The following is a 54737-nucleotide window of genomic DNA, read 5'->3' as shown; positions in this document are numbered from 1 at the left end:
ACCGATGGCCCCGGACCGGCCGGACGCCTTCGCCGGGGCGGAGCCCGAGCGACCGGTGACGGCGGCGTCGCCACCCAATGGGCTGCGCACTGAAGGCAATTGACGAACCGTCGCGTGCCCAGACGCATCGGGGGTAGGCGGAAGGGGCGGCCCTCGTCCCCGAAGGCCGCCGGGGACCGGCGTTCCTCCGCCGGACGCCACGTGGATGACGTACGAGCACGGGAGGTTCCATGTCCGCACTGTTGACCCGCATCAAGCGATTCGGCCGCAGCCCCCAGGGGCGGCGGGCGATCGCGTCGGTACGGCGCGCCGCCTCCGACTCCCGGAGCCGGGCCCGGGCCCGCCGCCTCCTCGGCAGGCTGCGCGGACGCCGCTGACGCGTCGCTCCACCAGCCCTTCACACCTGTGGGCCCGGCATCGGCCGGGCCCACAGGCATGAGGTGCGTACGGGGCGGCTCACGGCGGCGCGTCGGACGGACGGACCTCGCGCAGGCGGTCCAGACGGCGGATGGCCGGGGTGGCGCCCGCCCCGTGGAGCAGTACGGAGAGCGCCACCGTGGTGGCGGTCAGGACCCACAACTCCCTTGCCTGGCCCTCGAATCCGTGGTGGCCGAGCGCGTACGCGAGGTAGAAGAGGGAGCCGATGCCGCGCAGTCCGAAGACGGCGGCGACGGCCCGCTCCCGGGGGCCGGTGACGAAGCCGAGCTGGGCGATCCACCCCGTGAGCGGGCGGACGACCACGATCAGGGCCAGGGCGAGCAGGACCATCGGCCAGGTCAGCGACGCGAGGCCGGTGGCGACGAGGTAGTGGCCGAGGAGGAAGAGCAGCGCCGCCGTCAGGAGGCGTTCGATCTGCTCGGTGAAGCCGTGCAGCACCTTGTGGTAGCCGTGGCCGCGTTCGGCGGCCCGGACGGTGCAGGCGGTGACGAAGACGGCGACGAAGCCGTAGCCGTGGGCGAGTTCGGTGAGGCCGTACGCGAGGAAGGTCGCGGCGAGCGCGACGAAGCCCTCCATGTGCTCGGACAGCCTGAGCGAGGCGGACCCGGCCCGGAAGAACATCCATCCGAGCAGCCGCCCGAGGGCGATGCCGATCACGACGGCGATCACCGCCCTGGCCACGAGGTCGAAGCCGAACCAGTGTCCCCAGTCGGCGTCCGCCCAGACGCCGCCGGCTCCGGCGAGCGCGAGGGCGGCGAGGACGAAGGGGAAGGCCAGTCCGTCGTTGAGGCCGGCTTCGGCGGTGAGCGTGAAGCGGACCTCGTCCTCGTCGTCGTCCTCGTCGGTCGGCTCCCCCACCCGCACCTCCGCCGCCAGCACCGGGTCGGTCGGCGCGAGCAGGGCGCCCACGAGGAGGGCGGTGGCCGCGGGCCAGTCGAAGAGCCACCAGGTGAGCGCGGTGGTCGCGGCGACGGTCAGGGGCAGGGTGATGCCGAGGAGCCGCCACGGCCCGGCCCAGGAGCGCAGGCCGAAGGGCCGGTTCAGGGCGAGTCCGGCGCCCATGAGGGAGACGATCACGCAGATCTCGGTGACGTGCTCGACCCAGGCCCGGTCCGCCACGGGGTCGAGTTCGGGCATGGGGAGGGGCAGCAGACCGGTCAGGGCGCCGAGTGCCAGGAAGACCATGGGCATCGAGAACGGCATGTGCCGTACGAGCCTCGGCAGGACCGCCGCCGCCAGCGCTCCGATGCCCAGGGCCGTGAACACGAGGTCGGCGGGGCTCAGGATGGGACTCCGTTCCGGTGGTGGGGATGGGTGGGGGTGGTGCCGGCGGCGGTGTCCCGGTCAGTCGGCCGGTTCGTCGGGGGTGGGCTGTTCGGGGTCGACGGTCTCCTCCTCGGGGCGCCCCCGGGGGCCCGTACCGGATTCCTCGGTGTCCGGGAGCTCCTCGCTGCCCGGGTCCCGCGTGACGGGTATGGCCAGCGGGTCCTCGCCCTCGGCGGCCTGCTCGTCCTCGCGGTCGCGGGGTATCGGGTCCTCCGAATTGCCCGGGGTGTGCGCGTCGCTCATTCCGGTCTCCTCATCTCTTCTCTTCTCGGACGGTGCAGTCGGTCAGTCGGTCGGTCGGTCCGGTGGTACGGCGGTCAGCGCGCCGCCGCCGGTGACGTCAGGCGTACCCGTTCCATGACGTATCCGCTGCGCGGGAGCGTCGGTACGCGGTGCAGCGGGATCGACAGGTCCTGGTCGGGCACGTCGTGGGGCAGGCGGGCGAGGCGCGGGACCAGGGCGGCCAGGAGGGCGAGGGTGATGTCCTCGCCGGGGCACCGGTGGCCCGTCGCCGGGTCGCCGCCGCCCTGCGGCACGAGGTCGTCGCGGTCGATCGGGGCGCCCGGCCGGGTGAACCGGGTCGGGTCGAAGGCGTACGGCTCCGGCCACAGGTCGGGGTCGTGGTCGTGGCCGTACAGGTCGAGGAGGACCAGGCTGCCCTTCTCGATCGGGACGCCGCCCCACTGGGTGTCGGCCGCCGCGAGGCCGCCGGTGAACGGGGCGAAGGGGTAGAAGCGGCGGACCTCCTGGGCGAAGCCCCAGGTGTGCCGCTCGTCCGCCGTCAGGAGGTCGCGGTGCTCCGGCCAGCGGTGCAGGGCGTGGGCGGCGAAGACGAGGAACCAGGTGACCGCGACGGTGGGGCGCAGGACGTTCAGGAGTTCGACGGCCGCGGTGTGCGGGTCGAGCTGCCGGCCGTTCGCGTCGGTGTGCGCGGCCACCGCCTGCGCGATCGTCGCCTGCCCCGACGGGGCGCCCGCGTACCGCAGCTCCTCGATCAGCGGGGCGAGCCGCTCCTCCTGCCGCTTCCGGGCCCGCCGCGCGCGCAGGTGCCGGGGGCCGACGGCGGCGAAGCCGTCCACCATGGCCACGAGGTCCCGCGCGGCGGTCTCCTCCTCGCCGTCGGGCAGCGGGACGCCGGCCCAGTCGTGGACGGCCCTGGTCAGGACGCGGGCGGCCTCGTCGAAGAGGACCACCCGCTCCCGGCCCTGCCAGTCGGCCTCGGCCCGGTCCCACGCCCGCCGGGCGTGCTCGACCAGGGCGGCGATCCGCTCCGGGTCCTTGAGCAGCGTCAGGAACAGCGCCTTCCGCCCCCGGTGCGGCCCTCCGTCGAGGGTGTGGACGGCTCCGCGGCCGAACAGGGTGTCCAGGACGGGTCCGGGCAGGGCGTCCTGGCGGCGGACGTGCCGCTCGTCGTAGAAGAAGTCCACCGCCTCCTTGCCGTGCAGCGCGACTCCGCGCCGGCCGAGGATCCGTACGGGCACGGCCGGGGCGTTCCGGGCGCGCCGGCGCAGGTCGGGCAGCCAGCCGTACCCCTTCACCAGGAGGGACGCGGTGCTGTCGAGCAGCGGGGGGCGGGCGGGGCCGGGCATGTCCTGTGGTGTCGCTTCCATGAGAGACGGGTTCCACGAAGTCGTGATTTCACACCGCTTCCCACCTCCCGGCCGGGAGAGGCGGGCGGTGGCGCGTCCGCTCAGCGGCCGGGGGTCAGGACGGTCTTGATCATGCCGTCCTTCTTGTCCTGGAACGTCTTGTACGCCTGGGGCGCGTCCTCCAGGGGCAGGGTGTGGGTGGCGAAGTCGTCCACGCCGAGCGGGTCGGCGTCGTCCAGGAGCGGGAGGATGTCCTCCACCCACCGCCAGACGTTGGCCTGGCCCATGCGGAGCTGGACCTGCTTGTCGAAGAGGCTGAACATCGGGACGGGGTCGACGGCGCCGCCGTAGACGCCGGACAGGCTGATGGTGCCGCCGCGGCGGACCGCGTCGACCGCCGTGTCGAAGGCGGCCATGCTGTCCACGCCGACCGTGGTCATCAGCTTCTGGGCGAGGGCGTCGGGGAGGAAGCCGGGGATCTTCTGCGCGGCCTTGGTGAGCGGGGCGCCGTGGGCCTCCATGCCGACGGCGTCGATGACCGCGTCCGTGCCCCGGCCGCCGGTGAGGTCCCGCACCCGGTCGCCGAGGTCCTTGCCGTGCTCCTTGAGGTTCAGCACCTCGACCCCGCGGCTCCGGGCGCGGCGCAGCCGCTCGGGGACGAGGTCCACGCCGATGACCTTGCTCGCGCCCCTGTGGAGCGCGATGCGGGCGGCCATGTCGCCGATGGGGCCGAGCCCGAGGACGGTCAGGGTGCCGCCGGGCGGGACGTCGGCGTACGCCACGGCCTGCCAGGCGGTCGGCAGCACGTCGGAGAGGTAGAGGTAGCGCTGGTCGGGGGCGTCCTGGCCCACCTTGATGGGCAGGGTGTCGCCGAAGGGGACGCGCAGGAACTCGGCCTGGCCGCCGGGGACCTGTCCGTAGAGCTTGGTGTAGCCGAACAGGGAGGCGCCCGTCCCGTACTCCCTGACCTGGGTGGTCTCGCACTGGGACTGCAGGCCCTGGCCGCAGGTCCAGCAGGTGCCGCAGGAGACGTTGAACGGCACCACCACCCGGTCGCCGGCCTTGAGGTTCCGCACCTCGGGGCCGACCTCCTCCACGATGCCCATGGGCTCGTGGCCGAGGATGTCGCCGGGGTCCAGGAAGGGTCCGAACACTTCGTACAGGTGCAGGTCGGAGCCGCAGATGCCGCTGGAGGTGACGCGGACGATCACGTCCGTCGGGTCGACGATCCGGGGGTCGGGCACGGTGTCCACACGAACGTCGCGGTGTCCGTGCCAGGTCAACGCCCTCATGGTCGGGCTCCTCACGTGCGGCTTGCGGGGTCATGGCGCGAGTGCCCCGGACGGAGGGCCGTATGCGTGCCGCGCGCTCCCGCCGGGCGGGCGGTGGGCGCGCGCGGTAGCCGCGCGCCATCGCGGGTAGCGGCCCCGTGAGGAGGCCTCGGGGCGGATCCCCGGGCCCCTGCGGAGAGGGAGGCCGTGATGACGGAGACCCGGAAGGTGCGGGCGGGCCGGCGCACCGTGACGGTGAGCCGTCCGGAGAAGGTGCTCTTCCCCGGGGACGGCATCACCAAGGCCGACCTCGCGGAGTACTACCGCGCCGTGGCCCCGAAGATGCTGCCGCACCTGCGCGGCCGCCCGCTGACCCTGGAGCGCCATCCGGGCGGCATCGGAGACCGGGGCTTCTTCCAGAAGGACGTGCCGGACCACTTCCCGGACTGGGTGGGGCGCGCCGAGATGCCGAAGGAGGGCGGCACCGTCACGTACGTGCTGGCCGAGGACGCCGCCACCCTGGTCCTGCTCGCCGACCAGGGCTCCGTCACCCTGCACCGCTGGCTGTCGAAGGTCGACCGCCCCCATCACCCGGACCGGCTGGTCTTCGACCTCGACCCGTCCGGGGAGGGGTTCGGGCCGGTGCGGGACGCCGCCCGGTGGCTCCGCGACCTTCTCGACGGGCTGGAGCTGCCGTCGCTGCTCATGACCACCGGCTCGCGCGGGCTGCACGTCCTGGTGCCGCTGGACCGGAAGGCGCCCTACGACGACGTACGGGCCTTCGCCTCCGACGTCGCCGGGGTGCTCGCCGCCCGCCACCCCGAGCTGCTCACCACCGAGGTGCGCAAGAAGGCCCGGGAGGGGCGGTTGTACCTCGACGTCCAGCGCAACGCGTACGGGCAGACCGCCGTGGCCCCGTACACGGTGCGGGCCAGGGCGGGGGCGCCCGTCGCGGCCCCGCTGGCCTGGGGCGACCTGGACGACCCGGCGCTCGACGCGCGCGCCCGGCGCCTCGCCGACGTGGACCTGCTCCTGAAGGAGGACCCGTGGAGCCCGGCTCCGCGCGGGCGCTCCCTCAGGGCTGCGGCGGACCGCCTCCGTCGTACGGGTCCCCGTGCTCGTCCCTGAGGGGGTTCCCGTCCTCGAAGCGGCCCCCCTCCCCGAAGGGGCGCCCCTCGTCGAACGGGCTGCCCTCGTTGAGGGGCACGTCGTCGGGCGGAGTTTCCTCGCCGCTTCCGTCGACGAACGGCCTCTCCTGGTCGAACGGGTCCTCGTCGCCGTGCGGCGCGAGCGCGATGCACTCCACGTCGATCCGGTCGGCGACCTCCGTCAGCGCTCCTGCCAGGGCCACCACCGTCTCCGGTGCGAGGTCGAGGTCATCTTCGCCGGTCGACTCCAGCCACCCGGCCGCGAGGTGCCGGAGCAGGCCGGTCACCTCGTCGGCGGGGAGCACGAGATGGCCGTCCGGCAGAAGCACCAACGACATGGATGCGTTCATGATGATCCGACCTCCGTGTCACCGACGCGTATCAGGGGGTGTCGCCCGTGGGCGGGGTGCCGTCGGCCGTCTCCGGGCGGACGATGACGACGGGGCAGGACGCGTGCGCCGCGCACTGCTGGCTCACCGAGCCGAGGAGCAGGCTCGCGAACCCTCCCCGGCCCCTGCTTCCCACGACGAGCAGTTCGGCGCCGTCCGACTCGTCGATCAGCACCTGGGCGGGGTTTCCGCGCACCACGTGGTGGACCAGGGGGACGTCGTCGTCCGGGCCGAGGACTGCGCGGAGCTCCTCGGAGAGCGACCGCCGGGCCTGTTCCTCGTCGAACAGCACGTCGACGGCCGGCGCGGACCATCCTTCCGCCCCGGGAAGGTCGTAGACCCCCACGGCGTGCACGGTCGCGCCGGTGCGCCGCGCGTGGCGGAGGGCCCAGCGCAGGGCCGCGTGCGAGGCCGGTGAACCGTCCACGCCCACGACCACGCGGGAGGTGCCGTCATTGGTGCTCATGTCATGCCCCTTCTCGCTCACGCCGGGAAAGACGGTTCCGGCCCGGGCCGCGGGGTTCGGCTCCGTCTCTTCTCCGCCCGCCGCCGGAAAGGGTCTCCTGCCGACCGACTACCCGGCACCGCGTGCCGTACGCGCGGACGGCACGGCGGAGGGGCGGTCGCCCCTCCGTACCAATGTGCCCCGGGAGGGCCCGGACCGCCCGGCAGCCGCCCTCGTACGCGTCCGTCCCGGGGGCGCGAAACCGGTCCGCGCTCAGTCCAGGGCCTCGTCGGCGCGGCAGACGCGCGCGCTCATGTTGGTCTCCATCATGCGCAGGGCGGCGTCGGCCAGGTCCTCGTGGATGTGGGCGACGGCGTCCCGGGCGACCGTGACCGAGAGGTGCCGGATGTGGGCGTCGAGGGCGGAGTAGAGCACGCACTGCTCCGTGACCTGTCCGCAGAGCACGAGGCGGTCCACGCCGAGCGTGCCCAGCAGATAGGCGAGCGGGGTCTCGTAGAAGGCGGAGTGGCGCGCCTTGACGACGAAGTAGGACGTCTCGTCCGGACGTACGGGGTCGACCAGGTCGGCGTGGGGGCCGCCGAGGGCCGCCTCCAGGATCTCCCCGTGGTGGGAGCGCCACTTCCCGAAGTTGTCGTTGGCGTAGACGACCGGGAGGTCCCGCTCCCGGGCCCGCTCCAGGAGGCGCACCACGGCGGGGAGCGCCCGGGTGACGGAGGGGACGAGGAGTTCCGCGTCGGGGTGGTCGTAGCGGTTGAGCATGTCGATGACGACGAGGGCGGTCTTGCTCATGTCCCCCAAGTTTCCAGATCATCGGGCCGGACGCGCGTTCGGCCTTCCGTGTCCGTGGAGGGGAGGCGGGGGCGGCCGTGATTGGTGCGGGTCGGCGGGCGAGGCCGGTGCGGGCCGGCGGGCGGGGCCTGTGTGGACGGGCCGGTGCAGACGGCCCCGGGGCCGGTCGCGGGACGTCGTCCGTCCGCGCGACCGGCCCCGGGCCTGGAGCGTCAGTGCCGTCGGGCGTCCTCAGGGGCGGTCGGCGGGCGGCCAGGCGCCCGCGCCGCGCGAGGACCGATCGGCCTGGCCGGGGATGACGGGCGCGTCACCGGCCGGGCCGGCCGGGCCCGTCGGGCCCGCCGTGGGGCCGGTCGTGTCCGGGGCGCCCGTCGTAGTGCCGGGGGTGCCGGTCGGGGCCGGGCCCGTCGGGCCCGCCGTGGGGCCGGTCGTGTCCGGGGCGCCCGTCGTAGTGCCGGGGGTGCCGGTCGGGGCCGGTCCCGTCGCGTCCGAGGGGCTGACGCGGCCGCGCCAGCCGCCGGTGGCCTGCCCGCGCTCCTCGATGAAGCCCTTGAACCGCTTCAGGTCGCCCTTGACCCGCAGGTCGAGGATCCCGAGGGCGTCACCGGTCTTCTCCACCACGCCTTCCGGCTCCACCTCCATCGCGAGCCGGACCCTGGTGTGGCCCTCGTCGAGCGACTGGAAGGTCACGACGCCCTTCTGCCGGACCTCGCCGCCCACGGTGCGCCACGCGACGCGCTCGTCGGGCAGCTGGTCGACGATCTCGGTGTCGAACTCGCGCCGCACGCCCGCCACCTTGGTCCGCCAGTGGCAGTGGCGGTCGTCGACCTGCCGCACCTCCTCGACGCCCTCCATGAAGCGGGGGAACTCCTCGAACTGCGTCCACTGGTCGTAGGCGCTCCGCACCGGGACGTCCACATCGATGGTCTTCTCGACCGTACTCACCGGTTTGCCTCCTTCGTTCCGTCGTGGTCGTCCCCCGCGTACCCGGCCGCTCCCGTCCCAATCAGGCCCCCGGGAACCCGGTGCGCGGACCCGGAACGGGAAAGGTGCAGGCAGGCGCGTTCCTTGCATAATGGAGGGTGGCAGCCACCTGTCGAGCTGCTTCAGGCTGGACACAGAGCGTCCTGCGGCGGAGAACGGCCCCGGCGGCCGGCTCGCGCCGGGGATGCGGCGCTCGCGGTGTTCCCGTCGAGCTCCACGAACCGCTCACCGTGCGCCGCACCCGGGACCGCTCGCCGGTCCCTCCCACTGATCACCGCCCCGCGCCGCGTCCGCGGCGCCCACCCGGTCCGGGAGGTAGACCATGCTCGTGAGCCATGTCCTCGAAGACGGCACCCTGCACCTGAGGCTCCTCCGGGAGCTCGACGTCACCAGCCGTGCCGCGGCGGCCCTGGAGATCGAGGCGATCGTCTCCGCCTACCGTCCCCTCCGGGTGCTCCTCGAATTCCCGTCCCCCTCCCCGTCCGCGGCCTCCTTCAGCGCGCTCGCCCGAGCCCGCAGGATGTGCGCGAGCCTCGGCATCACCCTGACGGTGAGCGGCCCGGGTTCCGTACCGCTCCAGGTCCCGGGGAGCGCGCCCCGGGCCAGGACGGCCTGAGGCCCCCTCGGGCGGCACGAAGCCGGGGAGGCCCGTGATGTCCTCACGTGCCTCCCCGGCTTCGTGGCACGGGAGGCTCCTTCCGCTACGCGGAGTCGCCGGAGTCCTCGTCGTCCGCGTCCTCGTCGTCGGCGTCTTCGTCGTCGCCCGCCTCGCCGACGACCGCGTCCGCCGCCTCCTCCCTCGCCTCCTCGTCGCCGCTCTCCCCCGGAGCCTCGGAGGGAGGAGTGGTACGCGGGTCCGGTTCGCCGTTCCGCTGCTGGGTCATGTCTGTCGCTCCTCGGTGTCGGTGGGAATGTCCGGGTGGGAATCTCGGGTGGGGATGTCCGGCGGGAATGTCTCGGTGAGGTCAGGACGGCGGGTACGGGGCGGACTTGAGGTGGCGGGCCAGGTGGGCCGTGTTGGCGGCGAGGGTCGCGGTGGTGCCGGCCGTGGCCTCGGGGGTCTTGTCGAGGTCCTGGTAGTCGGTGCCCTGCATGGCCTCCCCCACCCAGTAGGTGACGGCGTTGGGGGCGAGCGAGAAGCCGACGTCGTTGAGGCCCTGGAAGAGATCCGCGCTCACCTTGTGCGCGCCGTCCTCGTTCCCGACGACGCAGACGGCCGCCACCTTGCCGTAGGTCAGCATCCGGCCCTCGTCGTCCGTCTCGCCGAGTTCGGCGTCCAGCCGCTCCATGACGCGCTGGGCGATGCTGGAGGGGTGGCCCAGCCAGATGGGGGTCGACAGGACCAGGATGTCCGCGTCCAGGACGGCCTCGCGGATCTCCGGCCAGTCGTCCCCCTCTCCCATGTCGGTCTTCACGCCGGGCAGGACGTTGTGGTCGGCGATCCTGACGGTCGTGCCGGTGACGCCGTGCTCGCCCAGTGCCGCCATGACCTGTTCCGCGAGCAGCTGCGAACTGGAACGCGCGGGTGACGGGGACAGGGTGCAGACGAGTGCGACGGCGCGCAGGGGTGTCGTGTCCATGGGTGTGCCGCTACCCCACCGAGGAGCCCTTATGTCATACAAGAAGCCCATATCGCGCGTTTGCCGGTCGGCCATCGGGGCAAGGTGACTGCTTCCCGGGAAACGGCTCCGGAGACACTCCGGGGCCGCCCCGGCACAACCCGCCGATTCCGAAGGCGGATTGCGCGTGCGTACGTCCGGGCAGTCCACCGGTCGTTCCGTACGGCCGGTTTGCCGGTCGTTTCGTACGGCCGGTTTGCCGGTCGGCCCGCACCGCGCGGCCCGCCGCCGTCCTCCGATCACCCTGGGAGCCGACCGTGGCCGACGGTTTCACCGACGCGCTCGATTATCCGATGTACGTCGTCACGGCGGCGACGGCCGACGGCGAGCGGGCGGGCTGCCTGGTGGGGTTCGCCTCCCCGTGCTCGGTCGACCCGCCCCTTTTCATGGCGTGGCTCTCCACCGCCAACCACACCTACCGCGTCGCGCGCCGCGCCTCCCACCTGGCGGCCCACGTCCTGGGGAGCGACCAGAAGGAGCTGGCGGCGCTGTTCGGCGGGCGGACGGGCGACGACACCGACAAGCTCGCCCGGGTGGACTGGCGGCCGGGAGCGGGCGGAGCGCCGGTGCTCGCCGACGCCCGCGCCTGGCTGGTCGGCCGGATCGAGGAGCGCTTCGAGGGCGGGGGCGGAGACCACGTCGGTTTCCTGCTCGCCCCCGTCGAACAGAGCCCCTCCGGCCCGGACGGGCCGCCCCTCCTCCGGCTCGGCGACGTCACGGACCTCACGCCGGGCCACCCCGCCTGACGGCCCCGGCTCCGGTCCCCGTCCCGGCTCCGGCTCCCGTCCCCGTCCCAGTCCCAGTCCCGGTGGTCTCCCAGGAGCGCCAGCGGCGTGCGACGGCGGTGCCGAGCAGCGTCCCGAGGACCACGCCGATGCCGATGGCGGCCACCGACGCCATGGTGGACACCAGATAGGACCCCGCGCCCTCCACGCGCAGCAGCCATTGCAGCAGGCTCCGGTACAGGTCGGGGCCCGGCAGCACGCCTCCGGCGATGCCGGGGATCACGAACGCGCGGACCGGGATGCCCGTACGCGGCGACAGCACCGCCGCGGCGAGACCCATCGCCACCGTCGCGAGGCCGGTCGCCAGGGGCGCGGACCAGCCGAACGCGCCGAGGCAGGCCAGTTTGACCCCCGCGCCCAGGACCGCGGTGGCGACCGCAGGCGGGACGATCCGCAGTCCTCCGTCCATGAACACGGTGTTCCCGAGGGCGCCGATCGCGCTGGTGAGCAGCGAGAGGACGACCGGCAGGGGGATCAGGGCGGTGGAGCGGGCGTCCGCGTCGGCGCCCCGCAGCAGGAAGCCGACCGCGAGGAAGCCGCAGGCCAGTGCGGTGAAGAAGGCAAGGAGGCTGACCGCGCGGCCCGCCGCCATGGAGCGGAAGCCGTCGATCGCGTCCTCGGTCAGCGAGATGATCGTGAAGATCGGCAGCAGCAGGATCACGTTCGCCGCGATCACGCTGGCCGCCTCCGCGTGGCTCAGGCCCCCGGCCGCCGTGAGTCCCGCGACCGCGACGAGGAGCAGGGCGGTCTGCGCGGCGGTGACGAAGAAGGACGGCAGTCCGCTCCGGGACAGGGCCCAGGCGCCCCGGTCGGCGAGCAGGAACACGAGGGGCGACACCAGGGCCGCGCGCACGGTCCCGGAGGCCAGGACGCACAGCATCGCCGCCAGGACCGCGCCGCCGCCCAGGCCGAACCACCAGGGCCAGCGGGAGGCCTCCGCCTCGATCCGGTCCAGGGTCCCGGCCGCGGTCCTCCGGTCCAGCCGGCCGGAGGCGGCGTGGGTGGTGAGGCGTTCGAGGGCGGCGAGCCGGTCCAGGTCCCGGGTGTCCTCCGAGCCCATCACCTTCAGCATGACGATCGGCCGCCGGCCCTCGGGGGCGTACTGCACCTGCATCGACCGGGCGTTGATGTCGATCTCCTGGCTGCCCATCCCCCAGGCGGCGGTGACGGCCACGACGGACGACTCGATCCGCCGGGTCTCCGCCCCGGCGAGGAAGAGCGCCCGCCCGAGCCGCAGCGCGAACCCCAGGATCTCCACCGCCTCGGCGTCGTCCAGGGGGCGGGGCGGCGGAAAGACGATGTCCTCGTACGGGGTTCCGTACAGGCGGTCGAGCAGCGTCCGGTCGTCCCGGCGGAGCCGCTGGAGCCTCTCCTTCCGCGCCCGGGCGGCCTCCCGCCGCTTCCGCAGCACATGTCGCATGGCCTCGTCCCGCCCTCGTGTCCGCCCGTCGCACGGTCTGGGACCTACCGTTCCCCCTCTCGCCGGGGTCTCCGTCCGCCGAGCGGGTGAGACCGGCCGGGGGCGAGGCACACGGCTCCGCGCCCGTCTCCGGGCCCACGGCGTACGGCATACGTCTTCGGGCCCACCGGTCCGCCCGGGGACGGGACCTCGGGGCGGAGCACCGCCTCCCGCAGGTCCGCGCCCGCGCGCAGGCCGCCCGGACCGACGCGGGCCCCCGGCCCCGGGCTCGCGTCAGGACCAGGACGCCGCCACCAGTGACCTCTCCGCGGCCGCCAGGTGGACCGCCGAGGCGAGCCAGGCCCGGGCGTAGCCGTCGGCCGAGGCGTCGGTGAGGCGGCCGAAGGCGTCGCGGGGGCGGCGGTCCGCCTCCGCCGTCAGGGTCGCCGCGAGCCGCGCCGCCCCGCCGAGGCCCGCCCGCCGCAGCGGGGCGAGGAGGGCGGCCGCGTCCGTCCCCCGGCCGGCCTCGGCCACGGCACGCCGCCCGCCCGCGACCCCCGTCTCCAGGAGCCGCCGCACCCGCCACAGCGGCGCGTCCGCCAGCGGATCCGGCACGGCCGCCGGAGCGATCGGTCCCGGCCCCGTGGCGCCGCGCGGGAAGTGGCTCCCCTGGAGGCGGTCGTATCCCAGGTCGGCCCTGCCGAGCCACTCCTCCGGCAGCCGCAGCGTGTACGGCTCCCCCGGCACCGGGCCGACCGCCAGCGGCCGGAGCGTCGCCGCCCGGTCCAGGTCCGGACGGCCGAGGACGCGCAGGGCGAGCCCGGGGTGCTCCGCGATCCTCCGCAGGTTGGCGGCGTGCGGCAGCTCCGGATGCGGGTGGGCGGGGCGCAGCCGCAGCAGCGGTCCGTCTCCGGCGACGCGCACCACCAGGTACTCCCCCGCCGCGCCGACCACCTCGACGTCGCAGCCGAGCAGGGCGGCCTCGACGGCGTCGGCCTCCCGTGCGCCGTCGTCGAGCGCCGCGGCCACCGCCTCGCCCACCGGCCGGGCGAACAGCGCGGACGCGGGCTCCTCCGACCAGTCCACCCCGCGCAGCGGGGTCGCGCTCACGCCCCGGCCCGCGCCGAGCCGCCCGTCCGGAGAGACGGTGGCGCCGACGATCCGCAGGCCTCCGCGCGCGAGGCCCGCGTGGTCGAGGACGGCCCCGCCGAGCGCCACGGACGCGGAGCCCGCTCCCCTGGCGCGGGCCAGTCCGCCGGGGCGCACGTCGGACACCGTGTAGCGGGAACCGTCCGGGCCCACCAGATGGGTGGACACGCCTCCGTACCCGGTGGCGGAGAGCACCGGCTCCCGGCACAGGCCGTACGCCCTGAGGCTGCCGCCCTGCGCGTAGGCGCGGCGCGTCACACCGGCCGCGCCGGGTCCGGCCGTGCCCGAGGCGAGGAGGGCGGCTCCGGAGAGGAGTTCGCGGAAGGCGCCCGCGAGGTCGCCGAGGCGCTGGGCGCGGCCGCGCTCCCGGGCGGCGCGCAGTCCCCGTACGACGCGCAGCGCGGCCGCCTCCGCACGGGGCAGCCCGGCCAGGCGGGCGGTGTGGGCGGCGCGCAGCAGTTCGGCCTGGACCACCGCCCCGCCGGCCGTGACTCCCGCGGACAGGGCCTCGGCGGCCGCCTCCCACAGAGCGGTGGCGGCCCGGACCTGGGCGGGGGTGAGCGGGGTCTCGGTGTCCGCGGAAGGGACGGGGGCGGCCTCGGTGGTGACGGGCGCGGAGCCGTCGACGGGTCCGGTCGGCTCCGGAGGCCCGGTGGTCGTCTCCGGTGTCGCCTCCGTCCCTGTCCCGGTCCCCGTCTCTGTCTCCGTCTCGGCGTCCGCGATCGGTGCCGCGCCGAGGACCGCCGCGCGGTGCAGGCAGCGCGGGGCCAGCAGGCAGGTGCAGACGGCCTGCCCGGCTTCGGTGACCGCGCCCGAGGGTCCGGGACGCAGGGTGACGAGGGCGTCCTCGCCGAAACGTACGTCGAGGGAACCGTCGGCGGCCCGGACGACCTGCTCGGCACAGCCCGCGATCGCGGCGTCGAGCTTCTTGCGCAGCCGTGCGCTGAGCTGTTCCACGGCCTCGGCGAGGACGTCGGGGGCGACGGGCGGCAGGGGTTCGGGGCTCAACGGGGTTCTCCACGGAGGCGGTCGCCCACCCAGCGGGCGAGGGCGAGCGGGCTGAGGGCGGCCACCGGCATCCCGGCGGCGACGAGTTGGCGCGCCACCGGCACCGAGTAGCGGGGCGCCCCGGCGTCGTCGAGCGCCGCGCAGCCGAGCAGGTGCGCGCCGGAGGCGGCCAGGGCGCGGACCTCGCCGAGGAGGCCGGCGAGCGGCGCGCCCTCCTCGAAGTCGCTGACCACGACGACGAGGGTGCGGCTCGGCACGGTGATCAGGGAGCGGGCGTGCGCGAGCCCCGCCGCGATGTGCGTGCCGCCGCCGACCCGTACCTCCAGGAGCAGCGACAGGGGGTCCTCGACCCGGTCGGTCAGGTCCACGACCTGCGTGGAGAAGGCCAGGAAGTGCGTGGACAGGGTCGGTACGCCGCCGAGCACGGCGGCGGTCAGCGCCGACCAGATGACCGAGGCCTCCATCGAGCCGGAGACGTCGACCACGAGGACCAGGCGCCAGTCCGCCTCCTTGCTCGCCCGGGTGCTGAACACCGGCCGTTCCGGTACGACCACGACCCGGCCGTCGTCCGTGCGGCGGGTGTGGGCGAGGTTGGCGCGCAGGGTGCGGGCGAGGTCGAGGCGTCCGCCGGGCCTGCGGGTGGGGCGCGGGGTGGCGAGCCCGGAGAGCGTCGGGCGCAGGCGGGTGGCCAGCTCCCGGGCGAGCTCGTCGACGATCCGCTTCACCAGCGGGCGCAGCCGGGCGAGCTGGGCCTCGGGCATACCGCCGGCCAGGGAGAGCACCGAACTCAGGAGTTCCACCGAGGGGCGTACCGCCGCCGGATCGAGCTGGGTGAGCACGTCGGTGCGGCCCGCGTCGGCGGCCTCGGCCAGGACCTCTTCGCGCACGTCGGCGCCGAAGAGGGCCTCCAGCTCCTGCGACCATTCGCGTGCGGTGGGGAAGGAGGCCTCCTGTCCCCCGCCGCCGCCGGATCCGGTGTCCAGGTCGTCGGCGCCCTCGCCGCGCCCGCCGCCGTACAGCTCGTCCAGGGCGCGGGCGTAGCGGCGCGCGTCGGCGGACAGCCGGTCCCGGTGGCGGCCGAGGAGGAGCCGCCAGCGGTCGGCCGGGGCGAGCCGCCGGTCCGGTGCCTCGGCGGGGGGCGCGTCGGTCGCGGGTGCGGCTTCCGCCTCGGGGACAGGGTGCGGATCGAGGGCGGAGTGTCGGTCGGGTGCGGAGTGCGGGTCGGGCAGGGCCAGGGACTTCAGGGCGGCGAGGCCGGCCGCGTCGGCCGCCGCCCACAGGGCGAGCAGCTCGGGCGGGGCGTCGAGGGAGAGGTCGAGCCGGTCCCCGAGCCGCTCGGTGACCGTGGTCAGGAGCCGGTCCCGGGCGGCCGGGGTCAGCGCGTCGAAGCCGCCGCGCAGGGCCGGGAGCCGGTCGAGGAATTCCTGGTCGGCCAGCGAGTCGACCCGGTCGAGCAGCGGGGTGAGCGCCTCCGGGGACGCCTGGAGCAGCGGACCCGCGGCCGTGAGCAGTCCCGCGAGGCGCTTCATGAGGGCCCGCCGCGCGTCGGGGGAGGTCGCGCCGTCGATCCAGCCCGCCGTCCGTTCCCCGAGGTCCGCCGCCGGGTCCAGATCGAGCAGGACCCGTACGGCCAGGGCGGCGCCCTGGATCAACGGCGACCCTTCGGAGGCGAGTTCGGCGAGGGCCCGGTCCATCCGGAGGCCCAGGTGCCGGGCGGCCGACCGGTCCGCGAGCGCCACGAGGGCTCCGGCGTCCGCGGGGGTGTCGCTGCCGGCCAGGCCGGGCAGCGACCGCACGGCGGCCTCCAGGAGTTCGCCGGTGAGCGCGCCGGCGGTGGCGCGGGCGTCCTCGGTGGTGCCGGGGTAGTGGCCGCGCCGCAGGCCCTCCAAGAGGTCTAGGGCTTCGAGGAGTTCGGGCAGGCCGGCGGTGTCGGGCAGGACGGCGGAGGCCTCGCGCAGCCGGGCGTCGACCAGGTCGGGCAGGTCGCAGCGGGCGGCGGCGGTGAGCCCGGTCAGGATCTGGGCCGGGGTGGGGCCGCCCTCGGCGGCCTCGTGGCGCGCGGTCTCGGCCAGGGTGCCGGCGGCGGCCTGGGCCGCGGTGACCCCCCGGACTCCGGCGAGGTCGAGCCGGGCGGGCACGGACGGGTTCCAGGTCAGGCGCCACTTGGTGCCGAGCGCGGTGCCGTCGCCGGTGGCCGCCACGGCGAGGGGCTCGCCGTAGGAGGCGCCGATGACGAGGAGGCGTTGCAGCAGCACCTCGCGGCGTCCGTCGAGGGGGGAACGGAGCGGGTCGAGGCGTACCTCCCGGGGCTCGGGCTCCTCCGGGCGGGGCAGCCGCAGCCGGGCGAGCTCCTCCTCGACCGAGGGACCCAGACCGGAGCGGGGCGCGTGCGGGCTGATCCGGCCGCGCGCGGTGCCGACGAACACGGCCTCCAGGGCGCGGGCCAGCGCCCTGCCCCGGCCGAGGGGTTCGCCCTGGCCGAGGACGGTGGTGACGGCCTCCAGGAGTTCTCCGCGCCCGGGGGCGGGGAGTCCGCGCAGGGTGGCCAGGTCGCAGGCAAGGCGCAGCGTCTCGGCGGCCTCGCCGGTGCCGGCGGTGTGACCGGCGCGGCGCATCTCCCGGCACAGGCCGGTCACCGCGGCGGAGGCCGCCTCCCGGAGCCGGTCGGGGTCCCCGGCCGCGGTGAGCACGGCCTGCTGCCAGAGCGGGTCGCGGATCCCGGCGGGGTAGCCGGAACGGGAGTCGAGCAGGTCGAAGGAGTACGGGACGAAGGAGGTCACCGCGGCGGCCGGGTCCTGGTTCCCGGCCGGGGCCTTCGGTGTGGCCGGGGCCACCGGGCCCGCGAGCGGGGTCGCCGGGGCGCGACCCCGGTCGGCCTTGCCGGACCCGTCCGTGTCGGTGCCGATACCGGCGCCGGTGCTGGTACCGGCGTTGGTGCCTTCCGGGGTGTGCCGGTCCGTGCCGACCGGCTCCTCCGTGTCCACCGGCGCGAGCAGCGCGGGGGCGTGGAAGGCGCCGATCACGGCGGCGACGCGGCGACCTCCGGCCGAGGACTCGGCGATCACCCGCCGCATCCGGGCCTCGCGGGCGAGGTCGGAGGCGGGCACGTCGGCGTCGGCGCGCAGGGCCCAGCCCACGCCCAGGGCGGCGCGGCGCACCGCGTCCGGGGAGCAGCCGGGGGCCAGCACCTCCACGGCGCGGTCCCACATGTCCTCGCCGTCCCGTCCGGTGCCGGCCGCGGCGAGCGCCCCGGCGAAGGAGCCGTGTTCCCGCGTCCCGTCGCCCTCGCCCGTCCCGTCGCCCTCGCCCGTGCCGTCGTCCTCGCCCGTGCCGTCGTCCTCGCCCGTGCCGTCGGCGGCGTCGATGCCCGGGAGGCCGTCCGCCTCCCCGTCCCGCTCCCGGTCCGGGCCGGTCGCGGACCAGCCGGGGTCGGACAGGGGGAGGTCGCAGCAGACGACCTCCGCGCCGTGGTCCCGGGCCCACCGCACCGCCGCAAGCTCCGGGGAGAAGTCCGCGAAGGGGTAGAACGCCAGGCGTCCGCCCTCGCCCGTCCCGGCCAGGGCGACGGGGGCGACGGTCTCCGGGTCGGCCAGGTGCTCCAGCCAGGGCCGGAAGTCGGCGGGGAGTTCCACGCAGACCACCTCCGCGCCCGCCTCGTCGAGGAGGGCGGGCACCATGGCGGCCAGCGCCGGGCTGTGGTGGCGCACCCCGAGGAGGTACGGGGTGCGGGACGCGGCGAGCGCGTCCACGGCCGCCCGCGGGTCGAGGGTCGTCACCGCAGGCTCCCGCGCAGGTCCCAGAGGCGGCGCCACATGGCCGAGCCGCTCTCGGCCCGGCGGCGGACGGGACCGTCCCAGTAGCCGAGGAGGCGCGCGTGGTCGGCCGGGTCGTCCTTGCGGACGACGCCGAGGAGGTGGCCGGGCAGGAGGTCGAGGACGTCCCCGCCGGGGAGGTACGCGGCCGCGACCCCGAGGGACGCCGCGACCTGGACGGCCTCGGCGGTGGACATGACCGTGCCCGGCCGCTCCACGTCCCAGCCCTCGGTGGAGCGGCCGGAGCGCAGGTCGCGGAAGACGGTGACGAGGGCGTCCAGGACGGCGTCGTCGACGCCGAAGGGCGCGCCCGCGCGCTGGACCGCCGCGACGGCCTGGCGGCGGATGAGGACGGCCTCGGCGTCGGCGTCGGCGATCGGGTCCACGGTCTCGAAGTTGAAGCGGCGCTTGAGCGCGGCGGACATCTCGGAGACGCCCCGGTCGCGCAGGTTGGCGGTGGCGATGACGGTGAAGCCGGGCGCGGCGGTGACCACCGCGTCCTCGGTGGCGGTCAGTTCGGGGACGGTGACCCGCCGGTCGGACAGGATGGAGACCAGGGCGTCCTGGACCTCGGGCAGGCAGCGGGTGATCTCCTCGACCCGCACCACCCGGCCGGTGCGCATGGCGGCGAGGACCGGGGAGTCGACGAGGGCCTGCGGGGTGGGGCCCTGGGCGAGCAGCAGGGCGTAGTTCCAGCCGTAGCGGAAGGCGTCCTCGGTGGTGCCGGCGGTGCCCTGCACGGTGAGGGAGCTGGTGCCGCTGACGGCGGCCGCGAGCAGTTCCGACAGCATCGACTTGGCGGTGCCGGGCTCGCCGGTGAGGAGCAGTCCGCGCTCTCCGGCGAGGGTGACGACGCAGCGCTCCACCAGGGCGCGTTCGCCGACGAACTTCGGGGCGATCTCCAGCTTCGACGGCAGGCCCGCGCGGCGCTTCGGCAGGGCCAGTTCCGCGCCGTCGCTGCCGCAGACGAACGTGACGACCGCGCGCGGGGTCAGGGCCCAGCCGGGCGGGCGCGGGCCGGGGTCCTGGGCGGCGAGGAAGGCGAGTTCGGCGGCGTGGCGCTCCTCGGCCGGCTGGACCTGCCGGGCGGGGGCGGGCTGTTCGGTGACGGTCATGCGGGGTTCCTCCGGAAGGGGTACGGGTGGGGCGGCGCGGCGCACCCCCGGGCGGGGTGCGCCGCGCCGTCGCCGCGTGCGGCGGGTGGGCTGCGGTCAGCCGGGCCGTGGCCGTCGGGGGCCCCGCCCCGGGGGGGCGGGGGGGGGCCCGGGGGGCGGGGCCCCACCAGCGGGGGGGGCCCCGCGGCCCCCCCCGCGGGGCGGCGCCCGGGGGGGGGGGGGGGGGGGGGGGGGGGGGGGGGGGGGGGGGGGGGGGGGGGGGCGCCCGGGGGGGGGGCGGGGGGGGGCGCCCCCCGGGCGGGACGGTACCGAACGAGCGGTGCCGACCAGGCGGCCCCGAGCGAGCGGCGACGACCGGGCGGCGCCGAACGGACGGTGACGAACGGACGGTGACGACCAAGCGCTGGCGACCGGTCGTCACCGGCCGGGCGGCGACGGGTCGGCCGGCGGTCGGTCAGCGGCGGCGCCTGGTGCGCCGGACCTTCAGCTCCTCGAAGCGGGGGACGTCGCCGTCGAGGGTCCGCCGCCACGCCCGTGCGAAGAGTTCGGCGGCCGGTTCGACCGGCACCAGGGCGCCCAGGAACGGCCCGTACATCGGCAGCTTCCACTGCTCGACCGGCAGCCCGAGTCCCTTCTGCTCGGACCAGGCGCCGTGCAGGAACAGCGAGCGTCCCGCCCGGGCCCGTACGGCCGTCACCACCAGGTCGGTGGCGGCCAGTTCGGCGCGGGCCGCCTTGAGGCGGGCCGGCTTCCACCCCGTCCACCGGGCGGTGTTGCGGTCGGTGGGGTCGGGCAGGGCGAGGAGCGTCAGGTACAGCGTCGCCGCGTCGGCCCCCAGGCTGTGGGTCCCGGCGACCTCCGCGACCAGGTCGGGCACGGAGCGCGAGGGGTCCTGCGGCCACCAGGTGCCGTCCTGGCCGGTCTCCCCGGCGGCGGGCGCGCCCGGGTCGGCGAGGAGCCGGGCGAACGCCGGGTCGTGCGCCCGCCGCAGCGCCCGCTCGGTCCCGATCGGCTGCTGGTCGGTGCCGCGCAGCACCGTCAGGTACGGGTCGGAGCCGGTGGAGTCGAGGAGGGCGGTCCGCAGGGCCGGCTGGGGCTGGCCGTCGTGCGTGGCCATGAGGACCGCGCCGTACCGCTCGTGGTCCGGTGCCGTCTCGGTCGGGGTGCCCGCCACCTTCCGGAAGTCCGCGAGGCTGGTGTAGTGCCCGGCGACGACCAGGAGTTCGGGCGAGGCGAGGCGCTGCCGCACGGCGGTGAGGGCGCCGGGCAGCGTCGCCCGTACGGGATCGCCGGCGGGCAGCCGGTGGGCCAGCCAGGCCGTCAGGCCCATCGCGCCCATCAGCACCTCGTCGGTGAACGGGTGGTCGGTCGGGTTCACGGGCGCCGGCCGGTCCCCCGCGATGTGCCACGCCACGTCGGTGCCGAGCTCGGGCGACGCCTCGGGGCCCAGGAGCGCCGGGAGGGCCCGGTGGACGGACCAGCCGGTGCGGACCGCGCGGGTGGCCTCCCCGATCAGCCAGTCGGGCACCTGGGTGCGCCATCCCACGCGCGCGTTCCAGACCTCCGCCGCCGACGCCACGTCGGGGCCTTCGGTCCACAGCCGCGCCGGGTCGTCGGGCAGGAGCGCCGCGACCACGGCCCGCCGCACCCCGACGGGGAGCGCGCGGAGTTCGTCGCGGGCCTGGGCCGCCTCGGCCACCTTCAGGCCGAGGGCCGTGCGCAGCTCCGTCGGCAGGAAGTTGTTCCCCCAGTCGTCCACGTTCGGCATCCCGGCCAGGACGAGCCGGGCCAGTGCTCCGGGGACGCCGGTGAGCCGGCTGAACTCCTCGGCCGCCTCCGGCGGGAAGGGGGCCTGCGCGCGGCCCTCCGCCTCCTTCAGGAAGGCGGTCAGCCAGTCGGCGCCGCGCGTGCGGTCGCCCACCGGCTCCGCGCCGCGCAGGGTGTACGGGGCGGGCGCCTCGAACCGGCCGCTGGGGTCGTGGAAGAGCGCCTCGAACTCCCGTCCGTCGTCGACGGCCCTGTCATTCTCGGTGATCCCGAGGACCGCTCCCCCGCCGATCGGGAAGACGGTGCAGTACGAGGTGCCGCGCTCCTGGCCGTCGGGGGTGTACAGGTGCGGGGTGGCGAGGTGCAGCCGCACCCGGCGCCAGTGGGCGTCCGAGGCCGCCGCCGAGCCGAGGCCCAGGGCGTCGGCCCGGCCGAGCACGCCGAGCAGCGCGGCCCGGTGCTCGTCGCCGCTGCCGGGTGCGACGGCCCGGTAGGCGATCGCCGCCGGTTCGTCCAGGAGGGAGACGAAGGAGAACGGGGAGTACGGCAGGGAGGGCAGGTCGTAGTGCAGCTCCTCCAGGGGGGCCGTGGCCGAGGTGTCGGCGCGTGCCGCCGCGAGTTCGTCCAGGAACCGGTCGGCGACGTCCGAGGCGGCGCCCCGGCTGTAGTAGCCGGCGCCGGTGAGCCCGTCGAGCGCCTCGGCGAGCAGGCTGTCGTGGGGGCCCTCGACGCGTGTTTCCTCGGGTTCGGTCGCCGGGTCGAGCCGGGCGGCCACGGCGTCCAGGGCGTTCTGCTGCGCCACGGCGAAGCACACTGCCTTCGTGACGCCCGCGATCAGTTCGGGCGCGGTGATCCCCGGCAGGGCGGCGGTCACCAGGTCCGGGACGTCGGCGGCCCGCTCGGCCAGGGCGGCGGCCTTCAGCAGGGTGCCGGCCGTCTCCGCGTCGGCGGCGCGCAGCACGTCCGAGCCGCGCGGGTCGCGCGGGCGGAGGGCATAGAAGTGGGACAGCGGCGGCAGGGGCGTGGCGGCGGTGCCGTAGATGTCGTTCCGGTCGCCGTCGGACGTCGCCGTGATCACGCCGTCCGGGTCGGTGATCAGCAGTTCCCGCCACTGGCGGGTCAGGGCCCTGGGCCGGTCGTCGCCGGGGAACGCCAGGGCGGCGACGGGCATGTCGGAGCCCTCGGCCAGGGAGACGGAGCGGCCGGCGGTGTCGTCGGCGCACCAGCCGTTGCCGGGGATCCGCAGGACCCGCCAGCCGAGCAGTCCGTCGGCGGGGGCGCCGAGGGCCGAGCCGTCCACCGAGGGGACGGGCCGCAGCCACGAGGAGTGCGCGGCCAGCCGGGCGCCGGGGGCGTGGGCGCGGGTCGCGTCGGCGAGGAAGCCGGGCAGGGAGCGCCGGCCCCGGGTGCCTTCGGCGGGGTCGTACTCGGCCCAGCCGCTGTCGTCGTGCCGTCCGCCGTCCTCGTGCCGCTCGACGCGCTCCCACACCCAGTACGAGGTGCCGTCGGAGATCACCGTCCGCTCCGGGGGCAGCTTCGTGTCTCCGGCGTGCAGGACTCCGCCGCCGGTGGTGCGGCCGCCGCCGGGCAGCGGCAGGCTGGGGTGGTCGGAGCGGAGGGACCAGTAGCCGACCTCGGCGTCCAGGGTGAACACGCGGTCGGGCGCGGTGTGCCAGTAGCCCTCCACGGGGGTGTTGCCGTAGCCGGTCCAGAAGACGAGGAGGGCGCCGTCGACGTAGTGGAAGCCGTACCGGTGGGAGGAGCGGCCGGTGGGCACGCGCAGGTCGTGGGTGAGGACGGTGGAGTCGGCGTCGATGACCCGCACCCGGCGGCCGTTGGCCACGATCAGGTGCGGCCAGGCCTCGAAGACGGCGAGGTCGTCGAGCTTGGCGCGGCCGGGGGTGAGGTCCTCGACGGCCTCCTCCCACGCCGGCCAGTGGAATTCCTCCCACAGGCCGCCGCGCAGGGTGCGTGCCAGGGTCTCGCCGAGGTCGGCGGCCGCGGCGGCGGCGACTTCCTCGGGGGCGAGCGCGAGGGCCTCGGCGGGCAGCCACGACAGGCGGGCGATCGCCTTGGGCACTCCGGGCAGTCCGGCCGCCACCGAGTCGCGGGCGACCTCGCGCATCCACTCGGTGAGCATCGGGCGGCCGCCGGGCGCGGCGGCGAGGCGGCGCATCACGTCCGCTCCGGAGGAGGCGTCGTGGTAGGCGTTCGCGGCGCGCCGGAAGGCGGGGCGGAAACGCGGGTCGGCGGCGAGGGCGGTCAGGTCGCGGGGGTTCTCGCCGTGTGCCCAGTCCGACAGGTTGAGGGCGGCGCCCCGCCTGTCGCGGTCCTTCGGCTCCGGGTCGGCGACCGGGAGGCCGAGGGCGAGCAGCAGGTCGAGCAGGTCGAGGTCCTCGACGCCGATCCGCAGGAAGCCCCGGTCGTCGGGGCGGGCCGCCAGGTCGGCGCGCAGCCGCTCGGCGGCCCGCTCCACCAGGTCGAGGAGGGCCGGCAGGGCGCGGCGGCTGCCCCAGCCCCGGTGTCGGACGGTGTGGAAGCGCTCCAGCCATCCGGCCGTGCCGTCGGCGCAGCGCTCCTCCGGTGGCACGTCGGCGCCGGTCAGTCCGGCGTCCGCCCCGGACTCCGTGAGGATGCCCAGCCACAGTTCGCTGAGTTCGCCGTCGTCGGAGGGCGGCATCATCTCCAGGAGCGCGCCCCGGACGGCGGGGACGCGGCGGGCCAGGGCGACGAGGGCGGCCCGGTGCGTCTTCCACCAGCCATCGGCCGCCCGCTGGGTGGCCGGCAGCGGGAGGAGTTCGGCGAGGTGGTCCTGTTCCGCCTCGGCGGCGGACAGTCCCGCGGCGCGGGCCAGGCGGCGCAGCTCCGTGGTGGCCTGGGAGGAGGGGGCGAGTCCGCCCGCGGTCCGGCGCACGCACAGGCGCCGGAAGCGCTCGTACGCCTCGGCGGGGGCGAGCCGGCCGGCGAGTTCCTTGCCGTATCCGGTGAGGACCTTCACCGGCAGCGCGCCGGCCAGGGCGAATTCGAGGAAGACGGCGTCGAGCCGGTCCTCGTCGACGACGAGGCCGTGCTGGGCCTCGCTGGTGCGGGCGCGGGCGAACAGCTGTCCCGCGTACGTGGTGTTCTCGACGCCGAGGAAGACCCGGGCGGCCTGCTCGTAGAAGACGGGCAGGAAGTGCGGGACGGCGGAGGCGAGCCGGCCCGCGAGTTCGAGGCAGGCGTCCAGGGCGGCCTTGGGCTTGGTCTTCGCCTGCCGGGCGAGGCGGTCGAGCTCGGGCACGACCGCGAGGGCGTGGTGGCCGTCCTCGGGGTGGTGCACCAGGACCCATTCGGGGAAGCCCAGTTCCCGGCGGCGGCCGAGGCCCACGACGGCCGGCTCCCCGTGGGGTTCGAGGCCGAGGAAGCCGGCGGCGAGGTCCTCGGCGGGGCCGAGTTCGGCCGCGGCGAGGCGGACGACGACCCGGTCCTCGCCGAGGACGGGGTGGCGGTAGGTCCGGGCGGTCAGTGCGACCGCGGAGGCCCCCGCGCCCTCGGTGTCGGCCGGGAGGACGGCTCCGGCCGCGAGCAGCTCCGCGTTGTCGCGGGCTCCCCCGGGGATGTCGCCCGTGGTCCTGTCGGAAGCGGTCGTGCCGGTCACGCGTCCCCACCCTCTTCGATCGTGCGGCCGGCGTAGAGCGCCGCGGCCATGCGCATTCCTTCGGACCAGGCCACCGGTCCCACCTCGTTCAGCCGCACGGAGCGGCCCTCGTCGTCGTGCCAGCCGAGCGCGCCGGTCTCCGACTCCCCGTCCCAGTACGGCTCGCCGATCCAGACGGACGCCTCCGTGGCGCGGCCGCCGTCGCGGACCTTGCAGGTGGCGTAGCCGCCGGAGACGCGGTAGCCGAGCGAGGTGGCGCGGGCCGCGAGGCCGAAGCGGGAGGCGAACTTGCCGCCCGCGTAGTCCCGTACCTCCGTGGCCGTCTCCGGGTGGGCGGCGGCCGGCCGGGCCCAGGTGGCCCGGTGGATCTGCTCCACCCGCTGGGTGATGCCGAGTTCTGCCGCGAAGTCCCGCACGTCGTCCAGGTCGGGGAGGAGCACGGGGTGCGGGAGGGTCACGGTGCGCGGGGAGAGCCGTACGGTCTCGCCGTCGAGGTCGACCACCTTCAGGCCGCCGTCCGGGGTGACGTCCCGCAGGAAGCCGACCTCGTCCGGGTCGTCGCCCACCACGGCCATGTCGCGGAGGGCGGACTGCCAGGCCTCGTCCGGCCACACGCGGGCGACGAGCCCGGTGGGGACGGGGAGCGAGGACACCATCCAGGTGTCCACCTGGGCCACGCACGCGGCCACGTGCCGATCCAGCCATTCGGCGAGCTGCCGGAGCCGGTCGACCTCGGGATGGTCCCGCAGTGCCTTCGGGACGGTCTTCAACTGCCGTCCCCCGGCGCGCCGTGCGACCACGCGCCCCTCATCGAGGGTGATCTCGTACCCCTCGTCCACCGTCAGCCACGCCATCGGCCGTGCCCCCTCCGCCTGTCCGTCAGAAATCGCGCAGCACGAACCAGGGGTCGAAAGCCCCTGAACTGCGACATGAGGGGAGACTAACCAGGCCCACTGACAACGGATGTTCGGGCCCCGGACACACGGGCCGGGGCAGCGGTGCGGCGGCCGGAAAGGTCCGGGACCGCTGCCCGGGCAGGAGGGGAAGGGCCCGGACAGCGGCACCCGGCCACTGCCCGGTCGGGCCGGGTCCACTCGTCCCGGCATCCCGGTGATGCGAACCGCCGGGGCGCACGGTCCTTCGTTCCGGGACGGCCGGTGTACGGAGAGGTCACCGACGGTGGCGGAGCATGGCCGCCCGCGACGGGGGTAGCGGCGGAGGCGTCACGCGCGCGAAGCACGTGCGGAGCGCGCGGGGACACGGCGGAAGGACGACAGGAGCACGAGAGGAGGCGGAGCCATGGCCGACATCCAGGGCTTCGACCCGCGCACGGCGATCGTCACCGGTTCGGACTCCGGGATCGGACGCGCCGTCGCGGTACGGCTCGCGGAGGCGGGCCTCGACGTGGGCGTCACCTGGCACACCGACGAGGCGGGCGCGGAGGCCACGGCGGAGGAGGTCCGCGCCCACGGCAGGCGGGCGGTGGTCGCCCGTCTGGACCTGACGGAGCTGCCGGCGGCGGCCGACGTGGTCGACCGGCTCGCGGAGGACCTCGGCGGGGTCGACGTCCTGGTCAACAACGCCGGTACGGGCACGGCCGAGTCGTTCCTCGACCTGAGCCTCGAAAAGGTCAGGGAAGTGCTCGACGTCGACCTGACGGGTCCGTTCCTGTGCGCCCAGCGCGCCGCCCGCCGGATGATCGACCGGGGGCGCGGGGGCCGCATCGTGCAGATCACCTCGGTGCACGAGCACCAGCCCCGGGTGGGCGCCGGACCGTACTGCGCCGCCAAGGGCGGCCTCGGGCTGCTCACCCGGGTCATGGCGCTGGAGCTGGGCGCGTACGGCATCACCGTCAACTCCGTCGCACCGGGCGAGATCGCCACCCCGATGACCGGCCAGGAGGGCGAGGACGTCCGGTCCGTGTCCCGGCCCGGCGTCCCCCTCGGGCGGCCGGGGGACGCCCGCGAGGTCGCCGCCGTCGTCGCCTTCCTGGCGAGTCCCGACGCCTCGTACGTGACCGGGGCGTCCTGGGCCGTGGACGGCGGGATGCTCCGCATGGGCCCGATGGCCGGCTCGCACCTGACGTCCGACGACTGGCGCCGCCCCTGAGACCGGCGCACGTGCCGGCCGGTCCGAGGGGCGGCGCGCCTGTCGGCCGGTCCGAGCGGACGCGGGGTGCGGCCGCCCCGGCCGCAGGACCTCGCCGCCCGTTCACTCCCCGTGGGCGGGCGGTCGCACGTGCGGATACGACGGCAAGGCCGGTCCGTCAGTCGCTCCAGCGCAGGACGGCGCCGAGGCCACCCGCCGGGCCCGCCAGTTCCTCCGGCACCACGAGCACCTCGGAGCCCGCGGCGACGCAGGCGCGCAGCAGCGCGTCGTCGGCGCGCGCCTCCTCCGGCCGGCCGATCCCCCATCCCCTGGCCTCGGCACGGCCCGCGGCGATCTCGCCGGGGCCGGGACCGACCCACACGGGGCGGCTCGCGTCGGAGGCGTCCCGGCCGAGGAGGAGGGTGGCGACCTGGTGCTCCCGGGCGGCGGCCGCCACGGCCGGGACCCCTTCGGCGGCCGGGCCGCGACCGGTGTCGACGGTCGTCTCGCGGTGCTCGCCGGGGCGGCCGCGCGCCCTGCGGAAGTCGTCCAGCGCGCTCCGCACCCGTTCCTGGGCGTAGCGGGCGCGGGCCTCCTCGATCCGCCGGTCGAGGAGCGCGGTGGAGGCGCCGGGCGCGCGGCTGCCGTGGTCCACCTCGACGGCGACGCTCCGGAGCCGCTGCGGCAGCCGTTCCCGTACCGCCTTGCGCTCGCGCGCGTCCCCGGCCAGGACCAGGAGGGTGCCGCCGTCCTGCGGGCAGTGCCGGACGAGTTCGCGGGCGATGGCGTCGGCCGTCTCCTCCCAGGCGTCCTCGACCTTGTTGCCGTAGTGCCATTCGTACCGGTCCTGGGGGACGGAGCGGTGCCCCCGGCCCTGCCACCGCTTCCCGCGCGCCTCGCCCAGGTTCCGCGTGCCGCGGGAGTCCCGCAGTTCGAGATCGGCGCCCTCCCGGTCGATGAGGGCCACCTGGCAGGCGGGGGCGTCGCTCCGCAGGAGCACCAGGGGCGCGATGTGCGGGAGGTGCGTCCAGACGGCCCCGGCGGAGGGCGGGGTCGCCGTGAGGGGGACGTCGAGCACGACCTCGCCCGCCGTCGCGAAGAGGGCGCGCCCGGGCGGCGACCCGGAGACGGGTTCGGAGCCGAGCCGTTCGGCGACCGCGCGGATCGTCGCCGGGTCGGCGCCCTCGTCGACGAGCCGTGCGGCCACGGAGCGGTTGCGCAGCCGCTGGATCCGCGCCGCGTCCTCGGTGGCCCGGTCGGTCTCGATGTAGACGGAGGCCCAGGGGCCGGGGCGTTCCAGGAGCGGCTTGAGGAAGTCGAGGTTCATGGTGTCCCCACGGGGGTCGGAACGTGCGGGGTCGGAGGCGGTCAGCGCTCCGCACCGGGGTCTTCGCGCCGCCCGTACGGTTCGGTCTCGTCGACCGTGGCGTCCGCCCCGGTGTCCACGTGCATCGCGGCCTCCTCGGCCGGTGCGGCCCAGTCGTCCGGCCCGACGTCCCGGGCGACCGTGCGGTTTCCCGTCTCCCTGGGGGTGTCGACCGCGGCGAGGCGGCCCGCCCGGGTGCTGCCGGCCTGCTCGTCGACGGGCTCGCCCGCACCGCCCGCGAGGTCGCCGATGCTGTCGCCCTCCGGCGGCAGGTCCTCGGGAACCTCCTGGGCGAGCCGGTCGTCCAGCGACTCCCCCTCGCGCTGCTCCCGCTGGGTGGTGCCGTGCCGGGTCACTCCCCGGGGGCGCTCCGGGGGCGAGTAGCCGGGGCTGGCCATGTCCTCCAGCGGATCCGCCAGGATCGCGTTGTCCGGATCGAGCGCGTCGTCGGGACGGTTGTCCACGTCGGAGTGGGTGGGCTGGTAGACGTCGTCTCCGCGGGCCTCGTCCGTGCCGGGCTCGTTGCGGTCCATGACGGTTTCCTTTCGTGTGGGTCGTGTGGGGCGTGTGGGGCGTGTAGGCCTGGGTCGTGTGGGGGTCCGGGCCGGAAGCCGGACGTCAGAGGCCGGTCGTCCTCACCGGAGGGGGACGGGACGGCTCCGAGCGGTACGGGAACCGGCGGGTCCCCGCTCAGTCGGTGGCCAGGATGATCGCGTACGCGAGGAAGAACAGCGCGCCCAGGACGACGAGGATCCACAGGGCCAGGAGCGGGCCGGTCGCCCATCCCCGCCGGAGCGGCCGGTAGGGCCCGGTCCCCGTTCCCGTCCCGGACTCGGCCGGTGGCGTCTCGCCGGGCGCGACGCCGCCCCCGGCACCGGGTGCGCCGGTTCCGCCCCCGACACCGGGGCCTGGTGTGCCGGTTCCGCCTCCGACGTCGGCTCCGGGTGTGTCCCGGGGCTCCGGGTCGGGGTTGCTCGGTCGGATCATGGCGTCCATCTCCCTCCGGAATCCGGATGTCGCGGGGCCGGTACGCGACTACCCGTCCGCGCCCGCCCCATCCGGCGTACGGCGGGTCGGCCGCGCGGCGGCCGGCGTCCCGGCACCGCCGGGTCAGTGGGCGGCGGCGCCGAACTCGGCGTGCTGGGTGCGCAGGGCGAAGTCGGGCTCCGCCCCGGGTGGTTCGCCGAACGACAGACGCCGTGCCTCGGCGGACGCCTCCCGCATCAGGGACCGGAACTCCTCGTCCGTGAGCCCGCGCCGTTCGCCTGTCGTCCGCTGTTCCGTGGTCCGCACCGCGGGCCTCCTGACGGTCGTTCTCGTTGCCGTTCTCTCGCCCCCGGCGACTACCCGGTACGGGGCCGGACAGACAGTTTCCGGACAGCCGATTCCCCGGCCCCGGCCGATCATCGGGGGCGGATGACGGGGCCCGCGCTGGGTAGACGCGGTTCCACCCCTTTGGGAGGGGCCACCGCGACCAGTGGCGAGGACAGGAGCAGGCGATGAACCTCACGGAAGACCCGGCCCCGCGCCGGTCGGCGAACGGAAAGGCGTACCCCGCGTCCGCCGGTCACGACCACGGGCTCGCGGGTACCGGATCTCCCGAACCCCGGAAGGCTCCGCGGGAGGGCTCCGGAGCACGGGGAGCCCACGAGGGCGACGCGACCGCACTGCCCCCCGACCACACCCAGGCGATCCTGGAGACGACGAAGAAGATCGGGGCGCTGCTGAAGGAGTCGGGATGCCCGTTCGCCCTGATCGGCGGCGTCGCCGCCTACGCGCACGGCATCCCGGTCCGGCTCCAGCACGACACGGACTTCGCGGTACGGCGGGAGGACGCCGAGACGGTCACGAACGCGCTGCGGGAACACGGTGTCCGGATCGTCGATCCGCCCGAGGACTGGCTGGTCAAGGCGCGTTCCGGCGGTGAGGAGATCGATCTGATCTTCTCCCTGGCGGGACGGCCGGTCACGACCGAGCTCCTGTCCCGTGCCCAGACGCTTCCGGTGGACTCGGTCCACATGCCGGTGATCGCGCCGACCGACCTCATGGTCTCCCGGCTGCTGGCGTTCTCGGACCACCACTGCGACTTCGGCACCCTGCTGCCGGTGGCGCGGGGGCTGCGCGAGCGGATCGACTGGGCGCGCGTGCGCCAGGAGACGGAGGGCGCCCCGATGGCCGCGGCCTTCCTCTACCTGCTGGAACTGCTGCACGTCCTGCCGACCCACGGCCCGGGCGACCCCGCCGGTCCCGTCGACCCCGCCAACCCTGCCGCCGGTCCGGGCGGCGCCGACCGCCCGTAGGCCGCCCCCACCGCTGAACCAACCGAAACCGCCGAACGCGCCCGGCCCCCGACGATCCTCCGTCGGGGGCCGGGCGCGACTCTTCTCTTGTAGCTCTTGTAGCTCTTGTAGCTCTTGTAGCTCTTCGGGCGTGTACGCCCACGGCGCGGGCCGGGCACGTACGTCGGCGGTCGCACCCGGCGGACCCCCTAGGCCGCCGCCTCGCCGCCCAGGCTGCGGACGATCGCCGCCGAGAAGGCGTCGAGGTCGCCCGGGTTGCGGGAGGTGATCAGGGGGTGGCCTCCGGAGGTGTCGACGACGACCTCCTCGTCCACCCAGGTGGCGCCCGCGTTCTCGAGGTCGGGGCGGAGGGACGGGTACGAGGTCAGCCGGCGCCCCTTGGTCAGCTCGCTGTCCACGAGGAGCCACGGTCCGTGACAGATGGCGGCCACCGGCCTGCCCGCTTCCGCGAAGGCGGAGACGAGGCGGCGGGCGTCGTCGTCCGTACGGAGCTGGTCGGCGTTCACGGTGCCGCCCGGGACGACCACGGCGTCGAATCCGTCCGCGGAGGCCTCGGCGAGCGTCGTGTCCGGCTGGACCACGGAGCCCGGGTCCTTGTCCGAGACGAGGGTCTGGACGCCCTCGGTCTTCTGCGCGGCGACCGTGACGCGGGCTCCCGCCTCGCGGAGGACGGCCACCGGCTTCTCCAGTTCGTCCTGCTCCGTGCCGTAGTTCGTCGTGAGGACGAGAACGTTCTTTCCGTCGAGCGTCACTGTGCGTTCCTCTCTGGTGTGGATCCCCTCGCTGTCTGCGCCTCACCCCCAGCCTTCCCCCTCAAACCTCACACAACAGGCAAATAACACGTAACAGCCAATCGCTCCCGCCCCTTCACCCTGCACCGCGCTCACCATTCGATCGCATCTACCCAAGAACCGTGTCAAAGCACCTTGAAACGGGCATCCTCTTTGAGAGAAAGCTCGACAGACGGACCCCCTCCGCCCCCTTGGCACGGCGGCGGCGCAGGCCCATCGCCACCGTCGAAGGAGCCTCATGTCCACCGTCGGAAACCGCCCCATCCGCCCCCGGGACGCCGATCCGGCTCCCGCTCCTGAGGTTGCCGGGATTCCCGGGAATCCGGGGGCGTCGATGCGCCGGACGGCCCTGGACGGACTGCCCGAGCTGACCCGCCCCACCACCGTCTCCACCGACGACGCCCAACCCCTCTCCGCCGCCCTCCTCACCCGCCTGGCCGAACTCGAAGAAGGCACCCCCGAACACGCCTACGTCCGCAACACCCTCGTCGAACTCAACCTCAGCCTCGTCAAATTCGCCGCCCGCCGCTTCCGCAACCGCGCCGAACCCACCGAAGACATCATCCAGGTCGGCACCATCGGACTCATCAAAGCCATCAACCGCTTCGACCCCCACCGCGCCGTCGACTTCTCCGCCTTCGCCCTCCCCACCATCGTCGGCGAAATGAAACGCTTCTTCCGCGACACCAGCTGGGCCGTCCGCGTCCCCCGACGCCTCCAAGAACTCCGCATCGACCTCGCCAAAACCGCCGACCACCTCGAACAACACCTCGGCCGCCGCCCCACCCGCACCGAACTCGCCCACCACCTCCACCTGAGCGAGGAAGAGGTCGCCGAAGGACAACTCGCCGCCCATGGATACGCCACCCGCTCCCTCGACACACCGGTCGGCGACGACGGCAACGCCACCGGCGCGAAGCCGCGCCACCTGGCGACCGCCGAACCCGCCTACGAACTGATCGAGTCCCTGACCGCACTCCGGCCCCTGCTCGACCGGCTCGGCGAACGCGACCGGCACATCATCGAACTCCGCTTCGGCGAAGAGCTCACCCAGGCCGAGATCGGCCGACGGATCGGCCTCTCCCAGATGCACGTGTCGCGGCTGCTCACCCGCATCCTCGGCGAACTCAGGGAAGGCCTCAACGACGACAGCGCCCCTACGGACGGGCCGGCAGGCTGACCTCCAGCCACACCACCTTGCCCGCCGCCCCCGCGCCCCTGGCCTCGTAGCCCCACGCCCCCGCCAGCCTGTCCAGCACCATCAACCCGTGCCCTCCCGGCAACGAGGGCGAGCGGGGCGTACGTACGAGCGGCGGCTCCGGGCTGGCGTCGGCAACCTCCACCCGCAGCCCCTCCCGTCCACGCCGCAGGACGAGTTCCTCCGGGCCCCCGGCGTGCAGACACGCGTTGGTGACGACTTCGGAGACCAGCAGCAGGACGTCCTCCACCCGATCCTTCCCCTCCTCGCTCCCCGCCGGAATCCACCCCCAGTCCGCCAACGCCTCCGCCGTGAAATCGCGACACCGCGACACCACCGTCCGCGCGCCACGCAGCAATAGCCTTCGCACCTGAACTCCCTCGCCGTCAGCCATGACCCTGTCGGGGATCGATCTCGTTCCCCGGTCCTTCTTTCCGCGCAGATGACACGGGTGTCATGGAATTCACCGGTCCTCTCACACCTTTTGCTCCTTTTACCTCTTTCCGAGAACAGTGGTCACATTCCTGAGATTCGAGGGATTACGAAAGAGGGTTCGGGGAAAACGCCGCGTCCATTCCCCCGTCCGAAGACACCGTCACGGCCGTCGGGAAGAGGCCCCGGACGGCACGATTCGGCCCGGACGACCGGGGAAGCCGCTGCGTATGAACGGTCGCCCTGTCCCGCACGCACAGCCCGTGGCCGCCGGCGCCCGTCGCTACGAACTGACGGAGGACCCCGGGGTGGCGGGTACGTGCCGGGACCTGACGCGGCAGGCGCTGAGCGAGTGGTTCGGAGCCGCGGGCGCGCCCGGGCAGGTCGCCGCCGAGGACGCCCTGCTGCTGGTCTCCGAGGTCGTCACCAACGCGTTCACCCACGGGGGCACCCCGCGCGAACTGCGGCTCGACCGCGTCGGGGACCGGCTGTGGGTGCAGGTCAGCGACACGAGTCCGGTACGTCCCCGGCCCCACGGCCCGCACCGCCCCAGCCGCTCCTCCGGACACGGTCTGTACCTCCTGGAGCGGCTGTCGGCCGCCTGGGGCTGCGTCCCGAGAGACGGCGGCAAGGCCGTCTGGTTCGAGGTGGAGATGCCTCCCGCACCCGGACCCCGCGACCACCCGGATCCGGAGGGGTGACCGGAGCGCGGTGTTTACGGAACGCGCCGCGCGGTCACTCGCAGGGCGAGGCCGGTCCCCCGGCCCGGACCGGCGGTGAGCACGTCCCACCGCCCCCGTCCGTCCCCACCCGTCCCCCGCGATTGGACAGCGCCATGAGGGTCGTCGTCACAGGAGCCACCGGAAACGTCGGGACCAGCGTGGTCCGGGCCCTCGACCGCGACCGTACGGTCACGGACGTGCTCGGCGTCGCCCGCCGCGTCCCCGACCTCCGGATCGGCGGGACCCGCTGGGCGGCGGCGGACGTCGACCCCGGCGGCCCCGACCTGGCCGGGCTGTTCGCGGGGGCCGACGCGGTCGTCCACCTCGCCTGGAAGTTCCAGCCCACGCACGACCCGGTCGAGACCTGGCGCACGAACGTCCTGGGCAGCATCAGGGTCTTCGAGGCGTGTGCCCGGGCGGGCGTGCACTGCCTGGTGCACGCCTCCTCGGTCGGCGCCTACTCCCCCGGCCCGGCGGACGGGCGCCCCGTCGACGAGTCGTGGTCCACCCACGGCTGGCCCGGCGCGGCCTACACCCGGGAGAAGGCGTATCTGGAGCGCTATCTGGACGGCTTCCAGCTGGCCCACCCGGACCTGCGGATCGTACGGATGAGGCCGGCGTTCCTGTTCAAGGAGGAGGCGGCGAGCGAGCAGCGCCGCATCTTCGCGGGTCCCCTCCTGCCGTGGCGCGTCGTCCGGCCGGGTCTGCTGCCCGTCGTGCCCTCCGTCAAGGGCCTGCGCTTCCAGGCCCTGCACACCGACGACGCCGCCGAGGCCTACCGGGCGGCCGTGGTGCGGCCGGTCCGGGGGCCGTTCAACCTGGCAGCCGATCCGGTGCTCGACACCGACGTGATGGCCCGCCTCCTGAGGGCCCGCGCCGTTCCGGTACCGGCGGGCGCGGCCCGTGCCCTGCTCGCCGCCGCGTGGCGCCTGCGCCTCGTGCCCGCCGCGCCGGGGCTGTTCGACGCGGTCCTGCGGCTGCCCCTGCTCGACTCCTCGCGGGCCCGCGAGGAGCTGGACTGGACGCCGTCGTGGACCTCCGAGGAGGCCGTCGGCGAGTTCCTGGAGGGCCTCGGCCGGGGGGCCGGGCTCGGCACCCCGCCGCTGGCCGCCGACGCGGCGCCGGTGGGGGCCGCGGGGGCCGCGGGAAGGTGAGAACCGTGCCGGTGGGCGGTCCGTGCGGGCCGCCCACCGGCACGGCCCGGCCTCAGCCCTTCACGACCTCGCGCACGTTCTCCACGCGGCCGCAGTCCGAGGCGAGCTGTCGGGCGCGCTCCTTCAGGAACGCGCCGCCCAGCTCGTTCCTGCGCGCGTCGGGGACGTTCTCCCGGGCGTCGTTGAGGATGGTGCGCTCCTCCTCGTCGAGGTGGTGGGTGACCGCCTCGACGAGCTCTTCGAGGCGCTCGTCCCACGCCTCGGAGCCGACGTCGTCCACTTCGAGGAGGGCGAGGAGGGCCTTGTTCCCCTCCTCGTGCTCCTCGGTGCCGTGGTCCACGTCCTCGTCGTCGACGTTCTTGAAGCGCTTGAGCGCTCCGTAGACCTCGCTCTCCTCCGCCTCGCCGTGCGCGATGAGCAGGGCCGAGAACTCCTTCAGCGCGGCGGCCCGGTCCGCCTCGACGCTCCGCATCCGGCGGAACAGGTCCTCCATCGTGCGGTGGTCCTCCAGGATGACCGCGACCACGTCCTGGTTGTCCTCGCTACCGGCCATCGTGCCGTCTCCTCCTCGACTCGGCTTCCCGTCGTGCGGCGCTCCGACGCGTTCGGCGGGTACCCCTGCCGGGGAGAACCAATCGCGGCCGACGAGGGGTGCCGCTCCGCGTCCGCGCCCCCTACTCCCGGGCGAGCACGGCCTCGGCCTCCGCTTCGAGGTCGACGTAGGGCGTGCCGCTGACGTCGACGGCGACCCGGTGCAGGGTGCCGCCGGTGAAGGCGAAGGGCCGTTCCGGTGTAGAGCCCGGTGACGGCCTCGCCGGAGTCGCGGCCGACGGTGAGCCCCTCGCCGGCCAGGGTGAACTTGCCGGGCTGGGTCCTGATGCGGCCTTCGCCGACCTTCCTGTCCCCGTGGTGGAGGCTCAGGATCCCGGTGGCGACGCCGGGTTCGGCCTCCCCGTCCTTGTCGAAGGCCGCGGCCAGGATCAGCTTCTCTCCGGTGGGCAGGTCCTCCTCCGCCGTGACGACCTGCTGGTCGGCGCCGAGGAAGTTGTAGACGTAGTGCAGGCGGTTGTCCCGTACGAACAGGGCGTGCCCGCCGAACCGGCCGCCGTGCGCGAACAGGACTCCCGACGCCTCCGGCCCGGGGAGGTCCACCAGGGCGCCGATGGAGTAGGAGCGGTTGCGGACGTTCACCGCCACGGACTCGGGCACCTCCGCCCCGCCGGGGCGGTAGACGTAGCGGTCGCGGGGCGGGACGAGCTGCGGCCGGGGGGTGAGGAGGATCTCCAGGGCGGAGCGGTCGTCGAGGGGGAAGGCCTGGTTGACGCCGGCCTCGTAGAACCACAGGCCGACGAGTTCCGCGAGCTTCCCGGGCTCGCGTGCGGCCAGGTCGTGGAGTTCGGAGCGGTCCTCCTCGGTGTGGTACAGCTCCCAGACGTCCTGGTCGAAGTGGCCCCATCCGCTCAGCGCGGGATGGGTGGTGACGGCCTTCCAGCCCTGGTGCCAGATGCCGCGGGTGCCGAGCATCGAGTAGAACTGCGTGGTCTTGGCGGAGGGGGCGTCCGGCGCGTCGAAGGAGTAGCGCATACCGACCCCCTGGAGCGGGACCTGGGGGTGGCCCTGGACGGTCTCGGGCAGGTCGAGGCCGAGGCATTCGAGCACGGTGGGGACGATGTCGACGGCGTGGTGGTACTGGGAGCGGACCTCGCCCCGGGAGGCGATGCCGGCGGGCCAGGAGATGACGCACGGGTCGCAGGTGCCGCCGTTGAACGAGTACCGCTTCCACATCTTGAACGGCGTGTTGAAGGCCATGGCCCAGCCGTTCGGGTAGTGGTTGTACGTCTCGACGCCGCCGAGTTCGTCGAGCATCGCGAGGTTCTCGTGGATGTCGTCGGCGACGTTGTTGAAGAACTTGTTCTCGTTGACGGATCCGTTCGGTCCGCCCTCGCCGCTGGCGCCGTTGTCCGACACCACCACGAAGAGGGTGTTGTCGAGCTGGTCGATGTCCCGGAGGTAGTCGAGGAGGCGGCCGATCTGGTCGTCGCAGTGGGAGACGAATCCGGCGTAGACCTCGGCCATGCGGGCGAACAGGCGCCGTTCGTCCTCGTTCAGTTCGGCCCAGGGGCGGGTGCGGTCGAGTTCGGGGAACGGTTCGTCGTCCGGTCCGGTGCGCGTGTCGGGAGTGCCGAGGGGGTTGAGCGGGGGCAGTTCGGTGTTCTCGGGGACCAGGCCGAGTTCCTTCTGCCGGGCGAGGGTCCGCTCCCGCATCGCCTCGTACCCCTCGTCGAAGCGGCCCCGGTAGCGTTCGATCCACTCCCTCGGCGCCTGGTGCGGGGCGTGGGCGCAGCCGGGTGCGTAGTAGAGGAAGACGGGCCGGTCGGGGGCGATGGCCTTGACGTCGTCGATGTACTGGATCGCCCTGTCGGTGATGTCGACGCCGAAGTGGTAGCCCTCCTCCGGGGTGGCGGGCTGCTCGACGGGGTGGTTGTCGTGGACGAGGTCGGGGTACCACTGGCTGGTCTCGGCGCCGAGGAAGCCGTAGAACCGTTCGAAGCCGCGGCCGAGGGGCCAGTTGCGGCGGGTGGAGGCCAGGTTGACCTCGTCCTCCGGGCACAGGTGCCACTTGCCGACGGCCGACGTGCTCCAGCCGCGCTCCACGAGCAGTTCGGCGAGGGTCGCGGTCTCCCGGGGGATGTGGCTGTTGGCGTTGGGGAAGCCGATCGCGGCCTCGCTGATACAGGCCATGCCGACGGTGGTGTGGTTGCGGCCCGTCAGCAGGGCCGCCCGGGTCGGCGAGCAGAGCGCGGTGGTGTGCCACTGGGAGTAGCGCAGGCCGTCGGCGGCGAGCCGGTCGATGTTCGGGGTGTCGATCGGGCCGCCGTAGCAGCCCAGCGCCCCGAACCCGACGTCGTCGAGGACCACGTACACCACGTTCGGCGCCCCTTCGGGGGCCTTCGGCTGCTGGTAGGGGGCCCAGTCCGGTACGGAGTCGCGGACGTCGAGTCCGACCGTGCCGCGGAACGTCGAAGAAGCCACCGTCATGCCTTCCGGCCGTGCGTCCGGGCCACGGCGAGGCGCGGACTACTGGTGCCCATGCTCGGTTCGTACGGTGCCGGGCGCGGCTCGCGGGGGCCGGACGGGTGACGCGGGGCGCGGGGCTCCGGGTGGCGCCGTTCAGTCGGCGACGCAGCGGAAGCCGAGGTGGCAGGTGGCCGTGTCCTCCGTCTGTCCCTGCCGGGCCGCCGGGCGGTAGCGCAGGCAGTAGTTCGGGGCGCACAGGTGGGAGCCGCCCTTGGTGACCCGGCGGGGGAAGCGCTCCGGGGCCTCTCCCGCCGGGGTGTCCGCGCGGGGTTCGCGCGGGGCGCAGCAGGAGGCGGCCGGTTCCGCGTGCCCGTCCGTGTAAGGGTCCGCGGTCCACTCCCACACGTTGCCGGTCATGTCGTACAGGCCGTGGCCGTTCGGCGGGTACGTGCCCACGGGGGTGGTGCCGGGGGCCGTGGCCCTGCCCGCGGGGACGTACTCCCAGGGGAAGCGGCCGTGCCAGGTGTTGGCCATCCGGCGCCCCCTGGGGGTGAAGTCGTCGCCCCAGGAGAAGACGGCCCCGTCGAGGCCGCCCCGGGCGGCGTACTCCCATTCGGCCTCGGTCGGCAGCCGCTTCCCGGCCCAGGCGGCGTACGCGGCGGCGTCCTCGTACGCGACCTGGGTGACGGGGTGGCGCTCCCGTCCGTGCAGCGTGCTGCCGGGTCCCGCGGGGTGGCGCCAGGACGCGCCGGGCACGTAGGACCACCACTGCCGCCAGTCGTCGAGGTCGACCGGTCCGGGCGTCCTGCGGAACACCAGGGCGCCGGGGACGAGGGCCGCCGGGTCGGCCTCCGGGTAGTCGGCGGGGTCGGGCGCGCGTTCGGCGACGGTCACGTGGCCGGTGTCCTTCACGAAGCGGCGGAACTCCGCCGCCGTGACCGGGTGTTCGTCCATCCAGAACCCGTCCGCCGTCACCCGGCGGACGGGCTTCTCCTCCGGGTAGAAGTCCCGCGACCCCATCAGGAAGGTGCCGCCCTCGATCCGGACCATGCCGCGCGTCGGGGCGGGCCGTGGTGTGGTCGTCGTCATGGGACAGCACCCTGCCGCACGGGGCGGCGGCCGTTCCGGACGACGCGCGGGCGGACCGGCGGCGGCCCCGGCGGGTCAGAGGCGGGTCAGGCGGAGGCGGGGCGGCGGGCGGCGGCAAGCAGGTCGTCCCGGTCGGCGAGCTTGACGCGGGGGCGGCCCTGGGCCCGGCCCTCGGCGCGCTCGGCGGCGTCGATCGCCCGCCAGCCGTCGAGGTCGACGGCGTCGGGGCGGGCCGGGGCGGGCGACGGTCCCTCGGGGGCGGTCAGACGGCCGGCCTCGAGGTCGTCGAGGAGGGCGGTGACGGTCTCCTGGGCGCAGGACTTGTTGGTGCCGATGAATCCGGTGGGACCGCGCTTGATCCAGCCGGTGACGTAGACGCCCGGTGCGACCCGGCCCCGCTCGTGCGGCACCGTGGCGGTCTCCTCGTCGAACGGCAGGCCCGGGACCGGTTCGGCGCGGTAGCCGACGGCGCGCAGGACCAGGGACGTCCCGATGGTCTCGGTGGCGTCGGTGGGGACGGCCCGTACGGTGCCGTCGTCGGCGCGGCGCAGCTCGGTCCGTACGACGGTCAGACCGGTCACCCGGTCGTCGCCCTCGATCCGCGCCGGGCCGGTCAGGAAGCGCAGGACGATCCTGCGGCGGCCGGGGACGGGGGTGCGGGCGGCGAGTTCGGCGAGGACGGCCGTCTTGGGCGTGGCGTCCGCCGGGAGGTCCTCGGGCCAGCCCTCCACGAGGACGTCGACGCCGTCGAGGGCGGCGAGCGCGATCAGTTCGGGCAGGGTGAAGGCGGCTTCGGCGGGTCCCCGGCGGCCGAGGACGACGACCTCGCGGACCCGGCTCGCGCGCAGCGCGGTCAGGGCCCGGTCGGAGACGTCGGTGCGGGCGAGGGCGTCGGGGTCGGCGGTCAGGACGCGGGCCACGTCCAGGGCGACGTTGCCGTTGCCGACGACGACGGCCCGTTCGGCGTCCAGCGGGTGGGTGGCGCCGTCGTGGTCGGGGTGGCCGTTGTACCAGGCGACGAAGTCGGTGGCGGAGGCGCTGCCGGGCAGGTCCTCGCCCTCGACGCCGAGGCGCCGGTCGGTGGCCGCGCCCACGGCGTAGATCACGGCGTGGTGGTCGCGGACCAGGTCCTCGTGGTGCAGGTCGCGGCCGATCCGGGTGTTGAGGCGGTACGAGAAGCCCGGCTGGCTCTCGATGGCCCGGAAGAGTTCGGTGACCCGTTTGGTGTCCTGGTGGTCGGGCGCGACCCCGGCCCGCGCGAGGCCGTACGGGGTGGGCAGCCGGTCGTACACGGTGACGCTCACCCCGGGGTGCCGGAGCAGTTCGTCGGCGGCGAACAGTCCGGCCGGTCCGGCTCCGACCACGGCCACCCGCAGTCCGGCGGTCTCCACCCGGCGCTGCGGGGGCACGAGGGCCATGGGGGTGCGGTCGGCGTGCGGGGAGGTGTCGTAGTAGGCGCGGTTGAGTTCGAGGAACGGCAGCTCCGCCTCGGTGAGCTTGGTGTGCGGTTTGAGGGCGTCCACCGGGCAGGCCGTCGTACAGGCCCCGCAGTCCACGCAGGTGCGGGGGTCGACGTACAGCATGTCGGTCTGTCCGAAGCCCGGTTCGCCGGGGGCGGGGTGGATGCAGTTGACCGGGCAGGCCAGCACACACGACGCGTCGGCGCAGCACGACCGGGTGACGACGTAGGGCATGGGGAGGGGTTCTCCGTTCACGTTCACGGGGCCGGCGGGACGGCTCCCGGCCGGCGGCCCCGCCCGGCGGGCGGGCGGGTGTGCTGCTGGTGGTGGGGGGTGGGGGTTACGGCGTCACGCGGCGTGCGGGGCGGGCTCGCCGCGGAAGCGGGACGGGCGTCCGTCGATGCGCAGGGCCCGCCACACCTTCCGGGAGGTCCGGTTCATCAGGCCGATGTCCTCGGCGAGCATCCGCACGTCGGAGAAGAGGTCCCGGAGCATCCGCTCGCCGTCGGGGGACTTCCAGAAGATGTCCTTGACGACCCAGTGGGGGACGCCGATCTTCTCGGCGGTCTTCCGGTCGGGGACGACGATGACGTCGCCGAGGACCCGCATGATGACGGGGAAGGCCACGGAGAGGGCGCCCCGGCGGAACTTCCCGTAGCCGGGGACCTTGACGCGGAGGAACTCGTGGGCGAAGGAGATGTGCCGGGCCTCTTCCGCGACGTGGATCTGCATGAGCCGCCGCATCAGCGGGTGGACGTCCTCGCCGCTGCGCAGGATCGCCTTCTGGAGGTGGTCGATGGGCTCCTCCCCGGCGAGGACGCCGGTGAAGAACGACTCGGGGATCAGGGAGCCGGCCAGCGGCAGGAAGCGGCTGACGACCCGGAAGGAGCGCCGGCCGCCGGGCACGTCGGCGCCCGCGCGGTTCACGAACTCCTGGAACATCTGGGTGTGGTGGCACTCCTCCGTGGCCTCGTGGGTGAGGTAGCGGAACTCCGGGTTCTGGTTGGGCAGCGAGAAGAGGTAGTCCATCACCCCGCGGATGAGGACGTTCTCGAACTGCATCCCGACCTTGACGATGTTGGCGTACCGCCACAGGCCGATCTTCGTCCGGACCTCCAGGGGCTGCGCCTGGTACCACGGGTGGCCGCCCAGCGGGTCGGCCTCCGGGAGCACCCAGCGGGGGTCCTCGGGGTCGATGGCGAAGTCGGGGTTGTCCCAGTCGATGTCGGTGAAGGCGTCGAAGTGGATGTGCACCGACGCCTCGGACAGGGTCCGGAGCCTCTCGTGGTAGCTCTCCTGGCTGATGGTCATCGTCTTCCTCGCTCTCTCGTGATCGGTCTCCGGAGGGGTGGGGGGTTCCGGCGTCAGACCGCCGGGGCGTGGTCCTGCCGGCCGGTGACGGGCCGCGTGCCGGGGGCGGTCCGCTCGAAGCGGAGGGCGGGGTCCTCGACGGGGGAACTCCGCAGGGCCCGGCGGTCGCGGTAGTAGTTGTTCCAGATCCGCCAGGGGTCCCGGGTGCCCTGGCGGGGCATGATCGCGTCGCCGCGCGCGATGTAGCCGGAGGTGAGCGACTCGCCCATGACGGAGACCGGGGAGCGGTCGGACGCGGTGGCGACGGGGGTGGCGCTGGTGAGGCCGTGCCGGTCCATGTGGGCGACGAGGCGGCTGACGTACGCGCAGGCGAGGTCGGCCTTGAGCGTCCAGGAGGCGTTGGTGTAGCCGATGATCATCGCCAGGTTGGGGACGCCGTCGACCATCACCCCCTTGTAGAGGAGGTGGTCGCGGGTGACGAGGGGTTCGTCGTCGACCGCGATCTCCATGCCGCCGGCGAGCTGGAGCTTCAGGCCGGTGGCCGTGATGACGATGTCGGCCGGGATCTCCTCGCCGGACTTCACCCTGATCCCGTTCTCGGTGAACGTCTCGATGTGGTCGGTGACCACGGAGGCCCGGCCGCTCTTGAGGGTCGTGAAGAGGTCGCCGCCGGGGACCACGCACAGCCGCTGGTCCCAGGGCTTGTACGCCGGGGTGAAGTGGCGCATGTCGACGCCCTTGCCGAGCCGCGCCCGCACCGCGCCGAGCAGCACCTTGCGCATGAGCCACGGCGCCTTGCGGCACAGGGCGTACAGACCGCGCTGGAGCGCGATGTTGCGGGCGCGGCCCACGCGGTGGACGAGTCCGGCGGGGACGCGGAGCTTGCGCAGGACGGTGGAGACGGGGTCGTCGGCGGGCAGCGCCAGGATGTACGTGGGCGAGCGCTGGAGCATGGTGACGTGCGCGGCGGTGTCGGCCATCGAGGGGACCAGGGTGATGGCGGTGGCGCCGCTGCCGATGACGACCACGCGCTTTCCGCTGTGGTCGAGGTCCTCGGGCCAGTGCTGCGGGTGCACGAGGGTGCCGCCGAAGCGCTCCTCGCCGGGGAACTCGGGCCGGTGGCCGCCGTCGTAGTCGTAGTAGCCGGTGGCGCCCACGAGGAAGCGGGCCTTCCAGGTCTCGGTCGTGCCGGTGGCCTCGTCGAGGGTCTCGACGGTCCACCGGCCCTCGTCGCTCGACCAGTCCGCGCGGACGGCCTTGCGGCCGAAGCGGATGTGCTCGGTGACGCCGTGCTCCTCGGCGGTCTCCTGGACGTAGCGGCGGATGTCCGTGCCCTCGGCGAGGATCTTGGTGCCGTGCCAGGCGCGGAAGCCGTAGCCGAAGGTGTACATGTCCGAGTCCGAGCGGATGCCCGGGTAGCGGAACAGGTCCCAGGTGCCGCCGATCCGCGCGCGCCGCTCGACGACCGCGTACGTGGTGCCGGGGTTGCCGTCGGCCAGGTGGCAGGCGGCGCTGATGCCGGACAGGCCCGCGCCGATGATCAGCACATCGACGTGCTGGTGCTCCATCTCGATACCCCTCTGTCGCCGGACCGCGTGCTTCCGCGCCGGTGCACCGGTCCCGGGCGTCGTCGCCCGGGACGGGAATTTACCTGTGTCACTGCGTCCAAGGTACCGGCGGTAACACCGCCTGCGCCACCCCCGGGACCGACCGCGCGCGGCCTCGTCGCGGGGCCGGGTACGATCCACGCCGTGGCGGAGGACAGAGATGCACGCGGTGACGGACGCCCCGACGGCCGGGACACGCGCTGGTCCGGCCACCGGGCCGAGCGCCGTGACCAGGTCCTGGCCGCGGCCCTCACCGTCATCGGCCGGGAGGGCCCGTCGGTCAGCGTGGCGGCGATCGGCGCCGAGGCGGGGATGCCCCGCTCCGTGGTCTACCGGATCTTCCGCAGCCGCGAGGACCTGGACGAGCGGATCCGCGCGCGCATCGCCGACGACCTGCTGGCCGCGCTGTATCCGGCCCTCGACCCGAAGGGCACCGTCCGGGAGGCCGTCGAGCTCGGCGCGGCCACCTATGTCGGCTGGGTCGCGGAGCACCCCCGGCTCCACCAGTTCCTCGGCGCCGGCTCGCCCGAACAGCACGCCGGCGGCTCCCGGATCGTCGCGGGCACCCGGACCGCCATCGCCCTGCACCTGGCCCAGCTGCTCGACGCGTACGCCGAGCAGCTGGTCGACGGCGGGAAGGCTCCCGCGGGCTTCACCCTCAACCTGGCGTTCGGCATGGTCGGCCTGGTGGACGGCGTCGTCAACCAGTGGGCCGCCCGTCCCGAGTCGAGGAGCTCCCTCGACGACCTGACCCACTTCCTGAGCGACGCCCTGTGGGGCGTCCTCTCGGAGTCCACCCGGCGGCTGGGGCTCGCCCTCGATCCGGACCAGCCGATCGGTACGGCCCTGGAACTGCCGGGGCGGCCCCGGCCCTGATCCGCCCCGTGCCCCGGCGGCTCCGTTTGCGGAGTGGTGGGCGCCGGGTTTGAGTGTGAGGGACCCCTCGCGCCGCCGGAGCCCGGGCCCGCACGACGGACGGACGGCCGGCCGCGCGGTCCCGCAGCCGCAGGGCAAGGAGAGACCGATGGCACCCCACCACAAGTCGAACAAGCAGGTCGAGGGCGACCCGGACACCGGGCACGGACGCGGCCTGCCCCGGCGTCCCGACGAGAAGAAGCTCGACGAGCGCCTGGAAGAGGACCGCGAGGAAGTGGGCCTGCCGGTGGACCCGGACGACAGGAACCGGTAGGACCGGCCCGGTCGGCCGGGCGGCGGAGGCCGCCCGGCCGGTGGGTCAGGAGGGGTCGGGGACCAGTCGGGGGACGAGCCGGACGTAGGCGACCATGCCGAGGACCTCGACGAGCGTCTGGGTGACCACGACGACCGCGGCGACGGCCAGGGAGTCGGGCAGGGCCAGGGCCAGCGGCAGGACCACGAGGGAGTTGCGGGTCGCGCCGGTGAAGACGATCGCCCTCCCGGCGGGCGGCCCCAGGCGGAACAGCCGGGCCACGGCCTTCCCCGCGAACGCCATGACGACCAGGAACAGCGCGTAGAACGGGACGACGGCGACGACGTCGGTGAGGCTGCCGCCGATCCCGGGGACCTGGGAGGCCACCACGGTGAAGAGGGTGGCGGCCATCAGGGGCACCATCGTGGTGGTCGCCGCCCCCGAGACCCTCCGCCCGGCCGGCCGGCGCGCGGCCCACGCCTGGAGCGCCCACGCCAGGAGCAGGGGGACGACGATCAGGAAGAGGAACGCCTCCGCGAAGGGACCGGCCTCGACGGCGTCGGACAGCCCCGGCCCCATGAACAGGTACAGGAACCCCGGCAGCAGGACCATCTGCGCGACGAGGAGGACCGGGGTGGCGGCGAGCAGTCGGCGGGCGGAGCCGCCGGCCAGGCCGCAGAAGACGATCACGTAGTCCACGCACGGGCAGAGCAGCACCAGCAGGACGCCGAGCCGGACCGCCCGGTCGTCGGGGAGCAGGGGGAACATCGCGGCGACCACCAGCGGCACCACCGCGAAGTTCACCACAGCGGCGGCGGACAGGAACCTGCCGTCGCGCAGCGAGCGCGCCAGCTCGGCGGCCGGGACCTGGAGGAAGGTGACGAACAGCAGCGCGCCGAGGACCGGGTTGATCGCGTGCGCGAGGCCCGGCCCGAGACCGGGGGCCGCCCACCCCAGCAGGGCTCCGGCGCCCATCGCCGCCAGGTAGACCGCGACCTGGTGGTGCTCCATCCGTTCGACCGGACCCGTCGGCCCCCGCTGTGACACCCGAACCGCTCCCTCGTACCGTTCCGGCCGCTCCCCGACGGCCCCGGGGGCCATCCTCGCAGGTCGGCGCCGTCGGGGAAGCGCGGCGTCGCGGCCGGGGCACCGGAGCCGACGGCGCCGGAAACGGGCGCGCGCCGGCCCCGCGGGTGCGGGGTCGGCGCGTGGAGGTCCAGCTTGCCGGGGACGGCGGCCGCGTGGACCGTCGGTGTCCTCGTCAGCCGGCGAGGAGTTCGAGGGAGTCGATCACGCGGTTCGAGAAGCCCCACTCGTTGTCGTACCAGGCGACGACCTTGATGTGGCGGCCCTCGACGCGGGTGAGCTCCGAGTCGAAGATCGAGGAGGCCGGGTTGCCCGTGATGTCGGAGGAGACCAGGGCGTCCTCCGAGTACTCCAGGACGCCCTTGAGCGGGCCCTCGGCGGCGGTGCGGTAGGCCTCCAGGACGTCCTCGCGGGTCACGTCGCGGGAGACGGTCGTGTTCAGCTCGACGATCGAGCCGACCGGGACCGGGACGCGGATCGAGTCGCCGGACAGCTTGCCGTCCAGGTTGGGCAGCACGAGGCCGATGGCCTTGGCGGCGCCCGTCGAGGTCGGGACGATGTTGACGCCGGCGGCGCGGGCGCGGCGGGGGTCGCGGTGCGGGCCGTCCTGCAGGTTCTGCTCCTGCGTGTAGGCGTGGACCGTCGTCATGAAGCCGTGCTCGATGCCGGCGAGGTCGTCGAGGACCTTGGCCAGGGGGGCGAGCGCGTTGGTCGTGCACGAGGCGTTCGAGACGATCGTGTGCAGCTCCGCGTCGTACGCGTCGGTGTTGACGCCGTACGCGAGGGTGACGTCGGCGCCGTCGGCGGGCGCGCTGACGAGCACCTTCCTGGCACCCGCGTCGATGTGGGCGCGGGCCGCCTTGGCCGACGTGAAGCGGCCGGTGGCCTCCAGGACGATGTCGACGCCGAGCTCGGCCCAGGGCAGCTGCGCCGGCTCGCGCTCGGCGAGCACCTTGATGCGGTGCCCGTCGACGACCAGGGTGTCGCCGTCCACGCTCACCGGACGGCCGAGGCGGCCGGAGGTCGAGTCGAAGGCGAGGAGCCGGGCGAGCGCGGTGGGCTCGGTGAGGTCGTTGACGGCGACGATCTCGAGGCTGCTGTCGCGCTCGAGCAGCGCGCGCAGCACGTTGCGTCCGATGCGGCCGAATCCGTTGATGGCGATACGAGTCATGGCGATGTCCCTTCGGTTCGCCACCCATGCTCGTGCGCGGCGACCGCCCGTGACAGCGGCGTGATCGCCACGGTCCGCAAGTATCGCGCCAGAGCGCCGTGGGGGCCGGTTCGCTCGCCCTGGTTCACCCGCCATGGTTCGCTCTCCCCGGTTCACTCGCCCTGGGCGAACGTGCGCCGGTAGTCGCTGGGCGTGGTGCCCAGGATCCGCTGGAAGTGCAGCCGCAGATTGGCCCCGGTGCCGAGCCCCACGTCGGCGGCGATCTGCTCGACGCCCCGTTCGGAGCGCTCCAGGAGCTCACGGGCCATGTCGACGCGGGCCCGCATGACCCACTGCATGGGCGTGTAGCCGGTGTCCTCGGCGAACCGGCGCGAGAACGTGCGCGCCGACACCGCCGCGTGCCGGGCCAGGACGTCGAGGGTGAGGGGTTCGCCGAGCCGGTGCAGCGCCCACTCGCGGGTGGCGGCGAACCGCTCGCCGAGCGGTTCGGGCACGCTGCGCGGTACGTACTGCGCCTGGCCGCCGCTGCGGTACGGGGCGGCGACCAGGCGCCGGGCGGCGTGGTTGGAGGCGGCCACCCCGAGGTCCCCGCGCAGGATGTGCAGGCACAGGTCGATGCCCGAGGCCGCGCCGGCGGACGTCAGGACGCTGCCCTCGTCGACGAAGAGCACGTTCTCGTCGACCCGGACCAGGGGGCGTTTGGCGGCGAGGGCCCGCGCGTAGTGCCAGTGCGTGGTGGCGCGCTTGCCGTCGAGGAGTCCGGTGGCGGCGAGGGCGAAGGCGCCCGTCGAGATCGCGGCGAGCCGCGCGCCCCGGTCGTGGGCGGCGATCAGCGCGTCGACGACGGCCGGCGGCGGGTCCTCGCGGTCGGGGAAGCGGTAGCCGGGGACGAAGACGACGTCGGCCCACGCGAGCGCGTCCAGGCCGTGGGCGACCTGGTACGACAGACCGTCACCACCGGCGACGACGCCGGGTTCGGCGCCGCACACCCGTACCTCGTACGGCATACTCGCGCGGGTCGTGAACACCTGCGCGGGGATGCCGACGTCGAGGGGTTTCGCCCCTTCGAGGACGAGGACGGCGACGCGATGCAGACGGGAAACGGGCACGTCACGAGGGTACGCGGGGCGTGTCGGGCACGGGACGCGGGCGTCCGGACGCGGTGGCGGATCCCGCACCGGCCCCCGATCCTCGGAACCCACGATTCGGAATAACGTCCTCCACTTCCCGTGGCCCGTGTCAGGAACTTTTTCCCGGCTGTCGGCACTCATGATCAATGGGCCCCGGGCCGCGCCGTGACGGCGCCGTCCCTCCACGCCCCGCGGCGCACCCCTGTCGTGCGCCGCGCCGGACGATCCCGATGAAGTCGAGGAATTCACCGTGCCCCTGACGTCACACCGACGCCTGGTCGTGAGCACCACCCTGATCGCCGCACTCGCCGCGGGCGTCGCCCCCGCCACCGGTGCGTCCGCCGCCACCCCCCGCACTCCGGCCGCCGCCCCGCAGGCTTCCGCCGCCCTCCCGCAGACCCCCGCCGCCGTCCGGGCGGCGGTGAACAAGGTCCCCGCCCCCGACATGGACGGCGTGGTCACCGCGCTGAACGCCGCCCTGGCCAACGGCGCGCCGGGGGCGATGGCCCGGTTCTCCGGCCCCTCCGGCGTCCAGAGCCGTACGGTCGGCGTCCAGGACCGGGTGAACAACACGCCCATGAACATCGGGTCGCGGTTCCGGATCGGCAGCGTCAGCAAGACCTTCTCCACGGTCGTGCTCCTCCAGCTGGTGCAGGAGGGACGGCTGACGCTCGACGCGCCGGTCGACACGTACCTGCCCGGTCTGCTCCCCGACGCCCGCATCACGGTCCGTCACCTGCTCACCCACCGCAGCGGGCTCGCCGACTACACCGACCCGATGTTCGCCAACACGGTGCCGGGCTTCGAGTCCGTGCGGAACAGGGTGTTCAGCTACCAGGAGCTCGTGAACCTCTCCCTGGCGCTGCCCCGGACCACCGAGCCCGGCGTGGCCTACAAGTACTCGAACGCCAACTTCGTGGTGGTCGGGATGCTCATCGAGAAGCTCACGGGCAAGCCGGTGGCGGACGCGTACCAGCGCCGCATCTTCGGTCCGCTGGAGCTGCGCAACACCTCGTACGTGCACCCCGGGACCACCATCGCGGGCCGGCACGTGCGCGGGTACCTGTACCCCGACACGGCCGGCGAGCCGCTGGTGGACTCCACGGAGCAGACCGTGTCCTGGGCGCAGTCCGCCGGGGCCGTCATCTCCGACGCCGCCGATCTGAACACCTTCACCAGGGCGCTCGTGCGCGGCCGTCTGCTGTCCGCGCCGATGATGGAGGCGATGACGACGGTGACGCCGACGGACACCACCGACACCCGGTTCTACGGGCTCGGCCTGCGCCGCTACGACCTGTCGTGCGGCACCCGGGTGTACGGGCACACCGGCACCGTGCAGGGCTTCTACACGTACGCCTTCTCGACGCGCGACGGCCGCCGCAGCCTCTCGGCCGTGGCCAACTCCACGAACCGCGGCGCGGTCAACACGGCGCTCGGCGGGACCCTCGAACCGGCGTTCTGCGGCAAGAAGCCCGCCTCGGCCGCACGCTCCGCCTCGCCCTCGGCGCGCGACTTCTCGTCGCTGCCGGCGGAGCGGGACCTGCCCGAGCGGCACTGATCCGGTTCTCCGAGGGGGCGTCCGGCATCTCCACCGGCCGGACGCCCCCTCGGGTTCACGCCTGGTACTCGGTGAGGTCGATGGCGTGGACGCGCAGCGGGACGCCGAGGTCCGGGTGCTCCAGCTCGCGCTCGGCCTCCATGCCGAGCTTGGCGACGACGTTCTCGGACGCGGCGTCGGAGAGGTGCGTGACGGCGACGACCCGGTCGAGCCCCCGGTCCTGGAGCGCCCACTCCAGGACCGCGTGGGCGGCCTCGGAGGCGTAGCCCTGGCCCCAGAACGGCCGTCCGAGGCGCCAGCCGATCCCGATCTCGTGCGCCGCCCCGGGCAGGTCCTCCGGCACGGAGAGCCCCGCGAAGCCGATCAGCTCGCCGGAGGCGAGGAGCTCCACGGCGAAGAGGCCGAAGCCCTCCTCGTCCCACTCCTCCTCGTACCGCTCGATGTCCCCGGCGGTGTCGTCCAGGTCGCGGACCGAGCCGTCGCCGATCCAGCGCATGACCTCGGGGTCGGCGTTGATCTCGGACAGCGGGACGAGGTCGTCGTCGCTCCAGCGGCGGAGGAGGAGGCGGGGGGTGCGGATCTCGGTCATGGCCCCATCCTGACGCACGCGGCGGACCGCCCGCGCCACCGGGCGCCGGGTTCAGCGGTAGTACCCCTCGACCACGGCCCTCACCTCGTCGAGCAGCGCGGGGCCGTCCTGCGGTACGGGCGGCGGGCCGCCGTCCGGGCGGATGTCCAGGAGCTGTTCGTTCGAGAGGGCGAAGACGACGCGGCCGAGGCCCGCGCGCCGGACGGCCGCCTCGCACATCCCGCACGGCTGGCAGCTGGTGTAGAGGGTGGTCCGGGCCGCCGTGGGCCCGTCCAGTTCCCTGGCGGCCCACCGGGCCAGCTTCAGTTCCGGGTGGGCGGTGATGTCCCGGTCGGTGAGGGTCGTGTTGCGGTCCTCGGCCAGGACCGTTCCGTCCGGCGCGGCGAGCAGCGATCCGAACGGCGGGTCGCCGCCCTCGCGCGCCTCGGCCGCGAGGGCGATGGCCCGCCGGAGGAGGGCGTGGTCGTCGGGTGTCGTCATGACGGCTCCGTTCGGGTGCGGGAAGTGCCGGGGTGCGGGGCGGGGCGGGACGGCCCCGGGCGGTCCGGGAAGAGGCGGGCGGCCACCGCGGCGAGTGCCCGCCAGGCCTCCTGCGGACGCGCGGTCTCGCGGGGGTCGCCGTGGTACGGGTCGAGGACGACGCTCTCGGCGCCGAGCAGCCGCAGGTGGTCGAGGTCGTCCACGATCTGGTCGATCGTGCCCTCCCCCGCGAGCCGTTCGGCTCCCGTGACCGGCTCCTCCGTGAGCCGCAGGGCGATCCGCGGGGCCAGGGCGGGCACGGGGAGCCGGTGCGCCTCCGCGTACTCCTCCAGCCGTGCGGAGCCCTCCCTCAACTGCGGCAGGGTGCGGCGCAGCGGGTGCCAGGCGTCCCCGAGGAGCACGGCGCGGCGGATGCCCGCGTCGCTGTGCCCGCCGATCCAGACCGGGATCCGGCGGTCGCCGTGGTCGGCGGTGTCCGCCCAGGCCTCCCGTACGGTCCTCAGGTGCTCGTCGGTCAGCCGGCCGCGCCGTTCGAAGGGGACGCCGAGGGCGGCGAACTCCTGGCGCGCCCATCCCGCGCCCACGCCGAGGACCAGTCGGCCGCCGCTCAGCTCGTTGAGGTTGGACGCCATCCGGGCGGTGAGCAGCGGGTGCCGGTAGGGGGCGATGAGGACCGTGGTGCCGAGGCGGACCCGGGTGGTGACGCCGGCCAGCCAGGACAGGGTGGTGAAGGGCTCGTAGAAGGGGGCCGGGTAGCGCTCGGCGACGTCGGGCGTGACGACCACGTGGTCCGAGACCATCAGCAGACCGAAGCCGAGGCCCTCCACGGTCAGGGCCCAGTTCCGCAGCGTTTCCGGGTCGGCTCCGGGGCCGAAGTTGAGGACGTTGACTCCGATTTCCACGCGGCACAGGCTAGCCCGGCGGGAAGGGCGTATTGAAGCGATTCCCGCCCGTCCAGGGGCTGTTCGGCCGTGGATCCGCCGGTAATCTGGGCGGATGACCGAGACTATCGACGCGACGGACTGGGCGATCCTGACGGAGCTCCAGCGGGACGGCCGGGTCGCCTACACGGAGCTGGCGCGGCGGGTGAACCTGAGCGCGTCCGCGACGAAGGAGCGGGTGCGGCGCCTGGAGGAGACCGGGGTGATCACGGGATACCGGGCGGAGGTGGATCCGGAGCGGGTCGGGTACGGGGTGCTGGCGGTGGTGCGGCTGAAGTACCCGGGAACCCGGCACGAGCCGCTGCGGCGGCTGCTCGGGGAGCGCCCGGAGATCCTGGAGTGCCTGCGGACGACCGGGGACGACTGCTACGTCCTGAAGGTGGCGGCGGCGTCGATGGGCCATCTGGAGGAACTCGTCGACGCACTGGCCGACTTCGGCAGCACGACGACGAACCTCGTCTTCAGCCGGACGCTGTCCCTCCGGGGGCCTAGCGAGCCCGGCCCCCGCGAGCGCTGAGCGAGGCGTCCCGGGCGCGCCGGGTGTGCCGGGCGCGTAACCGCCCCGGAGGCGCCGGCTGCCTCCGGGGCGGTTCTCCGTGCGGCGGTCCGACGTCACGGTCCGTGTGACGGATCCGTGCGGCGGGACGCGTCGCGGAACCGTGGTCGCGGGCCGCGTCGCGGAGCCGGTGTTACGGGACGATCCGCAGGAGGCGGTTCGGGGAGCCGCTGCCCGGGCTGGTGACCTTGTTGGGCGTGGCGCCGTTGACCAGGGCCGTGGCGACCTGGGCCGGGGTGGCGGAGGGGTGCCCGGCGAGGTAGATCGCGGCGGCGCCCGCCACGTGCGGGGCGGCCATCGAGGTGCCCGAGATGGTGTTGGTGGCGCTGTCGCCGGTGTGCCAGCCCGCGGTGATGGACACGCCGGGGGCGAAGAGGTCGAGGACCGAGCCGTAGTTGGACCAGCTGGACTTGGCGTCGTTGTTGCCGGTGGCGCCGACTGTGAGGGCCTCCGTGACGCGGGCGGGCGACGAGGAGGAGGCGTTGGCCCCGGAGTTACCGGCCGCGACGGCGTAGGTGATGCCGTCGGCGATGGACCTCCGCACCGCGTTGTCGAGGGTGGTGGAGGCGCCGCCGCCGAGGGAGAGGTTGGCCACGGCCGGGACCCCGGCGGTGTGGTGGGACGTGACCCAGTCGATGCCCGCGATGACGCCGGCGGTGGTGCCGGAGCCGTTGTTGTCGAGGACGCGGACGGCGACGACCTTCGCCTTCTTGGCCACGCCGTAGGTGGTTCCGGCGACGGTCGTGGCGACGTGGGTGCCGTGCCCGTTGCCGTCCTGGGCGACCGTGTCGCCCTCGACCGCGTCGTAGCCGTTCACGGCGCGCCCGGCGAGCTCGGAGTGGCTGATGCGGACCCCGGTGTCGATGACGTAGGCCGTGACGCCGGCGCCCGCGCTGTCGGGGTAGGTGTAGGTGCCGGAGAGCGGCAGGTTCGCCTGGTCGATGCGGTCCAGACCCCAAGGGGCGTTGTTCTGCGTCGCGTCGGAGCGGACCACCTGGTTCTGCTCGACGGAGGCGACGGACGGGTCGGCGGCGAGGCGGCGGGCCGCCGTCGCGTCGAGGGTGGCCGTGTAGCCGTTGAGGGCGGAGCCGAACGTCTTGCGGACGGTGCCGCCGTAGGCGGATATCAGCTTCCGGCCCTTGTCCGAGCCGGCCTTGAAGCCCGCGCCCTGCTTCAGGGTGACGATGTAGCTGCCGGGGACGGCGTCGGCCGAACCCGCCGCGAGGACGGTGCCCTCGGCCGGGGCGGCCGGGGCGGCCTGGGCCGGGACGGCGGCGAAGGTGCCGAGCAGGGCGGCCACGGTCGCGGCGGAGGCCGTCACGGCGAAGCGGGTCTTGGTGCTCTTCGGGAGTGCCATTGCGAGGGAGTCCTCCTCGTCGGCGTCGTGCCCGGGGGTGGGGCGGCACGACTGTGGGGGATGCACGTGGGACCACGTACACGGCCGGGAACCGGTGTGTCCGGTCTCGGCGTGATCAGCAGCCTGGCGGCTCCACGGACGTGACTCAAGGAAGTTGACGGCTTGTCATGCATCCGCCACATGCCCGCAATCGAACCCCCTCGGAACCCCTCTGAGGTGGCCTGATCAGGCGCGCGGGTGGCCGGAATCCTGACCCGCCCGACCGCCCGACCGCCCGACCGCTCGCCTACTCGTCCGCCGACCCGACCCGACCCGATCCGTCCGGCCCCGCCCGCCCAATCCGGCCGACCCGACCCGACCCGCCTAGCCCTCCGGAGTGTCCGTCAGGGAGCGGGCGAGCGCCGTGGCGAAGCCGTCCGGGTTGTCCAGCATCAGGTTGTGTCCCGCGCCGGGCACCTCGATCACCGGGACGCCGAACGAGGCGGCCCACTCCGCGGCCGCGTCCGGCAGACTCGCCTCCCCGACGAGGAACGTGCGGGGCGCCGCGAGCCCGGCCAGCAGGTCCCCCGGGGCGGGCGTGCTCCCCTCGACGAGCGCCACCGCGCTGCGGTGGACGGCCAGCGGGTCGGCGAGGCGCAGCCGGGCGGCGTAGTCGGCGCGGCCGGCGAGGGCGAGCATCCGGGAGAACCCCCTCGTCACGAACGCCTCCTCGCTCTGGGCGGCCACCGGCGAGCTGAACGCGCCCCCGCCCGCGTACAGGTTGGGCTCCGCCACCACGAGCCGGGCGACCAGGTCGGAGCGGGCCGCCGCCAGGTGGATCGCCACGGCGCCGCCCATCGAGTGCCCGACGAGGTCCACCCCCGTCACGCCGAGGTGGTCGAGGACGGCGGCCACCACGGCCGCCTGGGACTCCATCCGGTAGTCGAAGTCCGCGGGCCGGTCGCTCAGTCCGTGGCCGAGGAGGTCCACCAGGAGCGCCCGGCCGCCGCCGAGCGCGGGATGGGTGGCGATGTGGGCGAAGTCCGAGGCGGCCGTGCATCCGAGGCCGTGGACGAAGACCCGTACGGGCCCTTCGCCCGGCAGGTCGATCCACCGGACGTACGCCCGCTCCCCCGTCAGGAACAACTCCCGCATACCGCTCTCCCCTTGCCGTGCCGCCGTCGTACCGCTGTCGCAGCCGCCGTCGTGCTGTCGTCGGGCGCCACCCTACGAGCCGGTACCGACAACGCCCGCCGGAGCGGCCTGCCGCCGCGCGCGGGGACGGTCGGATAGCGTCGGGCGCGGCGCCGCGCCGGCGCCGCCGGACGCCATCCGAAAGGACACACATGCCCCTCGAAGGTGAGTACGAGCCCAGCCCGGAGGCGTGGGTACGGAACCAGGTCGAGCTCTACGAGTCCTCCGGGGGCACGAAGGGCACCACCATGCGCGGGATGCCCGTGGTCCTGGTGACCAACCGGGGCGCGAAGAGCGGCAA

At 74.6% G+C, this 54737-nt stretch carries 49 protein-coding genes and 1 pseudogene (1 of these 50 only partly in view); 14 read left to right on the top strand and 36 right to left on the bottom strand.

All coding sequences use genetic code 11. The annotated features are described in order from the left end of the window. Positions 1-230 precede the first annotated feature (230 nt). Complete coding sequence (locus tag ACIQVI_RS06595; RefSeq protein ID WP_403591838.1) at positions 231-377, top strand: hypothetical protein; 147 nt, start codon at positions 231-233, stop codon at positions 375-377. A 79-nt stretch (positions 378-456) separates the two neighbouring features. On the opposite strand, the gene ACIQVI_RS06590 is transcribed toward ACIQVI_RS06595, so the two are convergent. The 4 genes from ACIQVI_RS06590 to ACIQVI_RS06575 form a co-directional block, all read right to left on the bottom strand. Further along, positions 457-1722, bottom strand: a complete 1266-nt coding sequence (locus ACIQVI_RS06590; RefSeq protein ID WP_351973150.1) for a cation:proton antiporter — start codon at positions 1720-1722, stop codon at positions 457-459. A 60-nt stretch (positions 1723-1782) separates the two neighbouring features. Then, positions 1783-2007: a hypothetical protein gene (locus tag ACIQVI_RS06585; protein ID WP_351973144.1), complete on the bottom strand. Its 225-nt coding sequence runs from the start codon at positions 2005-2007 to the stop codon at positions 1783-1785. Positions 2008-2081: 74 nt separating this feature from the next. Next, positions 2082-3374, bottom strand: coding sequence for a cytochrome P450 (locus ACIQVI_RS06580; RefSeq protein ID WP_403591835.1), 1293 nt, complete (start codon positions 3372-3374; stop codon positions 2082-2084). A gap of 80 nt (positions 3375-3454) precedes the next feature. Further along, positions 3455-4645 carry a zinc-dependent alcohol dehydrogenase gene (locus ACIQVI_RS06575; protein ID WP_403591832.1) on the bottom strand — a complete coding sequence of 397 codons (1191 nt, stop codon included), beginning with the start codon at positions 4643-4645 and terminating at the stop codon, positions 3455-3457. A 189-nt stretch (positions 4646-4834) separates the two neighbouring features. Here ACIQVI_RS06575 and ligD point away from each other — a divergent pair, with 189 nt between their 5' ends. Beyond that, positions 4835-5752: a non-homologous end-joining DNA ligase gene (gene ligD / locus ACIQVI_RS06570; protein ID WP_403591829.1), complete on the top strand. Its 918-nt coding sequence runs from the start codon at positions 4835-4837 to the stop codon at positions 5750-5752. Here the strand turns inward: ligD and ACIQVI_RS06565 are convergent. The 4 genes and pseudogenes from ACIQVI_RS06565 to ACIQVI_RS06550 all read right to left on the bottom strand — a co-directional run. Next, positions 5700-6110: a DUF6213 family protein gene (locus tag ACIQVI_RS06565; RefSeq protein WP_403591826.1), complete on the bottom strand. Its 411-nt coding sequence runs from the start codon at positions 6108-6110 to the stop codon at positions 5700-5702. The genes ligD and ACIQVI_RS06565 overlap by 53 nt on opposite strands. Before the next feature lie 43 nt (positions 6111-6153). Then, the gene (locus ACIQVI_RS06560) at positions 6154-6627 is read right to left on the bottom strand and encodes a universal stress protein (protein ID WP_403591823.1); all 474 of its coding nucleotides are present in this window, start codon (positions 6625-6627) and stop codon (positions 6154-6156) included. Positions 6628-6879: 252 nt separating this feature from the next. Further along, positions 6880-7416: a cysteine hydrolase family protein gene (locus tag ACIQVI_RS06555; protein ID WP_403591820.1), complete on the bottom strand. Its 537-nt coding sequence runs from the start codon at positions 7414-7416 to the stop codon at positions 6880-6882. Positions 7417-7902: 486 nt separating this feature from the next. Continuing rightward, positions 7903-8361, bottom strand: a pseudogene (locus tag ACIQVI_RS06550) (SRPBCC family protein); the annotation flags it as partial. A gap of 361 nt (positions 8362-8722) precedes the next feature. On the opposite strand from ACIQVI_RS06550, the gene ACIQVI_RS06545 reads away from it, so the two are divergent. Then, on the top strand, positions 8723-9016 hold the full coding sequence (locus ACIQVI_RS06545; protein ID WP_351974354.1) for a hypothetical protein: 294 nt from the start codon (positions 8723-8725) through the stop codon (positions 9014-9016). Positions 9017-9101: 85 nt separating this feature from the next. Here ACIQVI_RS06545 and ACIQVI_RS06540 read toward each other — a convergent pair whose 3' ends face one another. Both ACIQVI_RS06540 and ACIQVI_RS06535 read right to left on the bottom strand, forming a co-directional pair. Continuing rightward, the gene (locus ACIQVI_RS06540) at positions 9102-9284 is read right to left on the bottom strand and encodes a hypothetical protein (protein ID WP_403591817.1); all 183 of its coding nucleotides are present in this window, start codon (positions 9282-9284) and stop codon (positions 9102-9104) included. A gap of 81 nt (positions 9285-9365) precedes the next feature. Further along, entirely contained in the window at positions 9366-9980 is a 615-nt protein-coding gene (locus ACIQVI_RS06535) for a flavodoxin family protein (protein WP_403591815.1), read from the bottom strand. Between the two features lie 332 nt (positions 9981-10312). On the opposite strand from ACIQVI_RS06535, the gene ACIQVI_RS06530 reads away from it, so the two are divergent. Further along, on the top strand, positions 10313-10765 hold the full coding sequence (locus tag ACIQVI_RS06530) for a flavin reductase family protein (RefSeq protein WP_403592295.1): 453 nt from the start codon (positions 10313-10315) through the stop codon (positions 10763-10765). Here the strand turns inward: ACIQVI_RS06530 and ACIQVI_RS06525 are convergent. From ACIQVI_RS06525 to ACIQVI_RS06500, 6 genes are all read right to left on the bottom strand, one after another. Further along, positions 10743-12224: a threonine/serine exporter ThrE family protein gene (locus ACIQVI_RS06525; protein ID WP_403591813.1), complete on the bottom strand. Its 1482-nt coding sequence runs from the start codon at positions 12222-12224 to the stop codon at positions 10743-10745. The genes ACIQVI_RS06530 and ACIQVI_RS06525 overlap by 23 nt on opposite strands. A gap of 273 nt (positions 12225-12497) precedes the next feature. Then, complete coding sequence (locus ACIQVI_RS06520) at positions 12498-14360, bottom strand: hypothetical protein (protein ID WP_403591810.1); 1863 nt, start codon at positions 14358-14360, stop codon at positions 12498-12500. Further along, entirely contained in the window at positions 14357-18136 is a 3780-nt protein-coding gene (locus ACIQVI_RS06515; RefSeq protein ID WP_403591807.1) for a DUF5682 family protein, read from the bottom strand. The genes ACIQVI_RS06520 and ACIQVI_RS06515 overlap by 4 nt, the downstream gene beginning before the upstream one ends. Then, positions 18133-19287: an AAA family ATPase gene (locus tag ACIQVI_RS06510; RefSeq protein WP_351973955.1), complete on the bottom strand. Its 1155-nt coding sequence runs from the start codon at positions 19285-19287 to the stop codon at positions 18133-18135. Before ACIQVI_RS06510 ends, ACIQVI_RS06515 begins: the two co-directional genes overlap by 4 nt. 454 nt (positions 19288-19741) lie before the next feature. Then, positions 19742-24691 (bottom strand): DNA-binding protein, encoded by a 4950-nt coding sequence (locus ACIQVI_RS06505; RefSeq protein ID WP_403591803.1) that lies wholly within the window; start codon positions 24689-24691, stop codon positions 19742-19744. Further along, a complete protein-coding gene (locus ACIQVI_RS06500; RefSeq protein WP_351973331.1) occupies positions 24688-25545 on the bottom strand; it encodes a DUF4132 domain-containing protein in 858 nt (285 codons plus the stop codon). Before ACIQVI_RS06500 ends, ACIQVI_RS06505 begins: the two co-directional genes overlap by 4 nt. Positions 25546-25990: 445 nt before the next feature. On the opposite strand from ACIQVI_RS06500, the gene ACIQVI_RS06495 reads away from it, so the two are divergent. Beyond that, a complete protein-coding gene (locus tag ACIQVI_RS06495) occupies positions 25991-26800 on the top strand; it encodes an SDR family oxidoreductase (RefSeq protein WP_403591799.1) in 810 nt (269 codons plus the stop codon). Between the two features lie 157 nt (positions 26801-26957). Here ACIQVI_RS06495 and ACIQVI_RS06490 read toward each other — a convergent pair whose 3' ends face one another. From ACIQVI_RS06490 to ACIQVI_RS06475, 4 genes are all read right to left on the bottom strand, one after another. After that, the gene (locus ACIQVI_RS06490; RefSeq protein WP_403591795.1) at positions 26958-28106 is read right to left on the bottom strand and encodes a hypothetical protein; all 1149 of its coding nucleotides are present in this window, start codon (positions 28104-28106) and stop codon (positions 26958-26960) included. A gap of 41 nt (positions 28107-28147) precedes the next feature. Further along, entirely contained in the window at positions 28148-28678 is a 531-nt protein-coding gene (locus ACIQVI_RS06485) for a DUF5709 domain-containing protein (RefSeq protein WP_403591792.1), read from the bottom strand. A gap of 157 nt (positions 28679-28835) precedes the next feature. Then, positions 28836-29132 carry a DUF6480 family protein gene (locus ACIQVI_RS06480; protein WP_403591790.1) on the bottom strand — a complete coding sequence of 99 codons (297 nt, stop codon included), beginning with the start codon at positions 29130-29132 and terminating at the stop codon, positions 28836-28838. Positions 29133-29255: 123 nt separating this feature from the next. Beyond that, positions 29256-29438, bottom strand: coding sequence for a hypothetical protein (locus ACIQVI_RS06475; protein ID WP_403591787.1), 183 nt, complete (start codon positions 29436-29438; stop codon positions 29256-29258). A 206-nt stretch (positions 29439-29644) separates the two neighbouring features. Here ACIQVI_RS06475 and ACIQVI_RS06470 point away from each other — a divergent pair, with 206 nt between their 5' ends. Continuing rightward, a complete protein-coding gene (locus tag ACIQVI_RS06470) occupies positions 29645-30445 on the top strand; it encodes a nucleotidyltransferase family protein (RefSeq protein ID WP_403591784.1) in 801 nt (266 codons plus the stop codon). A gap of 188 nt (positions 30446-30633) precedes the next feature. Here the strand turns inward: ACIQVI_RS06470 and ACIQVI_RS06465 are convergent, their stop codons facing one another. After that, positions 30634-31197: a type 1 glutamine amidotransferase domain-containing protein gene (locus ACIQVI_RS06465; protein WP_351974367.1), complete on the bottom strand. Its 564-nt coding sequence runs from the start codon at positions 31195-31197 to the stop codon at positions 30634-30636. A gap of 277 nt (positions 31198-31474) precedes the next feature. Here ACIQVI_RS06465 and ACIQVI_RS06460 point away from each other — a divergent pair, with 277 nt between their 5' ends. Then, positions 31475-32416 carry a SigB/SigF/SigG family RNA polymerase sigma factor gene (locus tag ACIQVI_RS06460; protein ID WP_403591780.1) on the top strand — a complete coding sequence of 314 codons (942 nt, stop codon included), beginning with the start codon at positions 31475-31477 and terminating at the stop codon, positions 32414-32416. On the opposite strand, the gene ACIQVI_RS06455 is transcribed toward ACIQVI_RS06460, so the two are convergent. Beyond that, positions 32394-32828: an ATP-binding protein gene (locus tag ACIQVI_RS06455; protein WP_403591777.1), complete on the bottom strand. Its 435-nt coding sequence runs from the start codon at positions 32826-32828 to the stop codon at positions 32394-32396. The two genes, ACIQVI_RS06460 and ACIQVI_RS06455, sit on opposite strands and share 23 nt — an antisense overlap. 268 nt (positions 32829-33096) lie before the next feature. On the opposite strand from ACIQVI_RS06455, the gene ACIQVI_RS06450 reads away from it, so the two are divergent. Both ACIQVI_RS06450 and ACIQVI_RS06445 read left to right on the top strand, forming a co-directional pair. After that, the gene (locus tag ACIQVI_RS06450) at positions 33097-33567 is read left to right on the top strand and encodes an ATP-binding protein (protein ID WP_403591774.1); all 471 of its coding nucleotides are present in this window, start codon (positions 33097-33099) and stop codon (positions 33565-33567) included. Between the two features lie 134 nt (positions 33568-33701). After that, entirely contained in the window at positions 33702-34742 is a 1041-nt protein-coding gene (locus tag ACIQVI_RS06445; RefSeq protein ID WP_403591771.1) for an NAD-dependent epimerase/dehydratase family protein, read from the top strand. Between the two features lie 52 nt (positions 34743-34794). Here the strand turns inward: ACIQVI_RS06445 and ACIQVI_RS06440 are convergent, their stop codons facing one another. From ACIQVI_RS06440 to ACIQVI_RS06415, 6 genes are all read right to left on the bottom strand, one after another. Further along, positions 34795-35295 carry a hemerythrin domain-containing protein gene (locus ACIQVI_RS06440; protein WP_403591768.1) on the bottom strand — a complete coding sequence of 167 codons (501 nt, stop codon included), beginning with the start codon at positions 35293-35295 and terminating at the stop codon, positions 34795-34797. Next, positions 35178-37775, bottom strand: coding sequence for an arylsulfatase (locus ACIQVI_RS06435; protein WP_403591765.1), 2598 nt, complete (start codon positions 37773-37775; stop codon positions 35178-35180). The genes ACIQVI_RS06440 and ACIQVI_RS06435 overlap by 118 nt, the downstream gene beginning before the upstream one ends. A 138-nt stretch (positions 37776-37913) precedes the next feature. After that, positions 37914-38849, bottom strand: a complete 936-nt coding sequence (locus tag ACIQVI_RS06430) for a formylglycine-generating enzyme family protein (protein ID WP_403591762.1) — start codon at positions 38847-38849, stop codon at positions 37914-37916. A gap of 86 nt (positions 38850-38935) precedes the next feature. Further along, positions 38936-40543, bottom strand: a complete 1608-nt coding sequence (locus ACIQVI_RS06425; RefSeq protein WP_403591759.1) for an FAD-dependent oxidoreductase — start codon at positions 40541-40543, stop codon at positions 38936-38938. Between the two features lie 114 nt (positions 40544-40657). Then, positions 40658-41620, bottom strand: coding sequence for a diiron oxygenase (locus ACIQVI_RS06420; protein WP_403591756.1), 963 nt, complete (start codon positions 41618-41620; stop codon positions 40658-40660). Between the two features lie 53 nt (positions 41621-41673). Next, positions 41674-43188 (bottom strand): flavin-containing monooxygenase, encoded by a 1515-nt coding sequence (locus tag ACIQVI_RS06415; protein WP_403591753.1) that lies wholly within the window; start codon positions 43186-43188, stop codon positions 41674-41676. A gap of 183 nt (positions 43189-43371) precedes the next feature. Between ACIQVI_RS06415 and ACIQVI_RS06410 the strand changes: the two genes are divergently transcribed. Continuing rightward, complete coding sequence (locus tag ACIQVI_RS06410) at positions 43372-44103, top strand: TetR/AcrR family transcriptional regulator (protein WP_403591750.1); 732 nt, start codon at positions 43372-43374, stop codon at positions 44101-44103. A 148-nt stretch (positions 44104-44251) separates the two neighbouring features. Then, entirely contained in the window at positions 44252-44416 is a 165-nt protein-coding gene (locus ACIQVI_RS06405; RefSeq protein WP_163013740.1) for a hypothetical protein, read from the top strand. A 45-nt stretch (positions 44417-44461) separates the two neighbouring features. On the opposite strand, the gene ACIQVI_RS06400 is transcribed toward ACIQVI_RS06405, so the two are convergent. From ACIQVI_RS06400 to ACIQVI_RS06390, 3 genes are all read right to left on the bottom strand, one after another. Continuing rightward, the gene (locus tag ACIQVI_RS06400; protein ID WP_403591747.1) at positions 44462-45406 is read right to left on the bottom strand and encodes an arsenic resistance protein; all 945 of its coding nucleotides are present in this window, start codon (positions 45404-45406) and stop codon (positions 44462-44464) included. Positions 45407-45656: 250 nt separating this feature from the next. Then, positions 45657-46652, bottom strand: a complete 996-nt coding sequence (gap, locus tag ACIQVI_RS06395; protein WP_403591744.1) for a type I glyceraldehyde-3-phosphate dehydrogenase — start codon at positions 46650-46652, stop codon at positions 45657-45659. Positions 46653-46804: 152 nt separating this feature from the next. Further along, on the bottom strand, positions 46805-47761 hold the full coding sequence (locus tag ACIQVI_RS06390) for a GlxA family transcriptional regulator (protein WP_403591741.1): 957 nt from the start codon (positions 47759-47761) through the stop codon (positions 46805-46807). Between the two features lie 271 nt (positions 47762-48032). Between ACIQVI_RS06390 and ACIQVI_RS06385 the strand changes: the two genes are divergently transcribed. Further along, positions 48033-49340 (top strand): serine hydrolase domain-containing protein, encoded by a 1308-nt coding sequence (locus ACIQVI_RS06385; RefSeq protein ID WP_351974296.1) that lies wholly within the window; start codon positions 48033-48035, stop codon positions 49338-49340. A 55-nt stretch (positions 49341-49395) separates the two neighbouring features. Here ACIQVI_RS06385 and ACIQVI_RS06380 read toward each other — a convergent pair whose 3' ends face one another. The 3 genes from ACIQVI_RS06380 to ACIQVI_RS06370 are packed head-to-tail and all read right to left on the bottom strand — an operon-like array spanning position 49396 to position 51311. Beyond that, complete coding sequence (locus tag ACIQVI_RS06380; RefSeq protein ID WP_351974276.1) at positions 49396-49929, bottom strand: GNAT family N-acetyltransferase; 534 nt, start codon at positions 49927-49929, stop codon at positions 49396-49398. Between the two features lie 51 nt (positions 49930-49980). Continuing rightward, the gene (locus tag ACIQVI_RS06375; protein ID WP_121828561.1) at positions 49981-50409 is read right to left on the bottom strand and encodes a nucleoside deaminase; all 429 of its coding nucleotides are present in this window, start codon (positions 50407-50409) and stop codon (positions 49981-49983) included. Then, complete coding sequence (locus tag ACIQVI_RS06370; protein WP_403591736.1) at positions 50406-51311, bottom strand: TIGR03619 family F420-dependent LLM class oxidoreductase; 906 nt, start codon at positions 51309-51311, stop codon at positions 50406-50408. Before ACIQVI_RS06370 ends, ACIQVI_RS06375 begins: the two co-directional genes overlap by 4 nt. Positions 51312-51405: 94 nt before the next feature. Here ACIQVI_RS06370 and ACIQVI_RS06365 point away from each other — a divergent pair, with 94 nt between their 5' ends. Further along, on the top strand, positions 51406-51867 hold the full coding sequence (locus ACIQVI_RS06365) for an Lrp/AsnC family transcriptional regulator (RefSeq protein ID WP_403591733.1): 462 nt from the start codon (positions 51406-51408) through the stop codon (positions 51865-51867). Between the two features lie 172 nt (positions 51868-52039). On the opposite strand, the gene ACIQVI_RS06360 is transcribed toward ACIQVI_RS06365, so the two are convergent. After that, a complete protein-coding gene (locus ACIQVI_RS06360) occupies positions 52040-53263 on the bottom strand; it encodes a S8 family peptidase (RefSeq protein WP_351974277.1) in 1224 nt (407 codons plus the stop codon). Between the two features lie 363 nt (positions 53264-53626). Continuing rightward, positions 53627-54397 (bottom strand): alpha/beta fold hydrolase, encoded by a 771-nt coding sequence (locus ACIQVI_RS06355; RefSeq protein ID WP_403591730.1) that lies wholly within the window; start codon positions 54395-54397, stop codon positions 53627-53629. A 191-nt stretch (positions 54398-54588) separates the two neighbouring features. On the opposite strand from ACIQVI_RS06355, the gene ACIQVI_RS06350 reads away from it, so the two are divergent. Continuing rightward, positions 54589-54737 carry the 5' end (the start) of a nitroreductase family deazaflavin-dependent oxidoreductase gene (locus ACIQVI_RS06350; protein ID WP_403591727.1) on the top strand. It continues 289 nt past the right edge of the window, so 149 of the gene's 438 nt are visible here — the first part of the coding sequence; the start codon lies at positions 54589-54591; its stop codon lies off the right edge, out of view.

The organism is Streptomyces sp. NPDC098101 (assembly GCF_044760185.1).
Taxonomy (GTDB): domain Bacteria; phylum Actinomycetota; class Actinomycetes; order Streptomycetales; family Streptomycetaceae; genus Streptomyces.
This window is presented reverse-complemented; position numbering and strand designations above follow the sequence as displayed.

Excerpts from the sequence above, each read along its gene's own strand:
- ACIQVI_RS06595 (WP_403591838.1), top strand. The coding sequence starts at position 231 with ATGTCCGCACTGTTGACCCGCATCAAGCGATTCGGCCGCAGCCCCCAG.
- ACIQVI_RS06585 (WP_351973144.1), bottom strand. The coding sequence starts at position 2,007 with ATGAGCGACGCGCACACCCCGGGCAATTCGGAGGACCCGATACCCCGC.
- ACIQVI_RS06580 (WP_403591835.1), bottom strand. The coding sequence starts at position 3,374 with ATGGAAGCGACACCACAGGACATGCCCGGCCCCGCCCGCCCCCCGCTG.
- ACIQVI_RS06575 (WP_403591832.1), bottom strand. The coding sequence starts at position 4,645 with ATGAGGGCGTTGACCTGGCACGGACACCGCGACGTTCGTGTGGACACC.
- ligD (WP_403591829.1), top strand. The coding sequence starts at position 4,835 with ATGACGGAGACCCGGAAGGTGCGGGCGGGCCGGCGCACCGTGACGGTG.
- ACIQVI_RS06565 (WP_403591826.1), bottom strand. The coding sequence starts at position 6,110 with ATGTCGTTGGTGCTTCTGCCGGACGGCCATCTCGTGCTCCCCGCCGAC.
- ACIQVI_RS06560 (WP_403591823.1), bottom strand. The coding sequence starts at position 6,627 with ATGAGCACCAATGACGGCACCTCCCGCGTGGTCGTGGGCGTGGACGGT.
- ACIQVI_RS06555 (WP_403591820.1), bottom strand. The coding sequence starts at position 7,416 with ATGAGCAAGACCGCCCTCGTCGTCATCGACATGCTCAACCGCTACGAC.
- ACIQVI_RS06545 (WP_351974354.1), top strand. The coding sequence starts at position 8,723 with ATGCTCGTGAGCCATGTCCTCGAAGACGGCACCCTGCACCTGAGGCTC.
- ACIQVI_RS06540 (WP_403591817.1), bottom strand. The coding sequence starts at position 9,284 with ATGACCCAGCAGCGGAACGGCGAACCGGACCCGCGTACCACTCCTCCC.
- ACIQVI_RS06535 (WP_403591815.1), bottom strand. The coding sequence starts at position 9,980 with ATGGACACGACACCCCTGCGCGCCGTCGCACTCGTCTGCACCCTGTCC.
- ACIQVI_RS06530 (WP_403592295.1), top strand. The coding sequence starts at position 10,313 with ATGTACGTCGTCACGGCGGCGACGGCCGACGGCGAGCGGGCGGGCTGC.
- ACIQVI_RS06525 (WP_403591813.1), bottom strand. The coding sequence starts at position 12,224 with ATGCGACATGTGCTGCGGAAGCGGCGGGAGGCCGCCCGGGCGCGGAAG.
- ACIQVI_RS06510 (WP_351973955.1), bottom strand. The coding sequence starts at position 19,287 with ATGACCGTCACCGAACAGCCCGCCCCCGCCCGGCAGGTCCAGCCGGCC.
- ACIQVI_RS06500 (WP_351973331.1), bottom strand. The coding sequence starts at position 25,545 with ATGGCGTGGCTGACGGTGGACGAGGGGTACGAGATCACCCTCGATGAG.
- ACIQVI_RS06495 (WP_403591799.1), top strand. The coding sequence starts at position 25,991 with ATGGCCGACATCCAGGGCTTCGACCCGCGCACGGCGATCGTCACCGGT.
- ACIQVI_RS06490 (WP_403591795.1), bottom strand. The coding sequence starts at position 28,106 with ATGAACCTCGACTTCCTCAAGCCGCTCCTGGAACGCCCCGGCCCCTGG.
- ACIQVI_RS06485 (WP_403591792.1), bottom strand. The coding sequence starts at position 28,678 with ATGGACCGCAACGAGCCCGGCACGGACGAGGCCCGCGGAGACGACGTC.
- ACIQVI_RS06480 (WP_403591790.1), bottom strand. The coding sequence starts at position 29,132 with ATGATCCGACCGAGCAACCCCGACCCGGAGCCCCGGGACACACCCGGA.
- ACIQVI_RS06470 (WP_403591784.1), top strand. The coding sequence starts at position 29,645 with ATGAACCTCACGGAAGACCCGGCCCCGCGCCGGTCGGCGAACGGAAAG.
- ACIQVI_RS06460 (WP_403591780.1), top strand. The coding sequence starts at position 31,475 with ATGTCCACCGTCGGAAACCGCCCCATCCGCCCCCGGGACGCCGATCCG.
- ACIQVI_RS06455 (WP_403591777.1), bottom strand. The coding sequence starts at position 32,828 with ATGGCTGACGGCGAGGGAGTTCAGGTGCGAAGGCTATTGCTGCGTGGC.
- ACIQVI_RS06450 (WP_403591774.1), top strand. The coding sequence starts at position 33,097 with ATGAACGGTCGCCCTGTCCCGCACGCACAGCCCGTGGCCGCCGGCGCC.
- ACIQVI_RS06445 (WP_403591771.1), top strand. The coding sequence starts at position 33,702 with ATGAGGGTCGTCGTCACAGGAGCCACCGGAAACGTCGGGACCAGCGTG.
- ACIQVI_RS06440 (WP_403591768.1), bottom strand. The coding sequence starts at position 35,295 with ATGGCCGGTAGCGAGGACAACCAGGACGTGGTCGCGGTCATCCTGGAG.
- ACIQVI_RS06430 (WP_403591762.1), bottom strand. The coding sequence starts at position 38,849 with ATGACGACGACCACACCACGGCCCGCCCCGACGCGCGGCATGGTCCGG.
- ACIQVI_RS06425 (WP_403591759.1), bottom strand. The coding sequence starts at position 40,543 with ATGCCCTACGTCGTCACCCGGTCGTGCTGCGCCGACGCGTCGTGTGTG.
- ACIQVI_RS06420 (WP_403591756.1), bottom strand. The coding sequence starts at position 41,620 with ATGACCATCAGCCAGGAGAGCTACCACGAGAGGCTCCGGACCCTGTCC.
- ACIQVI_RS06415 (WP_403591753.1), bottom strand. The coding sequence starts at position 43,188 with ATGGAGCACCAGCACGTCGATGTGCTGATCATCGGCGCGGGCCTGTCC.
- ACIQVI_RS06405 (WP_163013740.1), top strand. The coding sequence starts at position 44,252 with ATGGCACCCCACCACAAGTCGAACAAGCAGGTCGAGGGCGACCCGGAC.
- ACIQVI_RS06400 (WP_403591747.1), bottom strand. The coding sequence starts at position 45,406 with ATGGAGCACCACCAGGTCGCGGTCTACCTGGCGGCGATGGGCGCCGGA.
- gap (WP_403591744.1), bottom strand. The coding sequence starts at position 46,652 with ATGACTCGTATCGCCATCAACGGATTCGGCCGCATCGGACGCAACGTG.
- ACIQVI_RS06380 (WP_351974276.1), bottom strand. The coding sequence starts at position 49,929 with ATGACCGAGATCCGCACCCCCCGCCTCCTCCTCCGCCGCTGGAGCGAC.
- ACIQVI_RS06375 (WP_121828561.1), bottom strand. The coding sequence starts at position 50,409 with ATGACGACACCCGACGACCACGCCCTCCTCCGGCGGGCCATCGCCCTC.
- ACIQVI_RS06365 (WP_403591733.1), top strand. The coding sequence starts at position 51,406 with ATGACCGAGACTATCGACGCGACGGACTGGGCGATCCTGACGGAGCTC.
- ACIQVI_RS06360 (WP_351974277.1), bottom strand. The coding sequence starts at position 53,263 with ATGGCACTCCCGAAGAGCACCAAGACCCGCTTCGCCGTGACGGCCTCC.
- ACIQVI_RS06355 (WP_403591730.1), bottom strand. The coding sequence starts at position 54,397 with ATGCGGGAGTTGTTCCTGACGGGGGAGCGGGCGTACGTCCGGTGGATC.